General features: G+C 73.7%; 47 protein-coding genes, 2 tRNA genes and 1 other RNA gene (1 of these 50 only partly in view). 29 read left to right on the top strand and 21 right to left on the bottom strand.

Annotation, left to right across the window (positions count from 1 at the left end; translation table 11 throughout):
- Positions 1-707, bottom strand: the 5' portion of a protein-coding gene (locus ACFRQN_RS08200; RefSeq protein ID WP_380739167.1) for a helix-turn-helix transcriptional regulator. 292 nt of this gene lie to the left of the window's left edge; only the first 707 of its 999 coding nucleotides appear in the window; its start codon is at positions 705-707; the stop codon falls past the left edge of the window.
- Positions 708-836: 129 nt separating this feature from the next.
- Here ACFRQN_RS08200 and ACFRQN_RS08195 point away from each other — a divergent pair, with 129 nt between their 5' ends.
- Complete coding sequence (locus ACFRQN_RS08195; RefSeq protein ID WP_375876733.1) at positions 837-2,345, top strand: MFS transporter; 1,509 nt, start codon at positions 837-839, stop codon at positions 2,343-2,345.
- 108 nt (positions 2,346-2,453) lie between these two features.
- Here ACFRQN_RS08195 and ACFRQN_RS08190 read toward each other — a convergent pair whose 3' ends face one another.
- Complete coding sequence (locus ACFRQN_RS08190; RefSeq protein ID WP_074001818.1) at positions 2,454-3,098, bottom strand: HhH-GPD-type base excision DNA repair protein; 645 nt, start codon at positions 3,096-3,098, stop codon at positions 2,454-2,456.
- A 412-nt stretch (positions 3,099-3,510) separates the two neighbouring features.
- Here ACFRQN_RS08190 and ACFRQN_RS08185 point away from each other — a divergent pair, with 412 nt between their 5' ends.
- The 3 genes from ACFRQN_RS08185 to ACFRQN_RS08175 all read left to right on the top strand — a co-directional run bounded on the left by ACFRQN_RS08185 (position 3,511) and on the right by ACFRQN_RS08175 (position 7,481).
- Complete coding sequence (locus ACFRQN_RS08185; RefSeq protein ID WP_380739163.1) at positions 3,511-6,015, top strand: germacradienol/geosmin synthase; 2,505 nt, start codon at positions 3,511-3,513, stop codon at positions 6,013-6,015.
- A 128-nt stretch (positions 6,016-6,143) separates the two neighbouring features.
- A complete protein-coding gene (locus tag ACFRQN_RS08180) occupies positions 6,144-6,941 on the top strand; it encodes a VOC family protein (protein ID WP_380739161.1) in 798 nt (265 codons plus the stop codon).
- A gap of 36 nt (positions 6,942-6,977) precedes the next feature.
- Positions 6,978-7,481 (top strand): DinB family protein, encoded by a 504-nt coding sequence (locus ACFRQN_RS08175; RefSeq protein WP_049660190.1) that lies wholly within the window; start codon positions 6,978-6,980, stop codon positions 7,479-7,481.
- A gap of 43 nt (positions 7,482-7,524) precedes the next feature.
- Here the strand turns inward: ACFRQN_RS08175 and ACFRQN_RS08170 are convergent, their stop codons facing one another.
- Positions 7,525-8,220 carry an ArsR/SmtB family transcription factor gene (locus ACFRQN_RS08170; protein WP_380739159.1) on the bottom strand — a complete coding sequence of 232 codons (696 nt, stop codon included), beginning with the start codon at positions 8,218-8,220 and terminating at the stop codon, positions 7,525-7,527.
- Between the two features lie 163 nt (positions 8,221-8,383).
- Between ACFRQN_RS08170 and ACFRQN_RS08165 the strand changes: the two genes are divergently transcribed.
- Both ACFRQN_RS08165 and ACFRQN_RS08160 read left to right on the top strand, forming a co-directional pair.
- Positions 8,384-9,871, top strand: coding sequence for a hypothetical protein (locus tag ACFRQN_RS08165; protein WP_380739157.1), 1,488 nt, complete (start codon positions 8,384-8,386; stop codon positions 9,869-9,871).
- A complete protein-coding gene (locus tag ACFRQN_RS08160) occupies positions 9,868-10,641 on the top strand; it encodes an isocitrate lyase/phosphoenolpyruvate mutase family protein (protein ID WP_380739155.1) in 774 nt (257 codons plus the stop codon). Before ACFRQN_RS08165 ends, ACFRQN_RS08160 begins: the two co-directional genes overlap by 4 nt.
- Before the next feature lie 78 nt (positions 10,642-10,719).
- On the opposite strand, the gene ACFRQN_RS08155 is transcribed toward ACFRQN_RS08160, so the two are convergent.
- Complete coding sequence (locus ACFRQN_RS08155; RefSeq protein ID WP_380739153.1) at positions 10,720-11,484, bottom strand: TetR/AcrR family transcriptional regulator C-terminal domain-containing protein; 765 nt, start codon at positions 11,482-11,484, stop codon at positions 10,720-10,722.
- A gap of 310 nt (positions 11,485-11,794) precedes the next feature.
- Between ACFRQN_RS08155 and ACFRQN_RS08150 the strand changes: the two genes are divergently transcribed.
- A complete protein-coding gene (locus ACFRQN_RS08150) occupies positions 11,795-13,309 on the top strand; it encodes an MFS transporter (protein ID WP_380739151.1) in 1,515 nt (504 codons plus the stop codon).
- A 143-nt stretch (positions 13,310-13,452) separates the two neighbouring features.
- Positions 13,453-14,169: a helix-turn-helix domain-containing protein gene (locus ACFRQN_RS08145; protein WP_380739149.1), complete on the top strand. Its 717-nt coding sequence runs from the start codon at positions 13,453-13,455 to the stop codon at positions 14,167-14,169.
- Here ACFRQN_RS08145 and ACFRQN_RS08140 read toward each other — a convergent pair.
- The 4 genes from ACFRQN_RS08140 to ACFRQN_RS08125 all read right to left on the bottom strand — a co-directional run bounded on the left by ACFRQN_RS08140 (position 14,166) and on the right by ACFRQN_RS08125 (position 19,179).
- The gene (locus ACFRQN_RS08140) at positions 14,166-14,579 is read right to left on the bottom strand and encodes a VOC family protein (protein ID WP_375876723.1); all 414 of its coding nucleotides are present in this window, start codon (positions 14,577-14,579) and stop codon (positions 14,166-14,168) included. The genes ACFRQN_RS08145 and ACFRQN_RS08140 overlap by 4 nt on opposite strands.
- 70 nt (positions 14,580-14,649) lie before the next feature.
- Entirely contained in the window at positions 14,650-17,106 is a 2,457-nt protein-coding gene (locus ACFRQN_RS08135; RefSeq protein WP_380739146.1) for a helicase C-terminal domain-containing protein, read from the bottom strand.
- A 209-nt stretch (positions 17,107-17,315) separates the two neighbouring features.
- Positions 17,316-18,425 (bottom strand): hypothetical protein, encoded by a 1,110-nt coding sequence (locus ACFRQN_RS08130; RefSeq protein ID WP_063780175.1) that lies wholly within the window; start codon positions 18,423-18,425, stop codon positions 17,316-17,318.
- Positions 18,426-18,552: 127 nt separating this feature from the next.
- Entirely contained in the window at positions 18,553-19,179 is a 627-nt protein-coding gene (locus ACFRQN_RS08125; protein WP_380739144.1) for a TetR/AcrR family transcriptional regulator, read from the bottom strand.
- Between the two features lie 110 nt (positions 19,180-19,289).
- Between ACFRQN_RS08125 and ACFRQN_RS08120 the strand changes: the two genes are divergently transcribed.
- Positions 19,290-19,973, top strand: coding sequence for a hypothetical protein (locus ACFRQN_RS08120; protein WP_380739142.1), 684 nt, complete (start codon positions 19,290-19,292; stop codon positions 19,971-19,973).
- Between the two features lie 25 nt (positions 19,974-19,998).
- On the opposite strand, the gene ACFRQN_RS08115 is transcribed toward ACFRQN_RS08120, so the two are convergent.
- Complete coding sequence (locus ACFRQN_RS08115) at positions 19,999-20,823, bottom strand: alpha/beta fold hydrolase (RefSeq protein WP_380739140.1); 825 nt, start codon at positions 20,821-20,823, stop codon at positions 19,999-20,001.
- A gap of 1,545 nt (positions 20,824-22,368) precedes the next feature.
- Here ACFRQN_RS08115 and ACFRQN_RS08110 point away from each other — a divergent pair.
- Both ACFRQN_RS08110 and ACFRQN_RS08105 read left to right on the top strand, forming a co-directional pair.
- Positions 22,369-24,747 carry an N-6 DNA methylase gene (locus ACFRQN_RS08110; RefSeq protein ID WP_380739138.1) on the top strand — a complete coding sequence of 793 codons (2,379 nt, stop codon included), beginning with the start codon at positions 22,369-22,371 and terminating at the stop codon, positions 24,745-24,747.
- On the top strand, positions 24,740-24,940 hold the full coding sequence (locus ACFRQN_RS08105; RefSeq protein WP_074001804.1) for a hypothetical protein: 201 nt from the start codon (positions 24,740-24,742) through the stop codon (positions 24,938-24,940). Before ACFRQN_RS08110 ends, ACFRQN_RS08105 begins: the two co-directional genes overlap by 8 nt.
- 58 nt (positions 24,941-24,998) lie before the next feature.
- Here the strand turns inward: ACFRQN_RS08105 and ACFRQN_RS08100 are convergent.
- Positions 24,999-25,083 (bottom strand) — tRNA-Ser (locus tag ACFRQN_RS08100).
- Between the two features lie 111 nt (positions 25,084-25,194).
- On the opposite strand from ACFRQN_RS08100, the gene ffs reads away from it, so the two are divergent.
- The 10 genes from ffs (at position 25,195) to ACFRQN_RS08050 (ending at position 35,409) form a co-directional block, all read left to right on the top strand.
- Positions 25,195-25,285: signal recognition particle sRNA small type (gene ffs, locus ACFRQN_RS08095), an RNA gene on the top strand.
- Between the two features lie 81 nt (positions 25,286-25,366).
- On the top strand, positions 25,367-27,553 hold the full coding sequence (locus ACFRQN_RS08090; protein ID WP_380739136.1) for a DNA polymerase III subunit gamma and tau: 2,187 nt from the start codon (positions 25,367-25,369) through the stop codon (positions 27,551-27,553).
- 159 nt (positions 27,554-27,712) lie between these two features.
- Complete coding sequence (locus tag ACFRQN_RS08085) at positions 27,713-28,054, top strand: YbaB/EbfC family nucleoid-associated protein (protein WP_074001802.1); 342 nt, start codon at positions 27,713-27,715, stop codon at positions 28,052-28,054.
- 209 nt (positions 28,055-28,263) lie between these two features.
- On the top strand, positions 28,264-28,863 hold the full coding sequence (gene recR, locus ACFRQN_RS08080; protein ID WP_049658152.1) for a recombination mediator RecR: 600 nt from the start codon (positions 28,264-28,266) through the stop codon (positions 28,861-28,863).
- On the top strand, positions 28,856-29,569 hold the full coding sequence (locus tag ACFRQN_RS08075) for a DUF5063 domain-containing protein (RefSeq protein WP_241852803.1): 714 nt from the start codon (positions 28,856-28,858) through the stop codon (positions 29,567-29,569). Before recR ends, ACFRQN_RS08075 begins: the two co-directional genes overlap by 8 nt.
- A 411-nt stretch (positions 29,570-29,980) precedes the next feature.
- Positions 29,981-31,261 (top strand): aspartate kinase, encoded by a 1,281-nt coding sequence (locus ACFRQN_RS08070; protein ID WP_074001801.1) that lies wholly within the window; start codon positions 29,981-29,983, stop codon positions 31,259-31,261.
- A 60-nt stretch (positions 31,262-31,321) separates the two neighbouring features.
- Positions 31,322-32,389 carry an aspartate-semialdehyde dehydrogenase gene (locus tag ACFRQN_RS08065; protein ID WP_380739133.1) on the top strand — a complete coding sequence of 356 codons (1,068 nt, stop codon included), beginning with the start codon at positions 31,322-31,324 and terminating at the stop codon, positions 32,387-32,389.
- Between the two features lie 292 nt (positions 32,390-32,681).
- Positions 32,682-33,227 (top strand): SigE family RNA polymerase sigma factor, encoded by a 546-nt coding sequence (locus ACFRQN_RS08060; protein ID WP_049658157.1) that lies wholly within the window; start codon positions 32,682-32,684, stop codon positions 33,225-33,227.
- A gap of 58 nt (positions 33,228-33,285) precedes the next feature.
- Positions 33,286-34,503 (top strand): hypothetical protein, encoded by a 1,218-nt coding sequence (locus tag ACFRQN_RS08055; protein ID WP_380739131.1) that lies wholly within the window; start codon positions 33,286-33,288, stop codon positions 34,501-34,503.
- A 126-nt stretch (positions 34,504-34,629) separates the two neighbouring features.
- Positions 34,630-35,409 carry an SURF1 family protein gene (locus tag ACFRQN_RS08050; protein WP_380739129.1) on the top strand — a complete coding sequence of 260 codons (780 nt, stop codon included), beginning with the start codon at positions 34,630-34,632 and terminating at the stop codon, positions 35,407-35,409.
- 70 nt (positions 35,410-35,479) lie between these two features.
- Here the strand turns inward: ACFRQN_RS08050 and ACFRQN_RS08045 are convergent, their stop codons facing one another.
- The 4 genes from ACFRQN_RS08045 to ACFRQN_RS08030 form a co-directional block, all read right to left on the bottom strand.
- Positions 35,480-36,091 (bottom strand): hypothetical protein, encoded by a 612-nt coding sequence (locus ACFRQN_RS08045; RefSeq protein WP_380739127.1) that lies wholly within the window; start codon positions 36,089-36,091, stop codon positions 35,480-35,482.
- The gene (locus tag ACFRQN_RS08040; RefSeq protein ID WP_375877592.1) at positions 36,088-37,944 is read right to left on the bottom strand and encodes a S9 family peptidase; all 1,857 of its coding nucleotides are present in this window, start codon (positions 37,942-37,944) and stop codon (positions 36,088-36,090) included. Before ACFRQN_RS08040 ends, ACFRQN_RS08045 begins: the two co-directional genes overlap by 4 nt.
- A 206-nt stretch (positions 37,945-38,150) precedes the next feature.
- The gene (locus ACFRQN_RS08035; RefSeq protein WP_380739124.1) at positions 38,151-39,650 is read right to left on the bottom strand and encodes an MFS transporter; all 1,500 of its coding nucleotides are present in this window, start codon (positions 39,648-39,650) and stop codon (positions 38,151-38,153) included.
- A gap of 112 nt (positions 39,651-39,762) precedes the next feature.
- A complete protein-coding gene (locus ACFRQN_RS08030; RefSeq protein WP_380739122.1) occupies positions 39,763-40,140 on the bottom strand; it encodes a nuclear transport factor 2 family protein in 378 nt (125 codons plus the stop codon).
- Between the two features lie 179 nt (positions 40,141-40,319).
- Here ACFRQN_RS08030 and ACFRQN_RS08025 point away from each other — a divergent pair, with 179 nt between their 5' ends.
- Positions 40,320-43,088 carry an ATP-binding protein gene (locus ACFRQN_RS08025; protein ID WP_380739120.1) on the top strand — a complete coding sequence of 923 codons (2,769 nt, stop codon included), beginning with the start codon at positions 40,320-40,322 and terminating at the stop codon, positions 43,086-43,088.
- 266 nt (positions 43,089-43,354) lie between these two features.
- Here ACFRQN_RS08025 and ACFRQN_RS08020 read toward each other — a convergent pair.
- The 4 genes from ACFRQN_RS08020 to ACFRQN_RS08005 form a co-directional block, all read right to left on the bottom strand.
- Positions 43,355-43,428: transfer RNA gene (locus ACFRQN_RS08020), tRNA-Pro, on the bottom strand.
- A gap of 100 nt (positions 43,429-43,528) precedes the next feature.
- On the bottom strand, positions 43,529-44,473 hold the full coding sequence (locus ACFRQN_RS08015) for a metallophosphoesterase (RefSeq protein WP_049658238.1): 945 nt from the start codon (positions 44,471-44,473) through the stop codon (positions 43,529-43,531).
- On the bottom strand, positions 44,473-45,183 hold the full coding sequence (locus ACFRQN_RS08010; RefSeq protein ID WP_380739118.1) for a CGNR zinc finger domain-containing protein: 711 nt from the start codon (positions 45,181-45,183) through the stop codon (positions 44,473-44,475). Before ACFRQN_RS08010 ends, ACFRQN_RS08015 begins: the two co-directional genes overlap by 1 nt.
- Before the next feature lie 163 nt (positions 45,184-45,346).
- A complete protein-coding gene (locus tag ACFRQN_RS08005) occupies positions 45,347-46,612 on the bottom strand; it encodes a helix-turn-helix domain-containing protein (protein ID WP_255357465.1) in 1,266 nt (421 codons plus the stop codon).
- 816 nt (positions 46,613-47,428) lie between these two features.
- Between ACFRQN_RS08005 and ACFRQN_RS08000 the strand changes: the two genes are divergently transcribed.
- Positions 47,429-47,881 (top strand): GatB/YqeY domain-containing protein, encoded by a 453-nt coding sequence (locus ACFRQN_RS08000; RefSeq protein WP_049658244.1) that lies wholly within the window; start codon positions 47,429-47,431, stop codon positions 47,879-47,881.
- Between the two features lie 167 nt (positions 47,882-48,048).
- Here the strand turns inward: ACFRQN_RS08000 and ACFRQN_RS07995 are convergent, their stop codons facing one another.
- Positions 48,049-50,340 (bottom strand): transglycosylase domain-containing protein, encoded by a 2,292-nt coding sequence (locus tag ACFRQN_RS07995; RefSeq protein WP_380739116.1) that lies wholly within the window; start codon positions 50,338-50,340, stop codon positions 48,049-48,051.
- A gap of 501 nt (positions 50,341-50,841) precedes the next feature.
- Here ACFRQN_RS07995 and ACFRQN_RS07990 point away from each other — a divergent pair.
- Entirely contained in the window at positions 50,842-51,165 is a 324-nt protein-coding gene (locus tag ACFRQN_RS07990) for a WhiB family transcriptional regulator (protein WP_030240986.1), read from the top strand.
- 127 nt (positions 51,166-51,292) lie between these two features.
- On the opposite strand, the gene ACFRQN_RS07985 is transcribed toward ACFRQN_RS07990, so the two are convergent.
- Complete coding sequence (locus ACFRQN_RS07985; RefSeq protein ID WP_049656832.1) at positions 51,293-52,462, bottom strand: ArsA family ATPase; 1,170 nt, start codon at positions 52,460-52,462, stop codon at positions 51,293-51,295.
- The gene (locus tag ACFRQN_RS07980; RefSeq protein WP_049656834.1) at positions 52,459-53,532 is read right to left on the bottom strand and encodes an ArsA-related P-loop ATPase; all 1,074 of its coding nucleotides are present in this window, start codon (positions 53,530-53,532) and stop codon (positions 52,459-52,461) included. The genes ACFRQN_RS07985 and ACFRQN_RS07980 overlap by 4 nt, the downstream gene beginning before the upstream one ends.
- 212 nt (positions 53,533-53,744) lie before the next feature.
- On the opposite strand from ACFRQN_RS07980, the gene ACFRQN_RS07975 reads away from it, so the two are divergent.
- The 5 genes from ACFRQN_RS07975 to ACFRQN_RS07955 all read left to right on the top strand — a co-directional run bounded on the left by ACFRQN_RS07975 (position 53,745) and on the right by ACFRQN_RS07955 (position 56,470).
- On the top strand, positions 53,745-53,903 hold the full coding sequence (locus ACFRQN_RS07975; RefSeq protein ID WP_094743074.1) for a DUF4177 domain-containing protein: 159 nt from the start codon (positions 53,745-53,747) through the stop codon (positions 53,901-53,903).
- Entirely contained in the window at positions 53,900-54,367 is a 468-nt protein-coding gene (locus tag ACFRQN_RS07970; RefSeq protein WP_049656835.1) for a RidA family protein, read from the top strand. Before ACFRQN_RS07975 ends, ACFRQN_RS07970 begins: the two co-directional genes overlap by 4 nt.
- Positions 54,368-54,482: 115 nt before the next feature.
- On the top strand, positions 54,483-55,349 hold the full coding sequence (locus tag ACFRQN_RS07965) for an NUDIX hydrolase (protein ID WP_380739113.1): 867 nt from the start codon (positions 54,483-54,485) through the stop codon (positions 55,347-55,349).
- A 117-nt stretch (positions 55,350-55,466) separates the two neighbouring features.
- Positions 55,467-55,640, top strand: a complete 174-nt coding sequence (locus ACFRQN_RS07960) for a hypothetical protein (protein ID WP_158077682.1) — start codon at positions 55,467-55,469, stop codon at positions 55,638-55,640.
- Entirely contained in the window at positions 55,637-56,470 is an 834-nt protein-coding gene (locus ACFRQN_RS07955; protein WP_380739111.1) for an MBL fold metallo-hydrolase, read from the top strand. The genes ACFRQN_RS07960 and ACFRQN_RS07955 overlap by 4 nt, the downstream gene beginning before the upstream one ends.
- The last annotated feature ends 83 nt before the right edge of the window (positions 56,471-56,553 follow it).

The following is a 56,553-nucleotide window of genomic DNA, read 5'->3' as shown; positions in this document are numbered from 1 at the left end:
GACGGGCGGCGCAGCTTGCCCGCCACGTACGCGGCGGCGTCCTCGGCGGGGAGCGGGCGCGGGGTGAAGCGGACGCCGGTGGCGGCCGGGCCGCTCAGCCGGTCGACCCGGAACAGCCGCCAGTCCGCGCGGTCCAGGTCGTAGCCGACCAGGTACCAGCGGCGGCCGACCGAGACCAGCCGCTCGGGCTCGACCTGCCGACTGGTCTCGGCGCCGTCGTACGCCCGGTAGCCGAAGCGCAGCCGCTCCCGGGCGGTGACGGCGCGGGCGAGCACGGTGAGGTCCTCCGGGTCGACGGTCGGGCCGTCCCCGGCGAGCAACGGCACGGTCGCGGAGTTGAGCGTCCCGACCTGGTGCCGCAGCCGGCCCGGCAGCACCTGGAGCAGTTTGCCGAGCGCCCGTACCGAGGCCTCCTCGATGCCGACCACGGCGTGCCCGGCCGCCGCGCGGAGCCCGACCGCGATGGCCACCGCCTCCTCGTCGTCCAGCAGCAGCGGGGGCATCGCGGTGCCCGCGACCAGCCGGTATCCGCCCTCCGCGCCCATGCTGGCCCGCACCGGGTAGCCGAGCTCGCGCAGCCGGTCGATGTCGCGCCGGATGGTGCGGGGGCTGACGCCGAGCCGTTCGGCGAGCTCGCTGCCGGGCCACTCGCGCGGGGTCTGGAGCAGCGAGAGGAGGTTCAACAGCCGGGCCGGGGTGTCGCTCATGTGCGCCTCTCGATGCTTCGCTCGCTCGTGCCGTCGCTCGTGCCGTCCAGAATGCCGGACCAACTGGGACAGATTCTGACCTAGATGCCCGCTACTGTCGTGGACGTGGAAAAGGTAGAGGAGTACGGAATGGGCACCGCGGCAGCGGAGCGCCGGAGGTGGATCGCGCTGACGATCGTGATGGTCGCCTCCTTCATGGACCTGGTGGACGTGACCATCGTCAACATCGCCATCCCGAGCATCCAGCAGGACACCGGCGCCTCGTTCAGCGCCGTCCAGTGGGTCACCGGGGGCTACGCGCTGGCCTTCGCGATCGGGCTGATCACCGGCGGCCGGCTGGGTGACATCCACGGCCGCAAGCGGGTGTTCCTGATCGGGATCGGCGGCTTCACGCTGGCCTCGGCGCTGTGCGGGCTGGCCTCCAGCCCGGAGATGCTGATCGCGACCCGGGTGCTCCAGGGCGGCACGGCCGCGCTGATGGTGCCGCAGGTGCTGTCGATCATCCACGCGACCTTCCCGGCGGAGGAGCGCGGCAAGGTGTTCGGCCTGTTCGGCGCGGTGGTCGGGCTGGGCGCGGTCTCCGGTCCGATGATCGGTGCGCTGCTCACCGAGTGGGACCTGTTCGGCCTGGCCTGGCGGCCGATCTTCCTGATCAACCTGCCGGTCGGCATCGCCGGACTGCTGCTGGGCCGCCGCTTCATCGACGAGTCCAAGGCCGACCAGGCGCTGAAGCTGGACCTGGTGGGCGTGGCGCTGGCCAGTCTCGGCCTGCTGATGCTGATCTACCCGCTGACGCACGGCCGGGAGGCCGGCTGGCCGCTGTGGGGCTACCTGTCGATGGCCGGGAGCCTGCCGGTGTTCGCGCTGTTCGTGGCGTACGAGAAGGTCAAGACGCGGCGGGACGGCTCGCCCCTGGTGGAGCTGGCGCTGTTCCGGGTGAAGTCCTTCGCGGCCGGGATCTGCGTGCAGCTGGCCTTCGGCGTGGCACTCGGCATCTACTTCCTGGTCTGGACCCTCTACATGCAGATCGGGCTGGGCTGGAGCCCGCTCAAGGCCGGCGCGACCGGCATCCCGTTCTCGATCGCGGTCTCCACGGCGGCCGGACTGTCGGTGCAGAAGCTGGTGCCGCGGTTCGGGCGGAAGGTGCTGCAGACCGGCGCGCTGGTGATGGCGGCGGGCGTGCTCGTCTACATCTGGGAGGCGGACCGGTACGGGACGACGATCACCGCCTGGCAGATGGCGCTGCCGCTGGTGGTGATGGGCCTCGGGATGGGGCTGATCGTCGCGCCGATCACCGACGCGGTGCTGGCCGAGGTGCCGCGTGAGCACGCCGGTTCGGCGTCCGGGCTGATCAACACCGTGCAGCAGGTGGGCAACGCGCTCGGGCTCGGCCTGGTGTCGGTGGCCTTCTTCGGGGCGATGGACGACGTGGTCGCGCCGGAGGCGGTCGGGACGGCGTTCGGCGGGGCCTTCGTGCACGCGATGTGGTGGGTCGCCGGGGTGCTGCTCGCGGTCTTCCTGCTGATGTTCGCGCTGCCGCGGCGGCGCAAGGCGCTCGGGGCCGTGGCCGGTTCCGGGGGCGCGGGTGGCTCCGCGGACGGTTCCACCGCGGAGCAGCAGGCACCCGTCGTGGCCTGACGGAGCGCTCCCGTTCACGGGCCCCGGTCGCGCGGCGCGGCCGGGGCCCGCGTCGCGCTCTGGGCGGGGCCGGCCCCGGTACGGCCGGCCGGGTGGGTCAGCCGGTGCTCAGCGCACCCCGGTCGGGGTGGGGGCGGCGGACGTGCGGGTGGTGGTGCGCGGTTTGGCGGCGGCCTTGGCCTCCTTCGCGGCGCGCTTCACCTCCTGCTTGAACTCCCGCACCAGGGTGAGCGATTCGGGGCCGGTGATGTCGGCCACCGAGCGGTGCGCGCCCTCCTCGCCGTACACCCCGGCCGCCTCGCGCCAGCCCTCCGGCCGTACCCCGTACTGCTTGCCGAGCAGGGCCAGGAAGATCTGCGACTTCTGCTTGCCGAAGCCGGGCAGGGCGTTGAGCCGGCTGAGCAGCTCCTTGCCGGTGCGGACGTTCTTCCACAGCGCGGCCGCGTCGCCGTCGTACTGCGCGACGAGGAACTGGCAGAGCTGCTGCACCCGTTTGGCCATCGCGGCCGGGTAGCGGTGGACCGCCGGTTTGGCGGAGAGGAGCGCGACGAATTCCTCCGGGTTGTAGGTGGCGATCTCGTGGGCGTCCAGGTCGTCGTGGCCGAGGCGCTGGGCGATGGTCAGCGGGCCGGTGAACGCCCACTCCATCGGGACCTGCTGGTCCAGCAGCATGCCGACGAGTGCGGCGAGCGCGCTGCGTCCGAGCAGTTCGTCGGCCTCGGGCTGCTGTGCGAGCCGGACGGTGACGTTCATGGGCTTGCCCTCCTCGGAGTTGACGTCGGGTCGGCGCCCAGTCTGGTGGAAGCGGCGTTGGCGTACGCGGTCAACACGCCCGTAGCCGGGGAAGTCTTGTCTGTTCAAGGCCTTGCCAGAGCTGCATTGTTCGTTGGCGGAGCGGTTGCCGGGGGTGCCGGCGGGGGCGCGAGGGATATTTTTTGCCCGCGCCTGTCGCATCCGCCGGGGGTCCCGGGGCGGGGGCGGTGCGGCGTCCGTGAGGCGGCGGGCGCGGGGGCGTGGGGGGTTGGGGAGGGCGCTCGGCCGGGTGGGTGGATCTGGACGGGGGGAACGAGTCATTTCATATGACTGTTTCTGTTGTGACGGTGCGGCGAGCTGACGGCGGGTCATTCTTGGTCCAATTCGACACGTCCAGAAAGGCCCGCCCGCCGTGACCCAGCCGTTCGAACTGCCGTCCTTCTACGTGCCGCACCCGGCACGCCTCAACCCGCATCTGGACGAGGCACGGGCCCACTCCACCGGCTGGGCCCGGGAGATGGGGATGCTGGAGGGGTCGGGGATCTGGGATCAGGCCGACCTGGAGGCCCACGACTACGGACTGCTCTGCGCGTACACCCACCCCGACGCCTCCGCCGAGGCGCTGTCCCTGGTCACCGACTGGTACGTGTGGGTCTTCTTCTTCGACGACCACTTCCTCGACATGTACAAGCGCACCAACGACCGCGGGGCGGGCAAGGCCCACCTCGACCGGCTGCCGCTGTTCATGCCGGCCGACCCGGCCGCCGAGCTGCCGGAACCGGAGAACCCGGTCGAGGCGGGCCTGGCCGACCTGTGGCGGCGCACCGTGCCGGTGATGGGTGAGGACTGGCGGATCCGGTTCGCCGCGAGCACCCGGAACCTGCTCAACGAGTCGCTGTGGGAGCTCGCCAACATCAACGAGGGCCGGGTGGCCAACCCGGTCGAGTACATCGAGATGCGCCGCAAGGTCGGCGGCGCGCCCTGGTCCGCGCAGCTGGTCGAGTACGCGGCCGGCGCCGAGGTGCCGAAGGAGGTGTCGGGTTCGCGGGCGCTGCGGGTGCTGATGGACGCCTTCTCCGACGGGGTGCACCTGCGCAACGACATCTTCTCGTACCAGCGGGAGGTGGAGGACGAGGGCGAGCTGAGCAACGGCATCCTGGTGCTGGAGCGGTTCCTGGAGTGCTCCACCCAGGAGGCCGCCGAGGCGGTCAACGACCTGCTCACCTCGCGGCTGCAGCAGTTCGAGAACACCGTGTTCACCGAACTGCCGGTGCTGTTCGCGGAGACCGGGCTGGACCCGGCGGGCCGTGCCCGGGTGATGGCGTACGTCAAGGGCCTCCAGGACTGGCAGTCCGGCGGGCACGAGTGGCACCTGCGCTCCAGCCGGTACATGAACGGCGGTGGGGCGGCGGCGAGTTCGTCCGGTTCGGCGGCCTCGGGCGGCGAGGTGGCGCCCGGCTCGGGCGGTGGGCTGCCGGGGCTGCCGGGTGGGCCCGGGGGCGGCAACTGGTGGGACCAGTACGCGATCGGCGGCATCGGGACCTCGGCGCTGGACATCCTGCGCAGCACGGCCGCTGGGGCTTCGGCGGCAGCGGCGGAGGCGGCCGCGGCGGAGGCGAGCCCGGCGGAGGCGAGCCCGGCGGGGGCGGCCGAGGGTGCGGCGGGCCCGGCCGTGCGGCGGGCGCGGTCGCACGGCCACGTGCCGCACCAGGCCGTCGGGCCGTCCCTGCTGCCCGAGTTCGAGCTGCCGTACGAGCTCCGGCTGAGCCCGCACCTGGACGGCGCCCGGGAGCGCGTGATCGAGTGGGCCGGGCGGATGGGGCTGCTGGCGGCGGAGCCGGGCGTCCCCGCATCCGGTATCTGGGACGCCGAGTCGATGCGCGACTACGACCTCCCGCTCTGCGCGGCCGGCCTCCACCCGGACGCCACCGCCGACCAACTCGACATCGCCTCCGCCTGGTTGGCCTGGGGCACCTGGGCCGACGACTACTACCCCCGGGCCTTCGGACGCACCCGCGACCTGGGCGGCGCCAAGGCCGCCAACGCGCGGCTGTCCCTGTTCATGCCGGTGGACGGCACCCCGGCGCCGGAGCCCGTCAACGCGCTGGAGCGCGGCCTCGCCGACATCTGGGAGCGCACCGCCGGCCCGATGGCCGTCGAGGCCAGGGGCCGGTTCCGGGTGGCCGTCGAGGTGATGCTGGACAGCTGGATCTGGGAGCTGGCCAACCAGATCCAGAACCGGATCCCGGACCCGGTGGACTACCTGGAGATGCGCCGCTCCACCTTCGGCTCCGAGCTCACCACGAGCCTCTCCCGCCTGGGCCACGGGCAGACCGTGCCGCAGGAGGTGTACGACCACGGCTCGATGCGCGCGCTGGAGAACTCCGCGATGGACTACGCGTGCATGATGAACGACCTCTTCTCGTACCAGAAGGAGGTCGAGTACGAGGGCGAGCTGCACAACGCCGTCCTGGTGGTGCAGAACTTCTTCGGCTGCGACTACCCGTCCGGGGTCCGGATCGTCGACGACCTGATGCACTCGCGGCTGGGCCAGTTCCAGCACGTCGCGCAGAAGGAACTCCCGGTCATGTACGAGGACTTCGGGCTGGAGCAGGCGGCCAGGGAACTGCTCGACGGGTACGTGGGGGAGCTGGAGAACTGGCTCGCGGGCATCCTCAACTGGCACGGGGGCTGCCTCCGGTACGGCACGGCCGACCTGGAGCGGCACTTCGGCGCCGAGCGGGACCTGGTGGAGGCCTCGCAGGCCCGTCGGGCGGCCACGGCGGCGGCCGCCGAGGCTCCGGCGGCGGGCACCGCCCCGGTGGTTCCGAGCGTGCCGGTGCCCTCGGCGCCCCCGGTGCCGCTCGGGCCGACCGGCCTGGGCACGGCCTCGCTGCGCCTGTCGGCGGGCGGCTGACCTCGGAGGTCCGCACCCGCGCGGGTTCCCGCCCGCGCGGGTGCGGCGCGTCGTGGCTAGGCTGACGAACCGGGGGCCGGCGTGCGCCCTCCCGGCGCGCGCGCTTCGCCACACACGAGGGCAGAGAGATGGCTGCGCTACCTGAGGGCACACCCTGTTGGGCCGACGCGATGTTCACCGACCTGGAGGGCGCCAAGGCCTTCTACGGCGACGTGCTGGGCTGGACCTTCGGCGAGAGCTCGTCGGAGTTCGGCAACTACACCCAGGCGTACTCGGACGGCAGGGCGGTCGCCGCGGTCGTGCCGCCGATGCCCGGCGCGGAGGCCCAGTCCGCCTGGTGCCTGTACCTGGCCTCGCCGGACGCCGGCGCCACCGCGGCGCGGATCCGCGCCAACGGCGGCGAGGTGGTCATGGGGCCGATGCAGGTCGGCGACTTCGGCACGCTGGTGATCGCCAGGGACCCGGGCGGCGTGGTGTTCGGCGTCTGGCAGGCCGGGCGGCACGAGGGCTTCGAGAAGCAGGGCGAGCCCGGCGCGTACAGCTGGGCCGAGGTGGTGACCCGCGAGCCCGCGAAGGCGGACGCCTTCTTCCCGGCGGTCTTCCCGTACGGCGTGCAGAAGATGGCGGGCGGGGACTTCGACTACCGGATGTTCCAGGTCGGCGGCCGGCCGGTGCTGGGCCGGATGGGAGCGGAGGGCGACTTCCTGCCGCCCGAGGCCCCCTCGTACATCAGCGTCTACTTCGCGGTGGACGACACCGACGCCGCGATCGGGCGGCTGACGGCGCGCGGCGGCACGGTGTACTTCGGGCCGATGGACAGCCCGTTCGGCCGGTTCGCGGCGGTCGGCGACCCGCAGGGCGCGGCCTTCGGGTTGATCGACCTCGACCGGCGGGTAGGGGAGCAGCCGGAGACGGAGGACGTCTGATGCGTCCGACGGGACGACGAGCGACAGGGGTGGCCGATGGGTGAGCGCGAGGAACTCGTCGAGACGCTGGACAAGCACCGCGGACTGCTGCGGCACACCGTACGGGACCTCACCGACGCGCAGGCGGCCGAGCGCACCACCGTCAGCGAGCTGAGCCTCGGCGGCCTGATCAAGCACGTGGCGGGGGTCGAGGCGCGCTGGGCGCGGTTCATCACCGGCGGTGCGGAGGCGATGCGGAGCGGGGACGCGGGCGCCGCCGACCCGGACGCCTGGGCGGCCCAGTTCCGGATGGCGGAGGGCGACACCCTGGCCGGGCTGCTCGCCGAGTACGAGCGGACGGCGCGCGGGACGGACGAGCTGGTCCGGAGCCTGCCCGACCTCGACGCCGCCCACGACCTGCCGCCCGCGCCCTGGTTCCCGCCGGGCACGGCCTGGTCGGCCCGGCGGGTGCTGCTGCACCTGATCGCCGAGACCGCGCAGCACGCCGGGCACGCGGACATCATCCGGGAGGCGCTGGACGGGGCGAAGTCGATGGGCTGAGCCGGAGCGGCGCCGTTGAGCGGGGGCGGCGCCGGGGCGGCCCTCAGGGCAGCTCCACGCCGAGGAGTTCGCGCAGCGCCCGGCCGCCGTCCGGGGTGACCCGGAGGGCCCGGCCGGAGCCGATCCGCTCCACCCAGGCGCGGTCCAGGGCGGCCCGGCAGAGGGCCGCGCCCAGCGCCCCGCCCAGGTGGCCGCGGCGTTCCGTCCAGTCCAGGCAGCTGCGCACCACCGGGCGTCCGCCGCGGCGGCCCGCGCCCGGCGGCAGCTCGATCGCCTGCGCGGCCAGCCAGTCCCGGCCGCGTCCGGTGAGGGCCAGCCCGTCCTCCTCGGTGACCAGGCCGCGTGCGAACAGCGCGTCCGACACGGCCACGCCGAGGCGTCCGGCCAGGTGGTCGTAGCAGGTGCGGGCGCGGGCCTCGGCGCTCAGCCGGGTGGCCTCGGTCAGGTTGCGGGGCGCGGTCGCGGGGCCGGGAGCGGACTCCGCGAAGACGGTGAGGTCCTCGATCAGCGTGGCCACCGCGGGCGTGGCCAGCCGGACGTACCGGTGCCGGCCCTGCCGCTCCTCGGCCAGCAGCCCGCCCGCGATCAGCCGGGACAGGTGCTCGCTGGCCGTGGACGGTGCGACGCGCGCGTGCCGGGCCAGCTCACCGGCCGTCCAGGCGCGGCCGTCGAGCAGGGCGGAGCAGATGGCGGCCCGGGTGGGGTCGGCGAGCAGGGCGGCGAGGGCGGCGAGCGTCATGCCTCCATGGTCGGGGCACGGCGGTGCGTGGATGCCCTGGTGCGGGGGACGGGGCGGTCGCGGCGGCGGGGCCGCGTGGGGGAGCGGAGCCGGGGACATGCCTCCAGGGTCGCCCCGGCACGGTTCGGCCGGGGCCGAAACGACCCGGGGCCACGATGACGGCATGAGCGAAACCACGGTGGTCCCCGGGGCGGCGACCACGACCTTCTCCCGCTACGACGATGTGAGGGCGGCCCTGGCCGATCCCGCGCTGGTGCCGCTGCCCGCGGCGGCCCCCGCGCCTGGTGTGCCGGGCGGCGCCCCCGGCACGGTGGCCTGGCTGCGGTCCGCCGTCGCCCGGTTCAGCTCCGGGGAACCGCACGCCCGGCGCCGGGCGCTGGTGCTGGCCGACCTGGAGCGGCTGGACCCGGACCGGCTGCGGGTGGCCGCGGCCGGCGGCTTCGAGTCCGACATCCGGCTGCGGGTCGTCCGGGTGCTCGCGGCGGAGCTCGGCCTGGCCGACCCGGAGGCCGTGGCGCGGGACGTCGCGACGGTGTCCCGGGCGTACTTCACCGACGCGCCGACCTGTTCGGCGGTGGACGGCCCGGTGGCGGGCACGTCGTTGGACCCGGTGGTGGACGGCGCGTCGGCCGACCCGGCGGCGGATGCGGCGGTGGCCCGGCTGCTGCCCGCGATGGGGGACCGGGACGAGGAGACCGCCGCGAACCGGATCGGCCTGCTCGTCCAGGCCTGCGACGCCACCGCCGCGCTGGTCGAGGGCGCCCGCCGGCACGGGGACGGGTTGGCCGGCGTGCTGCGCACGGACCCGCCGGTCCGGACGATGCGGCGGATCGCCGTCCGGGCGACCGAGGTCGGCGGGGTCGCGGTGCCGGTCGGGACGCGGGTCCTGCTCGACATCGCCGCCGCCCAGGCCGGGGCGCCGGCCGGGGTCGCGCTCACCTTCGGTGCCCCGCCCCGGAGTTGCCCGGGCCGCTCGCAGGCCCTGGTGCTCGCCGAGGGCATCCTGTACGGCGCCTCCGACCCGGCGGACACCGGGACGCCGCCGTCGACCCCGGACCTCGACAAGGCCGAACTCGCCGCCCTGGTCCCGGAGATGGTCACGTACGTGCTCGCCCTGGCGGTCGGCTGGACGGCCTGGGACGGCCGTCCGATCGTCAACACCGACGGCCGAACCTACGCGCCGCACAAGGCCGTTCGCCGCATCACCGACCATCTCGTCGACCACCTCGCCGAGGTGGAGGCCCGGCTGGTCGGCGAACCGACCGAGCCCGACCACTGGCACGCCTCCAACGCCACCACCCCGGCCGACCTGGCCCCGTTCACCACCGCCGACCTGGACGAGGCCCGGAGCCGGCTGACCCGGTTGGCCGGGATCTGGTCCCGGCGGGTCGCCGCGCTGCCGGACGAACGGCTGGACGACTCCCCGGGGACGGGCTGGAGCTTCCGGCAGATCGTCTGCCACGTCTCCGAGGCCGGGTACTACTACGCGGACTCGGTCGGGAGCCTGGCGGGTGCGAGGGGCGGCGCCGCGGATCCGGCGTGGGTGGCCGACGGCCCGGCGTGTGTGACCGACAGCCCGACGTGTGCGACCGACAGTCCGGCGGACCCGACCGGACACCGTGCGAACGAGCCGATGGAGACGACCCGATGACCCCCTTCGCCGCCCTGCACCACCGCCCCGGGCGCCCGCTGCTGCTCCCCAACGCCTGGGACCACGCCTCGGCCGTCGCCCTCGCCGCCCAGGGCCACCCCGCGATCGGCACCACCAGCCTGGGTGTGGCGGCCGTCGCCGGCCTCCCCGACGGTGCCGCCGCCACCCGCGCGGAGACCGTACGGCTGGCGCGCCGGCTCGGGCGCGGCGGCTTCCTGCTCAGCGTCGACGCGGAGTCCGGGTTCAGCGACGACCCGGACGAAGTCGCCGAGCTGGCCGTGGAGTTGGCCGAGGCCGGCGCGGTCGGCATCAACCTGGAGGACGGCCGGGCGGACGGCACGCTGGCCCCGTCCGCCCGCCACGCCGCGAAGATCGCCGCGGTGAAGGCGGCCGCCCCGGAGCTGTTCGTCAACGCCCGTACCGACACCTACTGGTGCGGGCAGGACGCCCCCGAGGCGGAGACGCTCCGCCGCCTGGACGCCTACCAACAGGCGGGCGCGGACGGCGTGTTCGTCCCCGGGCTGACCGGTCCGGCGGCGATCGGCCGGCTGGTCGGCGCGCTCGCCGTCCCGCTCAACATCCTCTGGACGCCGACCGGCCCGGGCCTCGCCGAGCTGGCCGCGCTCGGGGTGGCCCGGGTCAGCCTCGGGTCGCTGCTGTACCGCGCGGCACTGGCGGCGGCGGTGGCCACGGCGGCGGCCGTCGCGGCGGGGGAGCCGGTCGGTCCGGTGCCGGGGTACGCGGAGGTGCAGGCGCTCAGCGGGAGCTGAGCCGCGCGGTCGGGGCGGCGCTGGGCCGTGCGGCCGGGCGGGAGGCGGCACGTCGGGCGGGGGCGGCTCCCCGGGGGCTCAGTGCTGTCTGCGGGCCGTCCTGGCCGCTTCGATCCCGTCCAGGATGACGTTGACGCCCCGGGCGAAGGTGCTGTCCCGGCCTCCGGCGACCTCGTCCGGAACCGAGGTGGTGTACAGCCGGTGCAGCCGCGGGAAGTCCTTGGTGGCCTCCGTGACGACGGGCAGCAGCCGGTTCATCCACTCCTGCTCGTCCTGGCCGCTGCGGGCCAGCGCGGCCAGCCAGGCGGCCTCCACGCAGGCGGTCCCGATGGTGTAGCCCATGACCGCGTTCATCGCGTCGTTCGCCTCGACGATCTCGAAGCCGGCCGCCTCCAGGACGTCCAGCAGGGCTTCGGAGAGCCGCATCCAGTTGGGGCCGAGGTAGATCATCCCGACGTCTCCGATCACCCCGACCATCCACGGGTGGCGGATGATGGCCGTGCGCATGCTCTCGGCGCACTCCGCGATCTTCGCGCGCCAGACCTTCGGCTCCTCGGACCCCTCGGCCGAGGGGTGCGGGAGGGTGCCGAAGACCTGGTCGACGACCAGGGCGAGCAGCTCGTCCTTGTTGGCGACGTGGGTATAGAGCGAGGTGGCGCCGGCGTTCAGCCGGGCGGCGAGCTTGCGCATGCTCAGCGCCTCGATGCCGCCGGAGTCCAGCAGCGCGAAGGCCTCGGCGACGATCTGTTCGCGGCTGAGGGCGGGCTGTTCCCGCCGTCGCTCGGGGCGGTTCCACGGCATGGGGATGCCCGGGGTCGCGCCGTCCTCTGTCCTGGCCGCCATCGGGCCCTCCTCACCAATCGTCCGGATCCGGTCCGGTTCGGCGCCGCTCGCCACGGGTTGATGCGAACAGTGTACGGGGAGACGAACAGCGTGCGGAGATCGAACGGTGTGCGGCGTTGCGAACAGTGTGCGGTATCCGTACAGTGTTCGGAGCGGCGCACACCGTTCCCCTGGGGACGGAGGACGGTGTGCCCGCGACGACTTCCGCGCGGCTCCGGCGTCACAGCCCGGCCCGCGCGCCCGTTCCGACGCTCGACGCCCGAGCTCGGAACCCGACGCTCGAAGCCCGAAGTTCGAAGGGGGAAACGCCGTGGAACGTCATCCGCAGCGCTGGCTCATCCTGGTCGTGCTCTGTCTCAGCAGCCTGGTGCTGGTGATCGACAACATGGTGCTCACGGTGTCCATCCCGCCGATCGCGGAGGACCTCAAGGCCGGGGCGCAGGACATCCAGTGGATCATCGACTCGTACATCCTGGTCTTCGCCGGCCTGCTGCTCACCTCCGGCAGCCTCTCCGACCGCTTCGGACGGCGGAAGGTGATGATCGTCGGGCTGGCGCTGTTCGGCGCCGCCTCACTGGTCGCGGCGTACGCCGGCAGCCCCGGTGAGCTGATAGCCGGGCGCGTCCTGATGGGCGTCGGCGGCGCGCTGGTCATGCCGAGCACGCTCTCCATCCTGATCACCGTCTTCGACGACGAGGAGCGCCCGAAGGCGATCGCCGCGTGGACCGCGGTGGCCATGGTCGGCCTGGTCGGCGGTCCGGTGCTGGGCGGCGCGCTGATCGCGCACTTCTGGTGGGGCGCGGTCTTCCTGCTCAACGTGCCGATCGCGGCCGTCGCCATCGTCGCCGCGATGCTGCTGATGCCGGAGTCCAAGGGACCGTGGCGCCGCCCCGACCTGCTCGGCATGGTGCTGTCGATGGTCGGCATGACGGCGCTGGTGTGGTCGATCATCGTGCTGCCCCAGGACGGCTTCACCAGCGTGAGCACCCTCGGCGCACTCGCCCTCGCGGTGGCCTCGCTGGTCGGCTTCGCCGTCCGGCAGGTCCGCACCGACTCGCCGATGGTCCCGATCAAGCTGTTCCGCAACCGGGTCTTCACCGGCGCCAGCTTCTCGCTCATCCTGCTGACCTTCGCGACCGGCGGGCTGATGCTGGTCCTCACCCAGTACCTCCAGTTCGTGCTGGAGTTCTCGCCCACCGACACCGGCCTCGCCTTCATCCCGCTGGCCATCGCCTCGCTGGTGTTCAACGCGCTGGGTGCGGTGCTCGGCAAGAAGGTCCCGGCGCGGGTGTTCACCTCGATCGGCATGCTGATCATCGCGGGCGGCTTCGGACTGCTCGCCACCCTCTCGGTCGGCGACGGCTTCACCAAGGTCTCCCTGGCCATGCTGGTGCTCGGCATCGGCTCCGGCCTCGCCATGCCGGCCGCCTCCAACGCGCTGATGAGCGCCATCCCCAGTGAGCACGCCGGCGTCGGCTCCGCGCTCAACGACACCATCCAGCAGTCCGGTGCGGCGCTCGGCGTGGCCATCCTCGGCACCGTGCTCTCCAGCACCTACACCGGCGCGATGCCCGTGGCCGCCCCCGCCGCCGCCCGCCACGACATCACCGGCGCGCTCGCGGTGGCCGGCTCCACCGGGGACGGCGGCCTGGTCGCGGCCGCCCGGGAGGCGTTCAACACCGCCACCTCCACCACCTTCACGGCGGGCGGCATCGCGGTCGTCGCGGCGGCGGCGCTCACCCTGGTGCTGATGCGCGACGGCCGGAAGACCGCCGGTGCGGGGGCCGAGCCCTCGGCGGTGCCGGAGGCCGAGCCGGTCGCCTGACCGGCCCTTCTCCCCGGGCAGATCGCCCCGGCCGCCTCGTGCGGCCGGGGCCGTCGGCGTCCGCCCGCCGTCCTGCCGCCCTCCTGTCGCTGTCCTGCTGCCGTCCGCCCGCCGGGTCCCTGCGGGGCGCGTAGCCTCGGATCATGGAACCGTCCGCCTCGTACCAGGAACGCGCGTGCCGGCTGCCCGGCGCGGTCCTGTGGACGAAGCCGGCCCTCGGGCGTACGGGCGGGCATGCGAGTGCCGGGCTCGTCCTGCCCGACGGCTGCATGGACCTGCTGTGGACGGAGGGCCGGCTGCTGGTCGCCGGACCGGACACCCGTGCCTTCCACCCCGGCCCCGGACTGCGCGGCCCCTGGGCGGGCGTACGCTTCCGGCCCGGCGCCGCTCCCGCCCTGCTCGGCGTCCCCGCACACGAACTACGGGACCGCCGCGTCGAGTTGGCCGACCTGCGGCCCGCCGCCGAGGTCCGGCGGCTGACCGAAGGCATCGACGCGGCCCCCGACCCGGCCGCCGCCCTGGAGGCCCTGGCCCTGCGGCTGGCCGCCGACGCCCAGCCCGAGGACCGCCTGATCCGCGCCGTGGCCGCCTCGCTCGCCGCCGGCCGCTCCGTCGCCGCGACGGCCGAAACGGTCGGCCTCGGCGCCCGCCAACTGCACCGCCGCTCCCTGGCCGCCTTCGGCTACGGGCCCAAGACCCTCGCCCGGATCCTGCGCCTCCAGCGCGCCCTGGCCCTCGCCCGCTCCGGCGTCCCGCAGGCCGAGACGGCGGCCCGGACCGGCTACGCGGACCAGGCCCACCTGGCCCGCGACGTACGGGAGTTGGCGGGCCTGCCGCTGACCGCGCTGCTCTCCTCCTAGGGCCTGTCCTCGAGCGGCGCGAGCAGGTCCACCCCGTTGCCGTCCGGATCGTGCACCACGGCGTACCGCTGCCCCCAGAAGGCGTCCCACGGCTCCAACTCCCCGTGGTACCCGGCGCCGGTCAACTCCCCGTACACCGCGTCCACCTGCGCGGGACTCGCGCAGCGGAACGCCAGCGCGGACCGGCCACCGCCGCTCGGCGGCCGCCAGGCGGGATGGAACGACCGGATGGTGGCCTCGGAATCGAGCACCAGAAGCGGCCCGCCCGGCACCTCGCCCTCGACGTGCGGCTCCCCCTCCGCCCCCTCGGGAAACCCCACCCCCAGCCGCCGGTAGAAGCCGACCGAGGCGGCCACATCCGCAACGGCCAGCCCGACGAACGCGAACTGCGGTACACCTGTGCTGTTCATGCCCCCACGCTAGGCACCCCCGCCCCACCCGGTCTTGAACGAATCGGACACCGGCCGGCCGGGGGCCCGGCTACGAGGGCATCACCCCGTGGATGCGGGAGAGGGTGAAGACCCGTTCGGCGTCGCGCAGGTGGCACCAGGCGTGGAGGTAGGGCGCGTCGAGTTCGAGGCGGCTCAGGGTGCGGACGGTCGTGTTGCCCGAGGTGGCGGTGTACTCGACGGTGATCGGCTGCTTCTCGTTGACGGCGTGGGCCAGTTGGCGGACGTCGGTGAAGGACAGGTTGCGCGCGTGCCCGGCGATGATCTCCTCGGTGTCGCTGGCGTAGGGGCGGCCGTCGTCGGGGTCGGGCTCCGGAGCCTCCTCCGGGGCCGCCAGTAGCCGGGCGGCGACGGCTGCCAGGTCGGTGGCGGTCCGGGCGCCCGCGACGCGGACGGCCTTCCGCCGTGGGCCGGCGGGTCGGCGCGGGGTCGGGAGCGGGTTCGTTGCCCGGTGTCGCCGGGTCCGCTCGATGCGGACGGATCCGTCCTGCTCCTCGGCGACGGGGGCGTAGCCCGCCGACCGAAGGGCCGCGAGCGTCTCGTCCGGCGGGGTCCGGCTGATCAGCACCGTCGGTGCCAACTGCCGCAGGCCGAGCGGGGCGAGCCTGCGGTGGGCGGCCAGTTCGGCGAGGAGGGCGGGTTCCGCGCCGTGGATCACGCAGGCCGCGGAGACGACGCGCACCCGGCCGTGGCCGCGCGCGGTGTCGCGGATCAGGTACGCCAGCGGTTGTGGCAGCGGTTCCGTGGTGGTGGTGGTGGCGGCGGCGGTGGCGACGGCGACGGCGGCGAGGTCGGCCGTCAGCGTGTCGGCGGTGTGGCCGGCGTCGAGGGCGCGGCGGACGCTGTCCGGGCTGAACCGCCACACCGACGCCGTACCGGTGGCCTCCCGGTCGGCGACGGAGTCCAGCAGCGTGACGAGGGGCGTCGAGGGAGTGCCGGCGACCACGGCCGTGAGATCGCTGCCGAAGCGGGCGGACCCGGTGGAGGCGGGCAGCAGCCGTCGACAGGCGGCGGCCACCGCGTCCGGGCCGTCGGCGTCCAGGGCCGCCCCGAGCGGGGACAGGGCGCCGAGGGCGAGGACACCGAGCAGCTCCGATTCGCCGACCAGGGTGGCGAACGGGCTTGCGTCCTGGGCGAGTTGGTCGACGAGCGGACGCTGCCACGCGATCAGCGCCCCCAGGTCCGCCGGGTCGGTCGCCCCCTCACCCGCCGGGAGCCGCGCCGCGGAGGCGAGCAGTCCGTGCCGGGCCTGGACGCAGCCCCCGCGGGGCGGGGCTCCGGCGAGGGCGGGCAGCGCCTTCCCCTCCTCGTCGCGGCTCCCGCCGGGGGTCAGCGGCAGTGTCCACCAGGCGCGGAGGAGCACGGCGAGTCGGTCGGCGGGTTCCCCCTCCGCCCAGCCGTCGTAGGCCTCGGTCGCCGCGACCCGGTCGCCGTCCCGGGCCAGCAGCCCGGCCGCGGCGGCCGACTCCAGCGCGATGCGCACCACGGTGTCGTCGCACTTCGCGGCCTTGCCGAGCCGGGACAGCTCGCGGGCTCCGATCCCGCCGGACTTCAGCCGGGCCGGGGGAGCGGCGGCGCACGCCGCGAGGACGGAGGAGGCGTGGGCGGCGAACGCCATCGCCGCGGCGGCGGCCTCCCGGTCGACCGCCGATCCGGTGACGGGCCGCGTCCGGACCGCGGGCGGGACGGGCGTGAACGGGGCGTGCCAGCCGGTGCCGCGCAGCGCGAGGGCCACCTCCGAGGGCATCCGGGCGGGCCCGTACCAGCGCCCGTCCCGGATCAGCAACCCCCGTTCCAGCGCCCATCGTTCGCCCGGCCCGGGATCCGGCCGCGGGAGGCCGTACAGGATGCGGGCCGACCGCTCCGGCGCCTGCCGCGCACGTTGCTCCAGGAGTTTCCGGGCGGCCGCGGGGGCCTTGGCGACCAGCGCGGTGACCCGGTCCGGATCGCCGTGGTGGTCGGTCAGCGCGGCCAGCCGCTTCTGCTTGGTGCCCGTCGACGTGATGCCGACGGCGGCGAGCATGCGGCCCAGATCGGTGGAGGCCGTGTCAGCGAGCAGCCGTGCCAGTGGCGCGTCCAACCCGAGGGGTGCGGCCCACACCTGCCGCAGCGGCGCCGCCACGTGCAGCCGCCCGTCGCCGCCCGGCCACACCAGCGCGCGATCGGCCAACTCCCGCAGTACCGCTTCCAGTTGGTGAGCGCGCTCCCCGTCCGTCGCGTCGAGGAGGTTCGCCAGTACGTCCCGGGTGGCAGGCGCCAGTGCGGCGGCGCCCTCCGCCACCTGGAGCTCGGGCAGCGTGAGTCGGGGGATCGCCAGCGCGACCGAGGCCGGGCGCTGGAGCCGGTCCGCCAGTTCGCCGACCGATCGCGGCTCCGGCTCCACCGCGGCGTCCGGGCGCGAGGCCAGGACCCGTACGACCTGTTCCGCGTCGGCGCCGCGCAGCCACGCGACCAGGGTCGATCCACTTGTCTTGCCGATGGGGAACACCTCACCACAGAGGACGGACGCCGTCCCAGGTCGGAACCGGCCGGGGCTCAAGCATGGCAAACACGGTGTGCCGGCGGGCGGTTCGGGCCGCACGGCGAAGCGACCGGCGGGCGGTTCGGGAGACAGCGAGGGCCCGGGCCGCGGTCGGTGGTCGCGGTCCGGGCCCTCGGGGGCGAGAGCGTACGGGAGCAGCACTCGCGGCAGGGCGGTCAGTGCAGGACGTTCAAGGAGTTGGTGGCGTCGTCGACGAAGTACACGGCGTCGCGGTCGAGGTCGACCGCGAGCCCGAACAGGGCGCCGGCGCCGGGCGGGGTGCCGCTGTCGTCGAGCGTGCGGACGGCGACCTGGTCGCCGGCGGGGGTGGTCTCGACCAGGTTGCCGTCGCCGGAGTTCACCGTGAGGACGTCGCCGCCGGGGGCGACGGCCAGGCCGAGCGGCCCGTTGAGGTTGCCGCCGGTGCTGACGGTGGTACCGGTGCCGGCGTCGGAGACGCGGTGGACGGCGTCGGGGATCGCGGCGATCCGGTTGGCGAGGGTGTCCGCCACGTAGAGCGTGTCGTCGTGGCCCAGGCCGACGCCGGTCGGGCCGATCACCAGGGCGGCCGGGTCGGTGCGCTGGCCGAAGCCCGAACCGATCCGGGTGGTCGCGATCCGCTGCGGCGGCGCGCCGCCCGGCCGGCACAGGGTGATCCGCAGGACGGTGCCCTGGTCGACCTCGGCCCCGCCGCCCGCGACCGTGCCGTTCAGCAGGTTGGTCACGAACAGCTCGTCGCGGTCGCCGGAGCTGACGGCCGTCATGTCCCACGGGCCGTTGATGCCGTCGCCCGCGATGGTCTCGCGGACCGTTCCGTTGCTGTCCAGCACCAGCAGGCAGCCGGCCTGGACGGTGGCGGAGGTGCCGTCCGTGGTGGGCGTGCTGCCGACCACGACCCAGCCGCCCGGCAGGACGGTCAGCGCCGTCGAGAGCCCGACCCCGCCGGGGCACGGCCCGGGCAGGTGCGCCGGGTCGATCTGGGCGAACGTGCTGACGGCGCCGTCCGGACTCACCTGGACCAGGGTGGTCCCGGTGCCCTGCTGGTTCTGCGCGTTGTTGAAGTTGCTGATCAGGACGTTGCCGCGGTGCAGCCTGCCCGTGCTGTGCCGGATCACGAACGTCCCGTACGGGTTCACGTCCCCGTTCGCGGGCACGGTCGAGGCGACCGGGGACACGGTGTTCAGCGGCCCGAGGAACGGTGCTCGGCCGACGGCGCCCCCCGCCGCCGTGGCGCCGAGCACCACCACGGCGGCGGCGACCACGCCGGCCTGCCCCCAGAACCTCATGCGCGAAGAGTGAAGTCTCATAACGCGAAGTTATGTCGTGGTCGAATCGCCTGGCGCGCGGAGTTCACCCAGCGGGGTCCCGCGGGGACGCCAGGGGTCCGGGCCTGCCTCGCCCGGGAGGGCGCCGCTAGGAGAGCGCCGCGAAGCCGGTGCAGAGCAGGCGGACGCTCCGGGTGAACTTCTCGTCCTGGCCCACGCGCGGGATCAACGGGCCCATGAGCAGGGGGAACCGCTCGCACAGCTCGGCGTACTGCTCCGCGGTGACGGGCGGTGGCGCCGCCGGCTGGTTCTGCTCCTGGAGCACGAAGCCGGTGACGTGGCTGAGCAGGGTGTCGGCGGCGATGCCGCAGTGGTCGGCGGGGAGGTCGGCGTCGAGGAGGGTGCGCAGCAGGCGTTCCATCAGGGAGAGGGCGCCGGGGCTGAGCACGCCGGGGCTCTCGGCGAGGAGCTGGGCGCCGCCGGGGTGCTGTTTGAGGCTCAGGCGCAGGGCGGCGGCCTGGACCTCGACGCGGTCCTGCCAGGTGGCGGTGGGCGGGAGGGCGGTGAGGGCCTCGGTGCCGGCGTCGTACGCGCTGCGGCAGACCCGGTCGGCCATCAGGGCGAGCAACTCGTCCTTGCCGCGCACGTGGTAGTAGAGGCTGCCCGCGTGGGCGTCCAGGCGGTCGGCGACCTGGCGCATGGACAGGTTCTGGTAGCCGACCTCCGCGAAGACGGCCATGCCCGCATCGACGATGCGCTCCTTGGTGAGCTTCATGCGGTCCACCGTACAACGTTTTCCAACACTGTTCGAAAACTGTGCTAGCTTGACGTCATCAGGTTTTCGAACGGCGTTGGAAAACGTCGGAGCCGGGGGGAGGGCCAGACATGGGAGCGATCGTCTTCAACGTGACCACGGCCGCGCTGATGGTCATGATGGTCAACTGCGGGCTCGGCGTCGTCGGCCGCGACACCCTGCGCGGACGGCCGCTCCCCTGGGCGGCGGTCGCCCTGACCGCGCTCGCCGTCGGCGGCGTCCTGCTCCAGCTGCTCTGGTCCGGCGCCATGGACGCGCTCGACGCGGACCCCGCCAAGTCCGGCTGGTGGCGCGAGCTCACCTCGGTGTTCATGCAGAACGGCGGCCTCTTCGGCGGCCTGTGGAACCTCGTCACCCTCGCCGCCGTCGCCGCCCTCGCCCAGTGGTACTGGGGCGGCCCGCTCACCCTCGGCTTCTTCCTCGCCGGCATCCTGCTGCCCGGCCGCGTCGACAGCCTGCTCGGCCTCGGCGGCGGCCCCAGCACCGACCCCCGCAACTTCGCCGGCAGCTCCGGTGCCACCTACTTCCTCGGCGCCACCCTCGCCCTGGCCTTCCTCACCCGCACCCGCCTCCCCAAGGAGCTCGCCCTGGCGGCCGGCGTCCCCGCCCTCGGCCTCGCCATGTGGATCGCCCAGGAGAACGGCCACGGACTCGTCTCCGTCTACGGCTTCGCCCTCGCGGCAGCCGCCTGGGCCGTCCGCCGCCGGCTCCGCCCGGCCGGCGCGTCCCACCCGGCCCCCGGCCGGGCGGCCTGACCCGCGGCTCTGCCCTGGAGGCGGGCTAGGGGGTCCGGCCGGCTCCTTCGATGAAGCCGGTCAGGCGCTGCGCGTAGGCGTCCGGATGGCTGAGGTGGGGGACGTGCCCGGCTCCCTCGAAGGTGTGGGTCTCGGCCTGGGGCAGGGCCGCGGAGAGCCGGGCGACGATCGCGGCGAACCAGGGCGGGCTCTGCGTCCCCTTCGTCAGCAGGGCGGGCCCGGTGTAGTGGGAGAGGCGGCCGAGGTCGAGGTTGGCCCACTGCGGGTCCGCCTGCTCGTCCGCGAAGGTGGGGGCGTTGGCGACGAAGGTCTCGCGGAGCTGTTCCGGCAGCCGGTCCCAGGCGCCGGGCCCCAGGGCGACCTCCTCCATGAACCGGCGGGCCCCCGCGAGGGTCCGGCCGGCCGTCAGGAGGGCGAGGACGGATTCGATCCTCTCCCCGGTGGCCGCCGTCAGCGGCAGCAGCCGGGGGTCGTCGGCGACGGTGTCCAGGAGTGGGGGCTCGTGGGCGACGAGGCCCCGGAAGAGCTCGGGCCGCCGGGCCGCCAGGCCGAGCGCGGTCGAGGCGCCGAAGGAGTTGCCCGCGACGTACGCCGGCGCGAACCCGAGGGTCTCGATCAGCGCGGCCAGGTCCTCCTCGTCCTCGAACCGGGACCCCCGCCCCGGCGGGCGCTCGCTCCGGCTGTGCCCCCGCCGGTCGTAGGCGAGGACCCGGAACTTCTGCGCGAGGGCGGGCAGGACCGGCCCCCAGCTGCCGTGGTCACCCCACGAGCCGTGCACCAGGACCAGCGGCTCGCCGTCCCCGTCCACCTCGTAGAAGAGTTCGACGCCGTTCACCGCGACCCGTGGCATGCCGCCCTCCTCGCCCGCAGACGGCGGTCGCCGCCGGGGCCATTGAGGCACCCCGGGCCCGGCCCCGCAACCGCGACGGGCCCGACACCACACGCACGGCCGCCCCGCGCGATTGGGGCGGATCAAAGCCCTGACGGGACGGAAGCCCATGGACGCGGAAACGACGAAGGCCCGGGCCGCTGAGCGGTCCGGGCCTTCTGCCGGCGGAGGATACGAGATTCGAACTCGTGAGGGGTTGCCCCCAACACGCTTTCCAATTCTTTCGATCCCCGTCCGCCGTGGTTCACACCCGTCCTGACCTGCGGCGTCGTCAACCACTGAGGGGCAACTGAATCTGGCTGGACGGGGGTGAACGAGACCAGAACTGAGACCAGGTGGTGCTCACCTACCGAGAACGCGCGTCGCCAGGCGGCCGCGGAGTCGGTGCTCTCGATCGGGTCACTCGTGGACAGGGGGTGGTGCGGAGGGCTTCGAAGCAGCGTCGGGTGTTGCCCGGCGCCTCCATGCAGAGGTGGCCCCACCCCTTGGCGGTTTCGTTGGTGGCGAACCGCAGCCGCCACTCGTCACCGACCGGTGGTGGCGGGACGTCGTCTCCACGCCTGGGGCTCACAGGGCGAGTACCTCGCCGTGGTCATCACCAGGAAGTGGCTCGGTGGGCTGGGCGCTCAGTGTGGGGTCCGCCAGGATCCTGGCAGTGGCCCGTCACTCGACGATCACGCGGTGCAGGTTGGTGTGGACGTCCAGTTCCACTCACGTCGCGGGTGGCGTCCACGAGGTCGACGACGAACTCGCGCACCTCCTCGGCCGACAGATGTCGAGCCCACGGGAAGACCTCGGGGAGGGCGAGGAGGACCGCGCGCACCCTCGTCACTGGTGATCAAGGCCGCGAACAGGCGCGCGGTGGCATCCGCGGCCTCCTCGCGCTGACGGTCGTGACGCTCGGTGGTCAGGTACGGGTCCTCGCCGTCACGACGGGTGACGTGGACGCGCTGTGCCCGCTCGACGGTGTCCGCGACACGCTTCGAGTTCTTCGAGAGGTCGGAGAACGACACAGTGAGAGGGGGACTCGACGCTACTTCGGAATGTGTTCCGAAGTCGATCGGAAGGGCTGCGCCCCCGGGCCCGGAGCCCGGAGTGGCCGATCGGGCTGGACGTCCTGCGTGGGGCCGCGTTGAACGGGAGCGGACGCGGCCGGGTCGATGCCTCCGCTCTGCAGGGGTAATTACGGAGAGTGTCGACACTCCTCGCGACCTTCGGGGATGCTGACTTCCAGAGGGCACTCGAAGGCTTCTCATGGTGCGCCCTCCCTGAAAGTGTGAAGTTCACGGTTTGCTCCTTGCATCGGTCGACTGTGGAGGTGCATTCACGGCTTGTCAGTAAAGCTGCAGCTCATGACCACTATCTTGAGTGGCGGTCTGCGCTTTCTCTGAAGGTTGCGGTAGTAGAGATCTGTGCGCACTTCAGTGCGCAGTTGGTGCTCTGATGGTCAGCCATCTAGCTTTGCTTCAACAGGGCAGCCGACCGATGACGGGGAGAATGACTGCGTTGAGTGACAAGAGTAGTGACAGGAGACTCGTCTCCCGGGCCAAGATTGCAGAGCTGGCCGGCGTCGGGGCCCCTGCGGTCACGAACTGGCAGAACCGCCATCCGGACTTTCCGCAGGAGCAGCGGGTCGGCCACAAGCGGTTGTTTCGGCTCGCTGACATCGTGCGATGGCTCGACGCCCGGTCTGTGCCCAAGTCGGCACGGAGGGAGGGGGAGCACGTAGGGATCACCTATGGCGACAGGGTCCGAGCCTTGTCCGGGCAGTACGAGGGAGTGCCCGCGGCCGACCGGGCCGCTGGGTTCGCCGTCTCTTCACCGAGTGCCGAACAGTCGCGGTCGCGGTCCCGGCAAGTCCTGGCAGAGTTGCTGAAACCCCAGATGGTGGAAACGTGGGGCGCGCCGTCGCTGACGGCCTATCTTCCCTTGCCGATGTGCCTGATCTTTCTGAGGTGGGGAGCACACAAGGACTGGGTGGCCCTGGAGGATCGGGTCGGCGCACACCCGGCGGTGACACCCAAAGGCTTCCTCAGCGAGGTGGGGGAGCGAACCGATCGGTTGCTGAAGACCTGTGGGGCGGCGCCAGCCATGCGGTTTGCGCTGCAGGGTCTTGAGCCCCTACTCGCTGCTGACGTACCGCAGTTGATGACCTCGGTGGCTGGACTCGACCGGGATGCCTTCCGAGATCTGCTCGACGCGTACGCCGAGGTCGTGCGCATGGACAGTCGTAGCGCCTTCACACCCAGAACGGTGGTGGCCCTGCTGAGGGAGCTGGTTGCCCCGGCGGGTGTGTCGGGCCGGCTCCACGATCCCTATCCGCGTGGCGGTGAACTGCTGTCGGCCATGGTGGCGGCCAGTGGTGACGGTTCGGTGTTGAGGGTAACGGCCGGAAAGCCGGACGAGGCGACGCTGCGCCTGACCGCGATGAACTTGATGCTCCACGGTGTGACGCCACGGGTGGGCACCCATGACATCGCACCATGGCCCGAGCCGGCGGAGCGACGGCAGGAACGGGTGGACCTGGTTCTGGCGAATCCGCCGTTCAACGCCGAATCGGGCCGGGTCGTGGCCGGAGGTTGGCGATATGGGTCCCCGCCTCCGTCCAACGCCAACTTCGCCTGGATCCAGCACATCCTCTCCACTCTCGGACCCGGTGGACGAGCTGCGGTGATCATGGCGGACAACGCTGCCGTATCCGACCAGCCGAGGGAGCGCGCGATCCGGCAAGCCCTGGTCGAGGACGGGGTCGTCGACGGCATCCTCGCCCTTCCCCCACACCTCTTCACCGGTACCGCGGTGTCGGCCTGCATCTGGTTCCTGTCGGCGCCGTCGCAACGTACCGAGGTGCACTTCATCAATGCCCGCGAGTTGGGTGAGCTGGTCACGCGGACCCGCCGAGAGCTGAGCCCCGACGACGTACGGCTCCTGGGACAGATCCACCGATCGCTGCGTGACGGGAACCCCGTGCCCGACGAAGCGTGCGCGCTCGGTCGATCCGTCGCCGTGGAGGAGATCGAGCAGCGTGGCTACTCGCTCAGCCCCGTCGACTACGTCAGCCTCGGCGCGTACGAGGCGGCGACACCCGAGCAGGTGAAATCGGCTCGTCGGAAGCTCGACGATTCCCTGGACCTGGCGGGATCCCTGGACGCGGAGGCGTGGCGGCTCTGGGAGCGGGCAGCGCCCGGCCGCAGCCCGGAACCCGATGCGGGCGGCCGACGGAACGTGCTCCTGCAGGATCTGTGCAAGGTGCAGCCAGGCCCGTCGCCCTCCTTGCTGAACCCCGGGATGTACTCCGAGGACGGCACTGTCCGAGTGGTGCTGCCCAAGCACCTGCGAAACCGGCGGATCCATGGCAGCGAGGACACCAGAATCTCGGCACGCGACGCGCAGCAGCTCCAACGGTTCCTGTTGCGCGAGGGCGACATCCTCTGCACGCGTACCGGGACGGTCGGACCCGTGGCACTGGTGGGAGAGGAGGGGGCCGGCAGCCTCTACAGCGGGAACCTCCTCCGGCTGTACGACTTCGAACCCGATGTGGACCCGCGTTTCGTCCTGGCATACCTCTCGCTTCCGGGAGCCCAGGCATGGATCAAGGACCGGGCGGCGATGTCGACCGTCCACTCGATCAAGACCAGCGCGATGAGGCAGCTCCCGGTATCGCTGCCGCCGTACGAGGAGCAGCAGCGCGTTGGAGAGCTTCTGCGTGCGCTCGACGATCAGATCGCAGCCCACCAGCAGGCAGCTGCCGCAGCCGATGCCGCCAGGGGCGAGCTTTCAACGCTCTTGGTGGACACCGCGGCACTGCCGACCACTCACCAGTCCGATGCGGGCCTCATCCCTCCTATCGACCACACCACAGCAGAGGAAGCCGAAAATGAGTAGCCTGCCTGTCGTCACGCGAGTCCCGTGGCTGCTTGTCTCCGCGCTCACTTCCGTGGTCATCGCTTTGCTGGCCTTCATGCTGAAGCGGGGCGCCGGCACGGACCGGCACAGCGCCGTCATCACGGCCGGCGCGGCCTTCGCCAGCTGCATGCTGCTCTGCCTCGCGGTCCTCTCGGCCGCCGTGAGCGGCTGAACCGGACACCGGAAACGACGAAGGCCCGGGCCGCTGAGCGGTCCGGGCCTTCTGCCGGCGGAGGATACGAGATTCGAACTCGTGAGGGGTTGCCCCCAACACGCTTTCCAAGCGTGCGCCCTAGGCCTCTAGGCGAATCCTCCGTGGGAGAGCTTAGTACATGTTTCGGGGTGCTCGCGACCACCTGTCCCGCAGGCGGGAGGGTGGGGGTGGCCTGTGGATCGTTGGGGCGGGGATCCGGTACTGTGGGGGTCAGCCCCTCGTGTGGCGTCATCTCTCTGAACCCCCCCAGGGCCGGAAGGCAGCAAGGGTAAGAGGGCTCTGGCGGGTGCGCGAGGGGTCTTTGCGTTCCCGGGGCCCGGTCGGGGACGGTCGGCGGGGTGAGGGGCGACGCGTTTGTCGGTCCGTCCCGATATCGTCGGGGGTGTGTCCCTAGCCCTGTACCGCCGCTACCGCCCCGAGACCTTCGCGGAGGTCATCGGGCAGGAGCACGTGACCGCTCCGCTCCAGCAGGCCCTGCGCAACAACAGGGTCAACCACGCGTACCTGTTCAGCGGGCCGCGCGGCTGTGGCAAGACGACGAGCGCGCGCATCCTGGCCCGTTGCCTCAACTGCGAACAGGGGCCGACGCCGACGCCCTGCGGGGAGTGCCAGTCCTGTCGGGACCTCGCGACCGGCGGGCCCGGGTCGATCGACGTGATCGAGATCGACGCCGCCTCGCACGGTGGTGTGGACGACGCGCGCGAGCTGCGCGAGCGGGCGTTCTTCGCGCCGGTGCACAGCCGGTACAAGATCTTCATCCTGGACGAGGCCCACATGGTGACCTCGGCCGGCTTCAACGCGCTGCTGAAGGTGGTCGAGGAGCCGCCGGAGCACCTCAAGTTCATCTTCGCGACCACCGAGCCGGAGAAGGTGATCGGGACGATCCGGTCCCGGACGCACCACTACCCGTTCCGGCTGGTCCCGCCCGGCACGCTGCGCGACTACCTGGCGGAGGTGTGCGGCCGGGAGGGGATCCAGGTCGAGGACACCGTGTTCCCGCTGGTGGTGCGGGCGGGGGCCGGGTCGGTGCGTGACTCGATGTCGGTCATGGACCAGCTGCTGGCCGGGGCCGGCGAGGGCGGCGTGACGTACCAGATGGCCACGGCGCTGCTCGGGTACACCGACTCCGCGCTGCTGGACGAGGTGGTGGACGCCTTCGCCGCGCACGACGGGGCGACGGTGTTCCAGGTGATCGACCGGGTGGTCGAGGGCGGGCACGACCCGCGCCGCTTCGTCACCGACCTGCTGGAGCGGCTGCGCGACCTGGTGATCCTGGCCACCGTGCCGGACGCGGGGGAGAAGGGGCTGATCGACGCCCCGGCGGACCGGGTCGCGGTGATGCAGGCGCAGGCGGACGCGTTCGGTGCGGCCGAGCTGAGCCGGGCCGCAGACCTCGTCAACACCGGGCTGACCGAGATGCGCGGCAACGCGGCGCCCCGGCTGCAGCTGGAGCTGATCTGCGCCCGGGTGATGCTGCCGGGCGCGTACAGCGACGAGCTGTCGTTGCAGGCGCGGATGGACAAGCTGGAGCGACGGGCGTCCGCGGGCGGGTTCGCCGCGCCGATGGCGGTGCCCGGGGGCATGCCGATGGCGGCTCCGACGGCGACGCCTCCGATGGCGGTGGCGCCGGTGGCCGAGGTGCCGGTGGCGCCCGCGCCGGTCCAGCCCGCCGCCGTACCGGCCGGGCAGGCCCCCCAGCCCGTACAGGCCGCGCCGCCCGCCGCCGCGCCCGCCGGGCCGGCGCCGGGTGCCTGGCCGATCCCGCGCAGTTTCCCGCCCGCCGGCGGGGCCCCCGCCGCGGCTCCCGCGGCGCCCCCCGTGGCGCCGCCGCAGGCCGCCCCGGCTCCGGCCCCGGCGCCGGCCGCCGCTCCCGTGCCCGCCCCGGCCCCCGCCCCGGTGGCGGCTCCCGGTGGGCAGCCGTCGGCGTCCGCGCAGCAGGGTGCCGCGCAGGTGCGGCAGCTGTGGCCGCAGATCCTGGAGGCGGTGAAGAACCGCCGCCGCTTCACCTGGATCCTGCTCAGCCAGAACGGCCAGGTGGCCGGGTTCGACGGCAGTGTGCTCCAGGTGTCCTTCATCAACGCCGGCGCCCGGGACAGCTTCGTCGGCAGCAACAGCGACGACGTGCTGCGCTCCGCGCTGGCCGACGCGCTGGGCGTGGACTGGCGGATCGAGTGCATCATCGACCCGTCCGGCGGCGGCCTGTCCGGCGGTGGCCAGGGCGGCGGCGCACCGGGTGGCGGTGCCCAGGCCGGTGGCGGCTGGGGAGCCCCGGCGGCGCGTCCGGCGGCCGCCGCGCCGTCGATGCCCGCGCCCGCCCCGGCGCCCGTGCAGGCTCCGCCGGTCCAGGCCGCGCCGGCGCCCGTCCAGGCCCCGCCCGTGCAGCCCGCGCCGGTGCAGGCCCCGCCGCCGGTGGCGGCGCAGGCCCGTCCGGTGCGCTCGGTGGCTCCGGAGGACGACGTCCCGGAGGCGGACGACCCGGACCTCAAGGAGGACGTGTTCTCCGGCCAGGAGCTGATCATCCGCGAGTTGGGGGCGACGGTGCTGGAGGAGATCCACCACCAGGGCTCCTGAACCGGCCCCCGGGTCCTCCGGCCCAGGTCTCCAGGCCTACGGGCCCCTGAGCGGACCCTGATCCGGGCCCGATCCGGGGCCCGGACCGGCGGGCAGCACGTAGGCTCGGCGGTGACGGACGAAGCGCCGTACGACAGCCGTGACAGCAAGGAGACAGCCGTGTTCCCCGGTGGTGGCCAGCCCAACATGCAGCAGCTGCTGAAGCAGGCGCAGAAGATGCAGCAGGATCTCGCGAACGCCCAGCAGGAGCTGGCCGAGGCGAAGGTGAGCGGTTCGGCGGGCGGCGGCCTGGTCGAGGCGACGGTGACCGGTGCCGGTGAGCTGGTGGCGCTGAGCATCTCCCCGGCCGCCGTGGACCCGGACGACACCGAGACCCTGGCCGACCTGGTCCTGGCGGCCGTCCGGGACGCCAACCAGACCGCGCAGAAGCTGCAGGCCGAGCGCATGGGCCCGCTGACCCAGGGCCTGGGCGGCGGCGGCATCCCCGGCCTGCCGTTCTGACGTCGTCCAACGGCGGCTTCCAAGGCCAGAAGGTCTGAAGTTCAGACGACAGACCCATGTGATTTATGTGGGAGTCGGGCGTCGGGCGCTGTGTCCGACGCCCGATTCGTTGGATGATGGCACCGGAGCACCACCGGCCGTCCGGCACCACCGGCCACCCGGCTCCACCGGCCGTCCGGCACACCGACCATCCGAGGGAAGGCGCGACGTTGTACGAGGGCGTGGTTCAGGACCTGATCGACGAACTGGGCAGGCTGCCCGGCGTCGGGCCCAAGAGCGCGCAGCGGATCGCCTTCCACGTGCTGCAGTCCGACCCGACGGACGTGCGCCGGCTGGCGCACGCGCTGCTGGAGGTCAAGGACAAGGTCCGCTTCTGCGCGGTCTGCGGCAACGTCGCGGAGGCCGAGCGGTGCCGGGTCTGCCTGGACCCGCGCCGCGACCTCGCCGTCATCTGCGTGGTCGAGGAGCCGAAGGACGTCGTCGCCATCGAGCGCACCCGTGAGTTCCGCGGCCGCTACCACGTGCTGGGCGGCGCGATCAGCCCCATCGAGGGCGTCGGCCCGGACGACCTGCGGATCCGCGAGCTGCTGTCGCGCCTCGCGGACGGCACGGTCACCGAGCTGATCCTGGCCACCGACCCCAACCTGGAGGGGGAGGCGACCGCCACCTACCTGGCCCGGCTCTGCAAGCCGATGGGCCTGAAGGTGACCCGTCTGGCGAGCGGCCTGCCCGTCGGCGGGGATCTGGAGTACGCGGACGAGGTCACCCTCGGCCGCGCCTTCGAAGGGAGACGACTGCTCGATGTCTGACCGGACGATCAACCAGCAGCCCCACACCCCCCACCAGCAGTCCCACGGGGAACCGGGGGCGCACGCCCCGCACGTCCACGGCCACGGCTCGGAGCCGGACGACTTCGCCGTGCAGATCGCCGACTCGGTGGAGAGCTTCGTGCTCGCCGTCACCGAGGTCGCCAAGGGCGACGAGCCCGGCAGCGCGGTCTCGCTGCTGCTCCTGGAGGTCTCGCAGCTGCTGCTGGCCGGCGGCCGGCTGGGCGCGATCGAGGACGTCGTCCCGGAGGACCGGTTCGAGCCGGACACCGGCCCCGAGCCGGACGGCGAGCAGCTGCGCGAGCGCCTCGCCGAGCTGCTCGCGCCGATCGACGTCTACCACGAGGTCTTCGACCCGTACGGTCCGCCGGAGAAGCCCAACGCCTTCCGGATCTCGGACGACCTGGCCGGCGTGGTCAGCGAGCTCCAGCACGGCCTGACCCACTACCGCGAGGGCCGGGTCAGCGAGGCGCTGTGGTGGTGGCAGTTCTCGTACCTCTCCAACTGGGGCACGACCTGCACGGCGGTGCTGCGGGCCCTGCAGTCGCTGATCGCCCACGTCCGGCTGGACAGCCCGATCGGCGCGGCGCCGGACGGCGCGGACACCGACGACGACGGGCTCACCGACGAGCAGCTGGAGCAGCAGGCGGGCGACCTGATGGCGGCCGAGCTCGGCCTCGGGCGGTAGTTTCCCGGACGGAAATCCGGTGGGAATCCGGCGGATCGCGGGCACAACGCGGCACGGATACCGGCACGGATCGCGGGCACAACGTGGCACGGATCCCGGCACGGATCGCGGGCTGATCGAATGCGCCCTCGGATTGTGACGAATGCCTCAGCGCCCCGGCCGGAAAAGAAATCCGGCCGGATCGCCGTCCCCCGGTCGGGCGATTCTTCGGAGCGGTACCGAATCGCCCGCAGACCTGACGGCGGAGCCGCCCGTACGGCCGCTCACGTGCTGAAACTACCGTCTCACGATATGGAAAGCGCCGGTCGGAGCACCCCTGCTCGGTAGACTGACGACGACCGCACCCCCCTCTCCCCCGGGGGGTACGGGGGCCCGTAGCCCCCGGAAAAGACTTCGAGTCGAGGAGCGCACGTGGGCCTTGTCGTGCAGAAGTACGGCGGCTCATCCGTTGCGGATGCCGAAGGCATCAAGCGCGTGGCCCGCCGAATCGTTGACGCCAAGAAGGCCGGCCATGAGGTCGTCGTCGTGGTGTCCGCGATGGGCGACACGACGGACGAGCTCATCGAACTCGCGGAGCAGGTGTCACCGCTGCCTGCCGGCCGTGAGTTCGACATGCTGCTGACCGCTGGAGAGCGCATCTCCATGGCGCTGCTCGCCATGGCGATCAAATCCCTGGGGCACGAGGCGCAGTCCTTCACGGGCAGCCAGGCCGGTGTCATCACCGACTCCGTGCACAACAAGGCGCGCATCATCGACGTGACGCCCGGTCGCATCCGCACCGCCCTGGACCAGGGCAACATCGCGATCGTGGCCGGCTTCCAGGGCGTCTCCCAGACCAGCAAGGACATCACCACGCTGGGCCGGGGCGGCTCGGACACCACCGCCGTGGCGCTCGCCGCCGCGCTGAAGGCCGAGGTCTGCGAGATCTACACCGACGTGGACGGCGTGTTCACCGCCGACCCGCGCGTGGTGAAGAAGGCCCGCAAGATCGACTGGATCGCCTACGAGGACATGCTGGAGCTGGCCTCGTCGGGTTCCAAGGTGCTGCTCGATCGGTGTGTCGAGTACGCCCGTCGCTACAACATCCCGATTCACGTACGCTCGTCCTTCTCGGGTCTTCCCGGGACGATCGTCAGCAACGACAACCCGAACAAGCCCGAAGGGGGCGAGATGGAGCAGGCCATCATCTCCGGAGTCGCCCACGACACCTCCGAGGCCAAGGTCACCGTCGTCGGCGTGCCCGACAAGCCGGGCGAGGCGGCGCGCATCTTCCGCGCCATCGCCGACGCCGAGGTCAACATCGACATGGTGGTGCAGAACGTCTCCGCCGCGTCGACCGGCCTGACCGACATCTCCTTCACCCTGCCCAAGACCGAGGGCCAGAAGGCCATCGACGCGCTGGGCCGGGTCAAGCAGGGCATCGGCTACGAGTCGCTCCGCTACGACGACGCGATCGGCAAGATCTCGCTGGTCGGCGCCGGCATGCGCTCCAACCCGGGCGTCACGGCGACCTTCTTCGAGGCGCTGTCCGCCGCGGGCGTCAACATCGAGCTGATCTCCACCTCGGAGATCCGCATCTCGGTGGTCACCCGCGCCGACGACGTGCCGGAGGCCGTCCGTGCCGTGCACAGCGCCTTCGGCCTGGACAGCGAGAGCGACGAGGCCGTCGTCTACGGCGGCACCGGGCGATGACCCGGGAACGGAGCGGGAGCACCGGGCGATGACCCGGGCACCGGGCCGGGACGCCGGGCGATGACCCGGCGTCCCAACCTCGCCGTCGTCGGCGCCACCGGCGCGGTCGGCGAGGTGCTGCTCGGGCTGCTCTCCCTCCGCCAGGACGTCTGGGGCGAGGTCCGACTCGTCGCCTCCCCGCGCTCGGCCGGCCGTACGGCGCTGGTGCGCGGGGAGACCGTCGGGGTCGTCCCGCTGACCGAGGAGGCCTTCGCGGGGATCGACGTCGCGGTCTTCGCCGTCCCCGACCAGGTCTCCGCCCAGTGGGCGCCGATCGCGGCGGCCAAGGGCGTCGTGGTGGTCGACGACTCGGCCGCCTTCCGCACCGCCGAGGACGTGCCGCTGGTCGTCCCGGAGGTCAACGCGGCCGCGCTGCGGATCCGCCCGCGCGGCATCGTCGCCAGTCCGGCCGGCACCACGCTCGCGATGATCGCCGCGGTCGGCGCGCTGCACGCCGAGTACGGGCTGGCGCAGCTCGTGGTCGCCTCCTACCAGGCCGCCGGCGGCGAGGGCCGCGACGGCGAGGCGGCGCTGCGCGCGCAGACCGGGCTGGTGGCGGGCACCGCGGTCGGCCGGCAGACCGGCGACCTGCGCGCGCTGATCGCCGATCAGGGGCCGTTCGCCGCCCCGCTCGCGCTCAACGCCGTGCCCTGGACCGGCGGGCTGCGCGAGGGCGGCTGGTCCGCCGAGGAGATGGGCATCCGCGACGAGTCCCGCAAGGTCCTCGGCCTGCCCGCCCTGAAGGTCTCGGCGACCTGCGTCCACATCCCCGTCGTCCGCACCCACGCGCTGGCCGTGCACGCGCGGTTCGAACGCGAGGTCACCCAGGAGCACGCGCAGGAGATCCTGCGGGACGCGCCCGGCGTGGTCCTCTACGACGACCCGGCGGCGGGCGAGTTCCCGACGCCGAACGACGTGGTCGGGACGGACCCGGTCTGGGTCGGGCGGGTCCGGCGGGCGCTGGACGAGCCGGAGGCGCTGGACCTCTTCCTCTGCGGGGACAACCTGCGCAAGGGCGCGGCGCTCAACCTGGTGCAGCTGGCCGAGCTGGTGGCGGCGGAGCTGACGGCGGGAACGCCGACGGATTAGAGAGTGACGGGCCCTCACGGGTTCCGATGTGCCCGCTTGTGTCCACACCTGTGTCCATACCTGTGTTCGCTCCTCGACACAATCTGTCCGGAATCCCGTGGGAATCCCCTGGAGGCCTCTTCAGCCGATGCGGAAGAATGGGCCCCGGGCTGGGCAACCATGACAGGGGATCGAGTGTCCAACGTGCGTGGCGAACGTGATGGTGGGGGCAAGGGCGGGCATCCCGGCAAGAGCCGCGGTGTCCTTCCCCTCGCGCGCCCCGAGGCCTGCGAGTAGGCCGGAAGAAGACCAGATGACGGCGGCCGCACCCGGTGCGGCGGACTCCGGTGCCGGTACCGACGCGGGTACCAGCGAGGACCTGCTCACCGCGACCTACCAGGCGCACTACCGCTCGCTGCTGCGGCTCGCCGCGCTGCTCCTCGACGACCTCTCGACCTGCGAGGACGTCGTCCAGGAGGCGTTCATCCGGGTGCACGCCGCCCGGCGCCGGGTGCGCGAGCCCGAGAAGACCCTGGCGTACCTGCGGCAGACGGTCGTCAACCTGTCCCGCTCCACGCTGCGCCGCCGCATCCTCGGGCTGCGACTGCTGCCGAAGCCCATGCCTGACATGGCCAGTGCAGAAGAAGGTGCTTACGATGCCCTGGAGCGCGACCAGTTGAAGGCCGCGCTGCGTGGTCTGCAACGCCGTCAGCGGGAGGTTCTGGTGCTGCGTTACTTCGTGGACATGACGGAGGCGCAGGTCGCCGAGACCCTGGGCATCTCGCTCGGCTCGGTGAAGGCCTACGGCTCGCGCGGGCTCGCCGCCCTGCGCGTCCAGATGGCGGCCGGACATGGCTGAGGCGGACGGCGACCGACGGCGGCCGGCGGACGGCACTCCGGAGGCGGGCGGGCCTGAGGTGAACGGACCCGGGGCGACCGGGGCGAACGAGCCCGGGGCGATCGGGCTCGGCGCTTCCAGAGCGAGCAGGCCCGGGGCCGAGGCCCCGGAGGAGCTGCTGTCCCTGTCCACCGAGGAACGGGCGGTGCGCGAGCTGCTGCACGGCGCCGTCTCCGGCATCCAGCCCGCGGCCGGCGGGCTGCCGCGGATCCGGCGGGCGGTGCCCCGCCGCCGGGCCGCCCGGCGCGGTGCCTGGACCGGGGCGGCCGCGCTCGCCTTCGTCGTCGCGATCGGCCTGCCCGTCCTGCACGAGGGGGAGCACCTCGGGCTCTCCGGCGGCCCCGGCTCGGCCGACGCCAAGAGCCCGGCCGCCACCTCGCCCAGCGGCACCGCCGGGACGACCGGCGGCACCGGGGCGGCCTCGCACGCGAACCCGAGCGGCCCCGGCGACACCACCCCGCCGCCCGGTACGGCCTCGGCCCCGCACAGCCCCGGCGGCGGGCAGGCGAGCACCGACGGCGGCGTCGCGCCCAGCGGGACCTCCGGCGCCGGTGACGGCGGCATCGTCCCGCTCTGCACCCGGACGGACCTCGGTGAGGGCCTCGCCCAGGTCGGCACGGCCGACGGCGACGGGCGGATCTACGGCTCGTTCACCGTCTACAACGTGTCCGGGCGCAGCTGTCGGCTCGGCGGGCCGGGCTCGGTGGCGGTCACCGCCGTCAGCGGCGGCGACCGCGGCCGCATCCGCACCGCCGACCACGCCCCGGGCGACCCGGCCGCCGGCCTGCCCGCGATGGACGGGGAGCCGCCGGTGCTCGCGCCGCGGGCCGGGTACCGGGTGCCGTTCGCCTGGGTCCCCGACCAGACCTGTACCGGCTCGGGCACCCTGAGCACCCCGTCGAACAGCGTCAACCAGGTGGCCCTGCGCTCGGACGTCCCCGCCGCCGAGTCCGGCGCCCCGGCCTCCGTCCCCACCAGTGAGGTCAGCGCCAACCCGCCGGCCTCCTCGTCCCCGTCGGCGGGCCCCACCACGGCCCCCAGCCCGACCGCGACGCCGACCGGCAACCCGACCACCGCGCCGCCCGCCGTGACCATCGCCCACACCCCCGCCCCCGGCAGCCCGGCGGCCGCCACGGCGACCCTGCCGGTGGCGTGCAGCGGCACCGTCTACCGCGGCGGCGTCCAGGGGCTGGGCGGCCCGGCACCGCAGCCGTCGGGCTCGCCGACGGCTCGGTGACGGCTCGGTGACGACGGCCTGAGCGTGGCCGCCGATGTAGAGGAGGGGCCGGGGCGACCGCCCGGAGGCGGCCGTGTTCGGGGCCCGGGGGACGGGGCGGGTGTGAGGAGTGGATACCGTGGGGGTGTGTACCGGTTCCTCCTGACTCCGCGCTGGCTCGGCGGCACCGTCGTGGCCGTGGCGGCCGTGGCGGTCTGCCTGTGGCTGGGTTCCTGGCAGCTCGGCCGCTTCGAGGACCGGGTGTCCACGCACCAGGAGGCCAAGCAGGCGGTCACCGCTTCGGGTGACGCCCGGCCGATCGACGCGCTGCTCAACCAGGCGACCCCGCAGGTGAGCACGGAAACCGTCGGCAGGACCGTCACGGTGACCGGCAGCTACGACGGCGAGCACCAACTGCTCGTCCCCAACCGCGTGGTGGACGGCAAGCAGGGCTACTACGTGCTCACCCCGCTGCGCACCGCCGACGGACACGCCGTCGCCGTGGTGCGCGGCTGGTCGGCCGGGGACCCGGCCGTCGCCGGGCCGCCGCCGGGCGGAGAGGTGACGGTGACCGGGCGCCTCCAGGCCAACGAGTCGGTGGGCAGCAACGGCGCGGTGGCGGGCGGTCTGCCCGCCGGGCAGCTCGGCATGATCAACCGGGCCTCGCTGCTGAACGTGCTGGAGTACGACGGCTGGTACGACGGCTGGGTGGCCGCCGACGACGCGCCCGCCGGGCTGGTCTCCGTACCGACCGTGCAGCCGCAGGGCGGCGACGGGCTCACCCTGCGCGCGTTCCAGAACCTGGGCTACACCCTGGAGTGGTTCGTCTTCGGCGGGTTCGTGGTCTTCATGTGGTACCGCCTGGTGCGCCGGGAGGCGGAGGCGGAGCAGGACCGGGCCCTCGGGCTGGACCCGGTCCTGGACTGACCGGCGGCGCCTTGACGCCGACGCCGGTTCGGCGCTCGGCCGCCCCGGCTCGGCGCTCGGCCGCCCCGGCTCAGCGCTTGGTCGGCAGGGCCGGTGCCGGTGTCGGCTTGACCGCCGGCGGGGGCGTCGTCGGCGTCGGCGTCTGCGGGGGGAGCAGCGGCTGGGTCGGGGTCGACGAGCCGGTGGGCAGCGGCGTCGGGTCGCTGTGGCAGTGGCCGTTGCCGTTGCCGCCGCTGCCGTTGTGGTCGTCGGAGTCGTAGTGGTCGATGTGGTGGTGCACGCTGCGACCGGTCTTGGAGCCCTTGGACCCCGACCCCTTCGAACCGGACGAGCCGCTCTTGCCGCCCCCCTTGGCGAGCTGGACCGGGTCGCCCCCGTCCGCGGGCGGCGTGTACACCGCCCGCGCGACGGCCGCCCCCGGACCCGCCGCGCCCGCCTTGGTCGCGGTGCCGGTGTGCGGCACGGCGGGCGGTGCGGCAGGCGGTGTGGCGCCGGCGGGCGGCGTCGCGCCGGCGGTCGGTGACGCGGGCACGGCCGGCGCGGGCGCGCCGGCCGAGGAGCTCGGTACCGGCGGGCCGGTCGGGGGCGGGCAGGACGCGGTGTTCCGCTGTGAGCCCGAGCAGCCGGTGAGCACCAGGGCCCCGGCGACCGCTACCCCCGCGAGCATCAGCAGGCGTCTCACGCAGCCCCTCCGTCTCCGTCACGCCCGGCCGTGCCCAGGTGCCGCCGCACGAAGTCGATCTCCAGTCGCAGCTGCTTGATCCGCTCCTCCACCACCAGCGAGCCGTGCCCGGCGTCGAAGCGGTACACCTCGTGCGGCTTGCCGAGCCGCTCCAGCCGCTCGACGTAGTTGTCGATCTGCCGGATCGGGCAGCGCGGGTCGTTGACCCCGGCGCTGATGTAGACCGGCACCCGCACCCGCTCGACGTAGGTCAGCGGCGAGGAGGCGGTGAAGCGCTCCGGGACCTCCTCCGGGGTGCCGCCGAAGAGCGTGCGGTCCAGCGACTTGAGCGCCTCCATCTCGTCGGCGTACGCGGTGTGGTAGTCCGCGACCGGGACGGCGGCGAGGCCGAGGGCCCAGTCGTCGGGCTGGACGCCGAGGCCGAGCAGGGTCAGGTAGCCGCCCCAGCTGCCGCCGGTGAGGACCAGCCGGGCCGGGTCGGCGAGGCCGCTGTCGACGGCCCAGGCGCGGACCGCCGCGATGTCCTCCAGCTCGATCAGGCCGACCCGCTCGTGCAGCGCGTCCGTCCAGGCCTGGCCGTAGCCGGTCGAGCCGCGGTAGTTGACCCGGACCACCGCGAAGCCGTGGTCCAGCCAGGCGGCCGGACCGGCGGCGAAGGAGTCGCTGTCGTGGTGCGTCGGGCCGCCGTGGATCTCGAACACGGTCGGGTACGGGCCCTGCGCGGGCGTCGCCGGCCGCTGCACCAGGGCGTGCACCCGCCCGCCGGGCCCGTCCACCCAGACGTCCTCGACCGGCACCGAACCGGGCGGCACCGCGCCGGGCGCCCGCAGCACGACCGTCCCGGCGGTGGAGCGGACGGCGGAGGGCTCGGCGGCGGAGGACCACAGGTACTCGACGGTGCCGTCCGGACGGGCGGTGGCGCCGCTGACGGTGCCGCGCGGGGTCTCCAGGCGGGTCAGCCGGCCGTCGGCGAGCGCGTACGAGAACAGCTCGCTGCGCGCCTCGTACTCGTGCTCCACCAGCAGCGCCTCGGCGCCGGGGCGCCACTGCGCGGAGACGTCGCCGGGCAGCTCGCGGCCCTGCTCGTCGCGCAGCGGGAGGGCGGTCTCGGCGCCGGTGGCGACGTCCCAGATCATCGGCTCCCAGCGGCCGGTGCGCTGGTGGGCGACCAGCAGGCGGGTGTCGCCCTCGACCGGGGCGAAGCCCAGGCAGGCGACGCCGCGCGGCTCGTCCCGGCCGGTGACCTCGTCCAGCTCGGCGACGGTCTCGACGCCGCCGTCGGCGGTGATGCGCACGACCCGGATCGCGGAGTGCATCGCGTCGCCGTGCTCGGTGTGGTCGATGGCGAGCAGGGTGCTGTCGTGGCTGAGGTCGCCGATGCCGCCGTACTCCTCGTGCCGGTAGACCTCGACCGGCACGGCGGCGCCGGGGCGGCGCAGGTGCAGGGTGGTGCCGTCCTCGTCGGTCGAGCGGCCGACCACCACGGTGCCGTCGCGGCCCAGGGCCAGGCCGGCCGAGTAGGAGGCGGCGAGGCCGGGCACGGCCTCCTCGTCGGGGCCGCCCGCGAACGGCTGGCGGCGCCAGACGCCGAACTCGTCGCCGTCGTGGTCGTCGAACCACCAGACCCAGTCGCCGTCGGGGGACAGCTCGGCGTCGGTGGTGCCGTTCGGACGGTCGGTGACCCGACGGTGGGCGCCGGTGGTGCGGTCCCAGGCGTAGACCTCGTAGGTGCCGGTCGCGTTGGACACGTACAGCGACCGGTCGGGGGCGTCCTCGGCCCAGTCGGGCAGCGACACCCGGGCCGCCCTGAACCGCTGCTCCCACGCCGGTACGGCGCTCTTCTCCTCGCTCATCCGACCATCCAACCCGATCGGGGGGAGGGAAGGGAACGGGCGGGTGGGCTTCGGCCCACCCGCCCCGTGCCGCCGGGGTGGCGGCGGGGTGCCGGCAGGATGCCGGTGCAGGTGTTGCCGTGCGCGGCGGCCGGGGCGTCCACGAACGCCCGGCCCGGGGCCCGGGTTCCGTGGGGCCGGGGCGGGTGTCCGGGGCCATGCCGGGGTCAGCCCTCGCGCGGCGCTTCGTGCGCTCGGTGTGCTTCGGCCGCTCCGGGGGCCCCGTGTGCTCCGCGCGGCAGGAACCGGACCAGGCCCACGAGCACCAGCTCCAGCACCCCCAGGGCCAGGACGCTGCGGCCGAAGGCGGCGGCCGGGTCGCCGGCGCCGTAGTAGACCAGGCCGATCAGCGCGATCCCGAGCGCCCCGCCGACCTGCTGCACGGTGGACACCACCCCGGCCGCGGAGCCGGCCAGCCGCGGCTCGACGCCGGCCAGGACCACCGAGGTCACCGGGGCGATCACCAGGCCCATGCCGAGGCCGTCCACGAACAGCCCGGGCGCCAGCCACCGGACGCCCGGGCTGTTCGCGGTGAGGGCCAGCAGGCCCAGCCCGAGGGCCATCAGCAGCCCGCCGAGGGCGATGGTGCGGCGCTCGCCGAGGCGGGCGGTGACGCGGTGGGTGGTGTTGGAGGTGATCAGGTAGCCCAGGCCGATCGCGGTGAAGACCAGTCCGGCGCCCAGCGCGTCCAGGCCGCGGCCGAACTGGAGGTGCAGGGCGAGCACCAGGAAGAAGGAGCCCTGGCCCAGCCAGAAGGCGAGTTGGGCGAGCAGGCCGGCGCTGAAGGCGCGGTCGCGGAAGAGCCGGGTGTCGACCAGCGGGGTGGTTGCGGTGGTGGCCGTGGCGGCGGCGGTGGTGGCGGTGGTGGCGCGGTGCTGGTGCACGGCGAAGACGGCCAGCAGGGCGAGCGAGCCGCCCAGGCAGAGCCCGGCCCACAGCGGCCAGTGCAGCTGCGGGCCCTGGATCAGCGGCAGCACCAGGCCGGTCAGCGCGGTGGTGACCAGCAGCACGCCCACCGGGTCCAGGCCGGGCCGCTGCGGGGCGCGGGACTCCGGCAGGCTGCGGCGGACCAGCGGGAGGGCGGCCAGTCCGATCGGCAGGTTGATCAGGAAGCAGCTGCGCCAGCCGAGGCCGAAGAGGTCCGCGCGGATCAGCAGCCCCCCGATCAGCTGGCCGAACACCGCGCCGACGCCCATGGTCAGCCCGTACCGGGCGAAGGCCCGAGCCTGGGCGGCGCCGCTGAACGCGGTCCGCAGGATCGCCAGCACCTGCGGACCCATCAGCGCCGCCGACAGGCCCTGCGCCACCCGGGCGCCGACCAGCGCGGCCGCCGTCGGGGCGAGGCCGCAGGCGGCGGAGGCGAGGGTGAAGAGGGCCAGGCCGAGCCCGAACACCCGGCGGCGGCCGTACCGGTCGCCGAGGCGGCCGGCGGTGACCAGGCCGGCCGCGAGGGCCAGGCTGAAGCCGGCCATCACCCACTGGACGGCGGCCGGGCCGGCGCCGAGGTCGCCCTGGAGGGAGGGGAGGGCGACGTTGACGACGAAGATGTCGAGGGCGGTCATGAAGGTGGCGGTCAGGACGACCGGCAGCAGCCCCTTGGGGGCCGTCGGCGCCGTTGCCCCTGTCTCGGCCTCGGTGGGCCGCCGGGTGTTCAGTGAGGTGCTCATCTCGGGCTCTTCTCAAGGGGGTTGGCGACTCAAGCGGGTCGGCGGCCGGTGCCGAGGGGCGGGCGCGGTGGGGAGCGTCCCGCCCCTCGGCCGGAGTGGCGGTCTGAGGGGGTCAGGCGCCCGGCACGCGGTCGAGGAAGCCGTACACTGCGCCGATCCGGCCGTCCGGGGTGGCCGCCAGCACGTCGAAGCCGATCACCACCGGCTCCGCGCCGGTCGGGCCCAGGTTCCAGGTGAAGCGGGCGACGTCGTGGTGCGCGTCGACCGGGCCGAGGGTGAACTCCAGCCCCGGGAACTGGGCCTGGGCGGCGCCGATCAGCGCGTCGATCGCGTCCCGGCCGGTGACGGCGGCCAGCGGGTCGGTGTAGCGGCCGTCCTCGGCCCACACCTCGTCGACCAGCTTGCGGCGGGCCGCCGGGTCGGTCTCGTTCCACACCGCGAGGTAGCGCTCGGCGAGCTGCTGGAGGGCGGCGGTGGTGATCTCGGTCATCGTCATCTCCCGTGTTCCGGTGGGTGGTTGGCCGGGTCGTTCCCGGTGCTCACCACGGTAGGGACGGGCGGCCGACGGCGAATCCGTCACGTATGGGTATGGGGGTACGTAGCCTCTGCGGAGGTGTACCGGTGCCGTGGTCGGCAGTGGTGCGCGGCCCTGCTGGGTAGGGTCGGGGCATGCTGTACGGGAGGGAAGGCGAACAGGCCGCCGTGGACGGGCTGTTGGACGGGGCGCGGGCCGGACGCAGCGGAGTGCTGCTGCTCCGGGGCGAGGCCGGCATCGGCAAGACCGCGCTGCTGGACGACGCCGTCGCGCGGGCGGGGGAGGCGTTCCGGGTCGTCCGGGCGGCCGGCGTCGAGTACGAGGCCGAGCTGCCGTACGCCGGGCTGAGCCTGTTGCTCGCGCCCGGCCTGGACCGGCTGGACGTCCTGCCGGGCCCGCAACGGCGGGCGCTGGAGGCGGCGTTCGGGCTCTCCGACGACGAGCGGACGGGCGACGGCGGTGGGGCGGGCGGCGGTGGGGCGGGCGCCGACCGGCTGCTGGTCGGGCTCGCCACGCTCGGCCTGCTCGCCGAACTCGCCGCCGACCGGCCGCTGTTGTGCGTCATCGACGACGTGCAGTGGCTGGACCGGGCCTCCCTGGATGCCCTGCTGCTGGCCGCCCGGAGGCTCCAGGCCGAGGGGGTCGCCCTGCTGCTCGCCGCCCGCACCGGCGGCCCGTCCGGGGCCGACGGCAGCCCGGCGGAACGCCCGCTGGGCCTGCCCGAACGGCAGGTGACCGGCCTGCCCGAGGCCGACGCCACCCGGCTGCTGGCCCGGCGGGTCGGCCCCGACCTGCCGTCCACCGTCCGCGACCGGCTGCTCGCCGAGGCGGCCGGCAACCCGCTCGCGCTCACCGAACTCCCGGTCGCCGCCGGGCCGCAGCCGCCGGCACCGGGCGGCCTGCCGCTCACCAGCCGGCTGCTGATCGCCTTCCACGGCCAGGTCACCGGCCTGCCCGCGGCCACCCAGACACTGCTGCTGGTCGCCGCCACCGAGGAGGGCGGGGCACTGGACGTCGTCCTGCCCGCCGCGGCCGCCCTCGGCGTCACCGCCGAACACCTCGCGCCCGCCGAGGCGTCCGGCCTGGTGACGGTCACGGCCGACCGCCGGATCGCCTTCCGGCACCCGCTGCTGCGCTCCGCGATCCTCCAACGGGCGCCGCACCACCAGAAGACGGCGGTCCACCGGGCCGTCGCCGGCGCGCTGCCGGACGGCGACCGCCGCACCTGGCACCTCGCCCTCGCCGCCACCGCCCCCGACGCCGGCCTCGCCGACGCGCTGGAGCGCACCGCCGTCCGCGCCGGCCGCCGCGGCGGCCACGGCGGCGCCGCCGCGTACGAGCGCGCCGCCCGCCTCACCCCGGACCGCGACGGCGCCACCCGCCGGCTCGTCCTGGCCGCCGAAGCCGCCACCGAGGAAGGCGAGTTGGTACGGGCCGAGGCGCTCGCCGACGAAGCCTCCGGCCGTACCGACAACGTCCTGGCGCACGCCCTGCTCGACCAGGTCCGGGCCACCGCCCACTTCTGGCGCGGCTCCTACCCGACCGCCCACCGGCTGCTGCTCGACGCCGCCGGCACCGACATCGACCCGCCGTACGCCGCCCGGATGCTGCTCCAGGCCTTCCATGCCGCCTGGTACGCGGGGGAGGAGCCGGTGGCCGCCGTCCTGGACCGCCTGGCGGTCCTGCCGCTCGCCGCCGACGACCCCCTCGCCCCGCTCGCCCGCCACCTGCCCGCGGCGGTCCTGCCCGCGCTCGGCCGGCCCGCCGGCCCGCTGCCGCCCGTCCGGGAGGCCGCCGAGGCCGCCCGCCGGGCCGGGGCCGAGAGCCCGGTCGACCTCGTCCAGTTGTGCGGCGCCACCCTGGTCCTCGGACGCGACGAGGAGACCGCCGAACTCGCCGCCGAACTGGTCGCCGAGGCCCGCGCCAAGGGCACCGTCGGCGTGATGCCCACCCTGCAGTTCTTCCTCGCCGAGGCCGAACTCTTCCACGGCCGCCACCGCGACGCCGAACTCACCGCCACCGAAGGCCTCGGCCTCGCCCGGGACACCGGCCAGCACCAGTGGGTCAGCCAACTCACCGCGCTGCTCGCCCACCTGGCCGCGCTCGACGGCCGCACCGACCACTGCGCCGAACTCGCCGCCACCGCCCTCTCCACCACCGGCCCGCAGACCGCCGCCCCCGCCGCCGGCCAGGCCTGGGCCCAGTGGGCACTCGCCCTGCGCGACCTCGGCCAGGGCCGCGCCGGCGAAGCCGCCGACCGGCTGCACACCCTCACCACCGGCCCGCACCGCCACCACGTCAGCGCCACCCGGGCCGTCCCCGACCTCGTCGAGGCCGCCGTCCGCCTCGGCACCCCCGAACGCGCCGCCGAAGCCTACGAACGCTTCGCCCGCTGGACGGCCGCCGCCGACCGCCCCTGGGCCGACGCCCTCCGGCTGCGCTGCCAGGCCCTGCTCGGCCCCGACGAACTCGCCGAGACCACCTACCGCGCCGCCCTCTCCCGGCACGAAACGGCCCACCGCCCCTTCGAACAGGCCCGCACCGCCCTCCTCTACGGCGAATGGCTCCGCCGCACCCGCCGCCGCACCGACGCCCGCCCCCACCTGCGCGCCGCCCTGGAGACCTTCGACCGCCTCGCCGCCCACCCCTGGGCCGCCCGCGCCCGCACCGAACTCTCCGCCACCGGCACCCCGGCCCCCACCCCGGCCACCCCCACCGGCACCCCCCAGTCCCCCCTCACCCCCCAGGAACTCCAGATCGCCCGCCTCGCCGCCCAGGGCCTCACCAACCGCGACATCGCCGCCCAGCTCTTCCTCAGCCCCCGCACCGTCGCCCACCACCTCTACAAGGCCTACCCCAAGCTCAACATCACCTCCCGCACCGAACTCCCCACCGCCCTCTGACGGCCCGGGCCCGGCGACGGCGGCGCGGCCGCGGAGCCCCGGACGCACCGGCACTGTCCGTACGGGGAGTTGGCCTTGCCCGCAGCGCGGCTCGCCCGGCGGCCGGGGCGGGGCGCCGGGCGCGCGGTGGGGCCTGCCTGCGGTCGGCCGGTGGAGGCCGCGGACGGCACCCGGGCGTCGGACCCGGCTGAGGAGTGGTCACCCGGCCGGTCGCATACAACGACAGAGGGCCTGCCGGATTTCTCCGGCAGGCCCTCTGTACTGGGTCGGGGTGGCGGGATTTGAACCCACGGCCTCTTCGTCCCGAACGAAGCGCGCTACCAAGCTGCGCCACACCCCGGTCTTGCGGTTTGTCGCTCCGTCTCCTTCGCGACGAGTAGAACTCTACCGGACGCTCGCCGAGACACGAAATCCGGTTTCGAGCGGGCGTCCGGTGGGGGTCAGCGGGCTGCCGGGACGAGGGTGAGGAGGGTGGCCTCGGGGGGGCAGGCGAAGCGGACGGGGGTGTAGCGGTTGGTGCCGCAGCCGGCCGAGACGTGGAGGTGGGAGCGGTGGCCGCCGGCGGTGTGGGTGGAGAGGCCCTTGACCCGGCGGGTGTCGATGTCGCAGTTGGTGACCAGGGCGCCGTAGAAGGGGATGCAGAGCTGGCCGCCGTGGGTGTGGCCGGCCAGGATCAGCGGGTAGCGGTCGGCGGTGAAGGCGTCGAGGACGCGCAGGTAGGGCGCGTGGACGACGGCGAGGGAGAGGTCGGCGTCGGGGGACGGGCCGCCGGCGACCTCGCTGTAGCGGTCGCGCCGGATGTGCGGGTCGTCGAGGCCGGTGAACTCCAGGTCGAGCCCGTTCACGGTGAGCCGGCCGCGGGTGTTGGTGAGGTCGAGCCAGCCGGCCGCGTCGAAGCCGTCGCGGAGCTTCTCCCAGGGGTTGTGGACGGCGCCGGTGATGCCGCGGCGGGCGGTGCCGTCGGGGTTGTTCATGCCGTGGGCGCCGCTGCGCATGGCCTGGAGGTAGCGGGCCGGGTTCTTGCGGGCCGGGCCGTAGTAGTCGTTGGAGCCGAAGACGTAGACGCCGGGGAACTCCATGAGCGGTCCGAGCGCGTCGAGGGTGGCCGGGACGCCGAGCGGGTCGGAGAGGTTGTCGCCGGTGTTGACCACCAGGTCGGGGCGCAGGCCGGCCAGGCTCTTCAGCCAGCGCTGCTTCTTGCCCTGCCCGCTCACCATGTGGATGTCGGACACCTGGAGGACCCGGATCGGGCGGGCGCCGCGCGGGAGGACGGGGACCTCGATCCGGCGGAGGCGGAAGGCCCGGACCTCGTACCCGACGGAGTAGGCGAGACAGGCGGCGCCGGTGGCGGCGATGCCGAGGGGAACGGAGTACAGCGGTCGCATCAGCCCATGCTCTCAGACGGTCGATCAGCCTGTGTACGCCCGGAGTCGGGGGTGGGGGCGGTGGTCGGCGGGGCCTCCTCGGAGTCCCGGCGGGCGCGTAGCGCGCGGACCTTGTGGCGGTTGCCGCAGCGCTCCATGGAGCACCAGCGGCGCCGGCCCGGCCGCGAGGTGTCGACGAAGATCAGTTGGCAGTTGTCGGCGCCGCATTCCCGGACCCGGTCCGCGTACGGGCCGGTGAGCAGGGCGATGGCGTCCCGGGCGAGGGTGGAGACCAGCTGGGCCCCGTCGGCGGGCAGCGGGGCGGCCGCGGTGCCGTCGGGGGCGATCCGGGGGACCAGCGGCGGGTGCTCGGCGGCCCGGTTGAGGACGGCGTGGTCCGCGGGCGTGCCCCGGCCGCCGTGGGCGCGGGCGGCGGCCAGGCGCCAGAGGGCGTCGCGCAGGGTGCGGGCGGCGGCGAGCTGGGCGGGGGAGATCCGTACGGCGTCGGCGGGCAGTCGCAGCCGGGACGGCGGGAGCCAGGCGGCGAGGTCGGCGGGCCGGTGCAGCACCTCGTACCGGGCGTACGGGCCGGGGCCGCCGGTGGTGAGCAGTTCCAGGCAGAGGGCGCCGGGGTCGAAGTGGAAGCGGCCGCCCCCGGGGGTGGTGAGGAGCAGCCCGGGCGGGGTGGCGGGCGGCCCGTCGGCGGCGCTGCGGCTGGCTGCGTCGGTCATGCGGCCCAGGATAGGTGTAACCGGGATGAAGGGTTACGGGCCGGGAGGGCGGACTACCAGGCGGGGGCGGCGGTCGACCGCGGCGAGCTGACCCGCGCTCAGAAAGCCCGCGCCGCCCGTGCCAGGAGCACTGCTCCAGGCACGGGCGGCACGGGGCCGGCCCTCAGGCCGGGATGGCGTTGACGTACTCGCGCATCATCCGGGGCACCCGGTACGCGTACTGGTGGCCGCGCTTCACCTGGACGACGGAGAAGTCGACCAGCTCGGCCAGCACGTCGAGGTTGCGGGAGGGCTCCCGGCCGCCGTCGACCGGCTGCTGCCGGACGTCGTCGATGGAGAACTCCTCGGGGAACCGGGAGAACCGTCTGAGCGCCCGGCGCTGCCGTTCGTCGAGGAGTCCGTACGCCCAGGCGAGGCTGCGGTGCAGCGAGCGGTGGTGGGAGAGCCCGCCGACCTCCTCCTGGCCGAGGATCGGGAGCACCCGGCACTCGTCCACCAGGACGTGCAGGGGCACCGAGCGCATCCGGACGGCGGCGTTCTCGATCGCGAGCGCCAGGCCGCCGAGGCGTCGGCAGAGCTCGACCACCTGCGGCATCTGGTCGCCGAGGTCGAGCGTCGGGACGACCGAGTGCACCCGGCGGCAGAACAGTTCGGCGGCGGGCGGGCAGCCGTAGGGGCCGTCCGGGTGGTCGACCGACAGCGGCGCCACCTCCCACAGGTCGGCCGGGACCCCGGCGGGCGCCCGCAGCGAGGTGATCATGATGTGGAGCGCCGGGTGCCGCGCCAGCAGCGCCCTGACCTGCCGGGCCACCGTGTCGATGACGTGCTCGGCGTTGTCGACGACGAGCAGCAGCTGCGGCTCGGGGTCGGTCCGCGGGTCGCGGCCGACGCCCCGCAGGAGGGTGTCGAGCGCGCGCTGGGCCTGGGCCGAGGCGGCGGCGGGGTCGACGGCCTCGGGGGTGACCGAGCCGAGCTCCAGGACCGCGACGCCGTCCCGGAAGCGGTCCAGCAGGTGGGCGGCGGAGTCCAGCGCCAGCCGGGTCTTGCCGACCCCGGCCGGTCCGGTGAGCACCAGCGGGCGGCCCGGCCGCAGGGCGGTCACGACGTGCAGCAGGTCGGCCTGGCGGCCGACGGTGACGTCCGTCTTGGGCCGCAGCCCCTGCCACCGCGCGTTGTCCGGGAGTTCGGCGACGCGGACCGGCGGTCCGGGCTCCGGCCGGGCGGGCAGCAGCCCGGCCGGGGCGCCCGCCTGGACGGCGTGGGAGAGCAGGGGGTCGTCCCGGTTGGTCGCCGCGGAGAACAGCGCGCCCACCAGGAGTTCCACGGAACTGCGCCGCGGATTCCTGATGGCGCCGGTTTCCAGATTACGAATGGTGCGGACGCTGACGGTGGAGTGTTCGGCTAATTGCTCCTGGCTCCATCCGACCATCTTCCGTTGGGTTACCAACATCGAGCGAAGCTGATTGTTGTCCATTCCCCCGCGCTTCCTGCTGTCGTGAGCAGAATAAAAGTCAGAAATCAGTGCGCCGTGCTGCGGCGCCAATCACTCCGAAAAACGATCGCCGTCGGCCGTCCGGCGGAGCGCAGGCGTGAGCGCCCGCGCCGACCGGGACCGCAGGGCGCCCGGGCCGCAAGGTGTCAGGGTTGCAGGGCGCCTGGCCGGCAGTGTGTCAGTGCCGTGGAATAATGAATCGGGGACGTGGTGACGGTTTGTCGCGGCTGATCGTGGCGGCCTTCGGCGATGATTCGGGGATGATTCGACGGTGAGGTGACCGCCGCCTTCGGGCTGCTCGGGCGACGCGCGAACGAGTGTACTACGCGGACTATTTTCGGCGAAGCGGTCGCAGTGTTCGATGTACCCCTGCGGAACCGGCAACTTCGCTCCGGAACAGGCAGTTCTCGGCATTTCGGCCGAGAATGTGCGGGCATTATCGGCCACCTTGGCCGAATCCCGTCGTCCGTTCCCGGCCGGGGGCATCGATTGTTCACGGACTCGACCGCCGCCCGTTCCCGGGCCGGACCGTTTCCCTGACCGTTTCCCGGGCTGCTTCCCCGGCTGCTTCCCGGGTCGGACGGCTACCGCCCGCCCCGCCGCGCCCACAGCCGTCAGCGGGGCGGCAGCGGCGCGCCGACGGGCGACGGGCGGCTGTACTTGTCGGGGATACTCGTTCAACTGCGGAAACCCCGGTGGATGCCCACGGGAAACCGGTTGAGCCCACCCACAGCCGAAGGATAAGAAGAGGAAATGACAACGCTCAAGGAGCAGCTGCACGAGGACCTCACGGCTGCCATCAGGGAACGGGACGAACTGCGCTCGTCCACCATCCGGCTCACGCTGTCCGCCGTCACCAGCGAGGAGGTGGCGGGCAAGCAGAAGCGCGAGCTGTCCGACGCCGACGTGCTGAAGGTGATCGGCCGCGAGGCGAAGAAGCGCCGGGAGGCGGCCGAGGCCTTCGGGAACGCCGGCCGGACGGAGCAGGCGGCCCGGGAGCTGGCCGAGGGCGAGGTGCTGGCGGGCTACCTGCCCAAGCAGCTCTCCGACGAGGAGCTGGCCGCGATCGTGGCGGCCGCCGTGGCCGAGAGCGGCGCGACCGGCCCCCAGGCGATGGGCGCCGTCATGAAGCTGGTGAAGCCCAAGGTCGACGGTCTGGCCGAGGGCAGCCGGGTCGCCGCCGCCGTGAAGGCCGCCCTGGTCTGAGCCGCGGCTCAGACCAGGGCCCGCCCCGGGCCGTCCAGGGTCGAACCCCGGGCGGCCCCGGCCCCGCCCCCTGGTGCCCCGGCAGCACGCCGAAGGGGCGCCCTCCGCACTGGAGGGCGCCCCTTCGGCATGTTCCGCGGCGCGGGTCACCCCGCCGGGAGGGCGGGTCAGCCGTTCCCGTTGCCGCCGCCGTGGCGGCCGCCGTTCCCGTTCCCGGGGCCGGGCGGGAAGGTGAACCCGCCGGGGAAGCCGCCGGGCAGCCCGCCGGGCAGACCGCCGGCCTGGTTGCCGGGCAGCCCGCCGGGCTGGCCCGGGTTGCCGCCCTGCTGCGGCGGCGGGGGGTTGCCGGCCGGCGGCTGCTGGGCGTTCGGGTCGGTGGCCGGCGGGGTGGTGCCCGGCGGGGGAGTGGCCGGCTGCGGGTCCGGGATGTTGGCGGTCTGGATCGGCTCCACGGGCGTGCCCTTGAGCGCCTGGTTCATCGCCAGCTGCCAGATCGGGCCGGGGCCGTCGGCGCCGAAGACCTCGGGGAAGTACTTGCCGCCGATGGTGATGTTCTTCATCTTGACGCCGCCGGCCGGGCCGCCGAGCCAGACCGAGGTGGCCAGCGACGGGGTGTAGCCGCTGAACCAGGCGGCCTTCTTCTCGTCGGTGGTACCGGTCTTGCCCGCGATCTTGCGGCCGTCGTCGAGGCCGAGGGAGGCCGCGGTGCCCTTCTCGGTGACGTTGAGCAGGACGGCGTTGAGCGAGTCGGCGGTCTGCTCGGAGAAGGCCTGGCTGCACTGGGACTGCGGGACGGGGACGTCCTTGCCGTCGACCGTGGTGATCTTGTTGATCGCGATCGGGGTGCAGTACTTGCCGCGGGCGGCGAAGGTCGCGTAGACGTTCGCCATGGTCAGCGGGGAGAGCTCCAGGGTGCCGAGGACCATCGAGGGCACCTCCTGGAAGGCGTCGCCCTTGGCGGACTGGGTGATGCCCAGCTTGTTCGCCATCTGCTTCATCGCGCAGAGGCCGACCTGCTGCTCCATCTGCACGAAGTAGGTGTTGACCGAGCGGGCCATCGCCTCCTTCAGCTGGTACGGCCCGACCTCGCTGTCCTGCTCGTTCTTCACCGTCTCCTTGGGCTTGACGGTGTTCTTCCAGGTGCCCGAGCAGGTGGACATCTGGGGGTACTCGATCTTGTTCTCGGACGGGAACGCCTGGGTGTTCGACATGCCCGACTCCAGCGCCGCCGCGGCCAGGATCGGCTTGAAGGTGGAGCCGGTCTGGAAGCCGTTGCCGCCGCCCATGGCCGCGTCCACGTTGAGGTTGACGACGGTCTGGTTCTTGTTCGGGTCCAGGCCGTACGGGCGGGTCTGGGCCATCGCCAGGATCTTGCCGCTGCCCGGCTCCATCATGGTCGCAGCGGCCGACACCGGGTCGGTCACGTTGACCTTCTTGGTGACGGCGTTCTGGGCGGCGGCCTGCTTGTCCGGGTCCAGCGTGGTGTAGATGTTCAGGCCGCCGGTGTTCCACAGCTTCTTGCGCTCGTCGGCGCTCTTGCCGAAGGCCGGGTCCTGCTTGACCACGTGGCGCACGTAGTCGCAGAAGAAGCCCATGCCGGCCTGGGCGGTGATGCAGCCGTTCTGCGGGTCCTTGTACTTCAGACCCAGCGGGGCGGCCTTCGCCTCCTTCGCCTGGTCGGCGGTGATGTGCTTGTTCTCCAGCATCTTGTCGATCACGACGTTGCGGCGCTTGAGCGTGTTCTCGGGGTAGCGCACCGGGTCGTACTGCGACGGGTTCTGGACCACGCCGGCCAGGGTGGCGGCCTCGGCGACGGTGAGGTCCTTGTTGTTCTTGCTGAAGTAGCGCTGGGAGGCGGCCTCGACCCCGTAGGCCTGGTGGCCGTAGAAGGTGATGTTGAGGTAGTTGGTGAGGATCTGATCCTTGCTCAGGTCCTCCTCCAGCTTGATGGCGACCTTGAGCTCCTGGATCTTGCGGCCCAGGGTCTTGCGCTGGGCCTCCAGGACGGCCGCCTGGTCGTCGCCGGCCTTCTCCACGTTGACGTTCTTCACGTACTGCTGGGTCAGCGTGGAGGCGCCCTGGGAGGCGGTGCCGCTCTCCGCGTTCTTGCTGATCGCCCGGAGGACGCCCTTGAGGTCGACGGCGCCGTGCTCGTAGAAGCGGGCGTCCTCGATGTCGACCTGGGCGTGCCGCATGAACGGCGACATCTGGTCCGCGGTGATGACGGTGCGGTCGCGCTCGTAGACCTTGGCGATCAGGCCGCCCTTGGCGTCGAAGATCTGCGTCGCCTGGGTGAGCGGCGGGGTCTTGAAGTCGTCGGGGATGTTGGCGAAGCTCTCCGCCGTGTCCTTGGCGGTCAGCCCGATGGCGCCGACGGCGGGCAGGGCGAGGCCTGCCAGCAGGACTCCGGAGAGCACGCTGACGCCCAGGAACTTCACGCCGTTGCCGGCGTGCTCCATCGGGGATCCGCCGGTCCGGCCGCGCGGAGCTCCGGTGTTGCCTGGGGGCTGGGTTGCCTGGGGGCGCTTCGGTGCCATGGGGAGAACCCTACGTCGCGGATTCCCGCACACCGGGGCAGGTGTTCGCCTAGGCTTGTCACAAGCTTGCGACAGCTTCGGTGCGTCAACATCGTTCACTCTTGTGGGCGAGAAGACTTGCCCGAATTACCCGCTGATGTCCGGGTTTTGAGGCAGCTGTGGCCTGCTGTGCCGGTGTGGTCGGTCGCACTCAGTGACGACTCCTGTGGCGAGAGTGGGGGTTTCGCTCTTGGCAAGGTGTGCGACCTGCGATCACTCCAACGAGTGAGCTGATCGCCACCCATAGTCCAATTGGGTCATTCGAGATTGAGCCCGAAGGGGCTGTTGCAAGCTGTCGTTCTTCCGTAACGTCCTCAACTGGCAACGGTGAATATGCCGTTGCCGCCGTGGGGGAGCCTCGATACGGGAGAGGACGGCGCCGGCATGGGCTGGGTTGACGACTGGAGTGCGCAGGCCGCCTGCCGCACGAGTGATCCGGACGAACTGTTCGTCCAGGGGGCGGCACAGAACCGCGCGAAGGCGGTGTGCAGCGGCTGCCCCGTCCGGACCGAGTGCCTCGCGGACGCCCTGGACAACCGGGTGGAGTTCGGGGTGTGGGGCGGGATGACGGAGCGCGAGCGCCGGGCGCTGCTGCGCCGCCGCCCGACCGTCATCTCGTGGCGGAGGCTGCTGGAGACGGCGCGCACCGAGTACGAGGAGTCCCTCGCGACCGGGGTGATACTGACGGACTACGCCCAGGCGGGCTGAGCCCGGCCGCACCACGCGGCCCGGGCCGGTCGGCCCCGCGGACGGGGGGCCGTGCCGCGCAGGGCCGGTGACCGCGCCGGGTTGTACCGCGCGGGGTCGGTGACCGCACCGGGTGGTACCGCGCGGGCTAGACCGCGCCGTTGAGCCGGTCCCCGATGGCCCGCAGCCCGTCCAGGTCGTGCACGTCGCCCGGCAGCGCCGGCACCTCCACGATCGGCACGTCCGGGTACACCGAGACGAAGCGGTCGCGGGTACGGCGTTCGCGCCCCATGATCTGCATCCGCTCGGCGTGCAGCCGCAGCAGCCCGGCCGCGAGCAGCTCGGCCTCGGGCGAGGCGTGCTCCGAGCCGTTCTCCTCCAGGGCCTCGGCGGCCGCCAGCGCCCGTTCCGCGGTGAGCTGCGGTGCGCCCGTGCCGTGCACCCGGTTGAGCACCAGCCCGGCCAGCGGCATCCGGTCCGCGGCCAGCCGGTCCACGAAGTACGCCGCCTCGCGCAGCGCGTCCCGCTCCGGCGCCGCCACCACCAGGAACGCCGTACCCGGCGCCTTGAGCAGCTGGTACGTGCGGTCCGCGCGCTCCCGGAAGCCGCCGAACATCGAGTCCATCGCGCTGACGAAGGTCTGCACGTCGGTGAGCAGCTGGGCGCCGAAGATCTTGCCCAGGGTGCCGGTGAGCAGGCCCATCCCGGCGTTCAGGAAGCGCATCGCGCTGCGGCCGCCGACCTTGGCCGGGGCGGTGAGGATCCGGATCACCCGGCCGTCCAGGAAGGACCCGAGCCGGTTGGGCGCGTCCAGGAAGTCCAGCGCCGAGCGGGACGGCGGGGTGTCCACGACGATCAGGTCCCACTCCTCGGCGGCGCGCAGCTGCCCGAGCTTCTCCATCGCCATGTACTCCTGGGTGCCGGCGAAGCCGGCCGACAGGGACTGGTAGAAGGGGTTCTCCATGATCGCCCGGGCCCGTTCGGGCTCGGCGTGGGCCAGCACGACCTCGTCGAAGGTCCGCTTCATGTCCAGCATCATGGCCTGGAGCTCGCCGGTGCCGTTCACCCCCTTGACCACCCGGGGGGTGTTGTCGAGCTCGGTCAGGCCCATCGACTGGGCGAGCCGGCGGGCCGGGTCGATGGTCAGCACCACGACCTTGCGGCCGCGCTCGGCCGCCCGCAGGCCGAGGGCCGCGGCGGTGGTGGTCTTGCCGACGCCGCCGGAGCCGCAGCAGACGATGATCCTGGTCTTCGGGTCGTCGATCAGCTCGTCCACCGCGAGCCGCCGTCCGGTGCTCCGCACCCCGTTCGAGGTCATGCCGCCCCCTGCCGCTTCAGTTCGCCCGCCAGCCGGTACAGCCCGCCGAGGTCCACGCCCTCGCCCAGCAGCGGCAGTTCGTACGTCGGGAGCCGCAGCTGCTGGATGTCGGCGCGCTGCGCGCGCTCCAGCTCGACCCGCTCGGCGTGCTCCCTGGCCTGCTCCAGCAGCGGGTCGAGCAGCGGCTCCACCGCCGCCCGGACCTTCTCCCCGGTGCGGGTGCGGCCGCCGAGTCCGGCCTCGCCGAGCGCCAGGGCGACCTCCTCGCGGTGGTCCCCGTCCACCGCGGCCACCGCCGCCGCGTCCAGCACCGGCGGCCGGACCATGTTGACCATCACCCCGCCCACCGGGAGCCTCGCCTCGCGCAGCTCCGCGATGCCGTCGACCGTCTCCTGCACCGGCATCTCCTCCAGCAGGGTGACCAGGTGCACCGCGGTCTCCGGTGACTTCAGCACCCGCATCACGGCCTGCGCCTGGGTGTGTATCGGGCCGATCCGGGCCAGCCCGGCGACCTCGGCGTTGACGTTCAGGAACCGGGTCAGCCGCCCGGTCGGCGGGGCGTCCATCACCACCGCGTCGTAGCGCCGCCGGCCGTCCGGGTCCTTGCGCCTGGTCGCCTCGCAGGCCTTGCCGGTGAGCAGGACGTCCCGTACGCCGGGCGCGATGGTGGTGGCGAAGTCGACGAAGCCGACCTTCTGGAGGGCCTTCCCGGCCCGGCCGAGCTTGTAGAACATCTCCAGGTACTCCAGCAGCGCCAGCTCGGTGTCGATCGCCAGCGCGAAGACCTCGCCGGGCCCGCCCTCCGCGGCCGGCAGCCCGAGCTGGGCGCGGGAGACCGAGGCGATCCGGCGCTCCTCGTACGGGAGCGCGGCGATCCCGAAGAGCTCGGCGACGCCCTGCCGGCCCTCGACCTCGATCAGCAGCACCCGTCCGCCGTCGGCGGCGAGGGCCAGGGCCAGTGCCGCGGCCAGCGTGGTCTTCCCGGTGCCGCCCTTGCCGCTGACCACGTGCAGCCGGACGCCCTCCCAGTCGGGGTCGCGCCGGGCCGCCTGGCCGGGGGTGCGTGCCACGCTCCGTCTCCGTCCGTCTCCGTCCTACGGGCGTCCCCTCCTGACGAGGGTGCCCCTCGCCAGGGTGCCCTCCCGCGAGGGTAACCAGGGAGCGCACCGGATGCCCGGAGCACCTGGGCCGTCAGGCCGGATCATGCCCTGTTTGTGCCCCACCTCACACGCCTCGCGGCGGGCGGCGCGGATCGCCGCGACGGCTCGTCTAGAGTCTGGCCATGACCAAGTGGGAATACATGACGGCGCCCCTGCTGGTGCACGCGACCAAGCAGATCCTGGACAACTTCGGCGAGGACGGCTGGGAGCTCGTCCAGGTCGTGCCCGGCCCGAACCCGGAGCAGCTGGTGGCCTACTTCAAGCGGGAGAAGAACGCATGAGCAAGGTCGAGTCGAAGCTCGCCGAGCTGGGCCTGACCCTGCCGGAGGTGGCCGCCCCGGTCGCCGCCTACGTCCCGGCCCTGCGGACCGGCGACCTCGTGTTCACCTCCGGCCAGCTCCCGGTCGTCGGCGGCAAGCTGCCGAGCACCGGCAAGGTCGGTGCCGAGGTGTCCCCGGAGGAGGCCAAGGACCTCGCGCGGATCTGCGCGCTGAACGCCCTGGCCGCCGTGAAGTCGGTGATCGGCGACCTCGACCAGGTCGAGCAGGTCGTCAAGGTCGTCGGCTTCGTCGCCGCCGCCCCCGACTTCATCGGCGTCCCGGCCGTTGTCAACGGCGCCAGCGAGCTGCTCGGCGCGGTGCTCGGCGAGGCGGGCGTGCACGCCCGCAGCGCCGTCGGCGTCGCGGTGCTGCCGCTGGACTCCCCGGTCGAGGTCGAGATCCTGGTGCGGGTCAAGAGCGCCTGAGCGTGATCACGGAGGCGGGGCCGGGCTCGTCCGGCCCCGCCTCTGCGGTGTCCGGGTGGGCCCGATCCACTCGTGAGCCTGGCGGGAATCGTCGGGCACGCCCTAGCATCCGGGCATGGACCATCGAGCGACGACGCTGCCGATGCCGCCCGGCTGGCCCGCCCGGATCCGGGCGGTCGAATCCGGCGCGGTGACCCCGCCGGTGCCCAGGGCCGCCGCGACCGTCGTGCTGCTGCGCGACGCCGCCGAGGGGCCGGAGGCCTACCTGCTGCGCAGGCGCACCTCGATGGCTTTCGCGGCCGGGATGTACGCCTACCCGGGCGGCGGGGTGGACCCGCGGGACGCCGAGGTCGAGCCGGGCTGGGCCGGTCCGTCGCCCGAGGAGTGGGCCCGGCGGCTCGGGGTGGACGCCCGGACGGCGCGGGCGGTGGTCTGCGCGGCCGTCCGCGAGACCTTCGAGGAGGCCGGCGTGCTGCTGGCCGGCCCGGACGCCGACAGCGTCGCCGCGCCGCGCGACTGGTCCGCCGAGCGGGCCGCGCTGGAGGCCCACGAGCTGTCCTTCGCCGAGTTCCTCCGCGACCACGGGCTGGTGCTGCGCAGCGACCTGCTGGGCGGCTGGGCCCGCTGGATCACCCCGGAGTTCGAGGAACGGCGCTACGACACCTGGTTCTTCGTCGCCGCGCTGCCGGCCGGCCAGCGCGCGGCCCTGGAGGTTGGCGAGGCCGACCGGGTCGCCTGGCTGACCCCGGCCGAGGCGGTGCGGGGCCACCGGGAGGGCCGCTACGGCATGCTGCCGCCGACCGTGACGGTGCTGCGCGAGCTGTCGTCGGTACGGACCGCCGCCGAGGCCTTGGCCGCGGCCGCCGACCGCCCGCTGGCGCCGGTCCTGGGCCGGGCCGAGGTCCGCGGCGCCCGTCTGACGGTCCGCTGGCCCGGCTACGAGGAACTGACCATCGACGGGGAGTTCCCCGAGGGGTCCTGAGCGTTCCACCGACGGGGACCGGTCGTACGAGCCGTACGGTCGGCGCGCTCCGCACGACCCGCACGACCTGCACGACCCGACCTTGCCGTACCGACGCAGAGAAAGGACCGACGCCCGATGACCCACGACGACGTGGCTCGCCGGACGGCACCCGAGCTGCCCGCCCGCCGCCTGAACCCCCGTGACCTCGCCTGCGACAGCCAGGTCCCGTTCGTCGAGGTGGCGCAGCGCGCCCTCGTCCGGGCGCTGCCGTTGCGGGCCCTGCACCGGCACGTCGGAGGCGGTCGGTGAGCGGACTCCTGCCGGGCGGCCCCGCCGCCGCCGTCGGCGGCGAGGCCACCCCTCGGGCGCTGTGCGTGCTGGCACCGAACCCGTCGCCGATGACGCTGGACGGCACCAACACCTGGCTGCTCTCCGAGCCGGGCTCGGACCTCGCGGTGGTGATCGACCCGGGCCCGCTGCACGAGGGGCACCTGCGCCGGGTGGTCGACCTCGCGGAGGAACGGGGCAAGCGGATCGCGCTGACCCTGCTCACCCACGGCCACGCCGACCACTCCGAGGGCGCGGCCCGCTTCGCCGAGCTGACCGGGAGCGAGGTACGGGCCCTGGACCCGGCGCACCGGCTGGGCTCGGAGGGCCTGGTCGGCGGCCAGCGCCTGGACGTCGGCGGCCTGGACCTGCGGGTGGTGGCCACCCCGGGGCACACCTCGGACTCGCTGACCTTCCACCTGCCGGACGACGGCGCGGTGCTCACCGGCGACACCGTGCTCGGCCGCGGCACCACGATGGTCGCGCACCCCGACGGCCGGCTCGGCGACTACCTGGACTCGCTGCGCCACCTGCACACCATGGCCTCCCAGCACGGCGTGCGGACCGTGCTGCCGGGCCACGGCCCGGTGCTCGCGGACGCGCTCGGCGCCGTCGACTACTACCTGGCCCACCGGGCGTCGCGGCTCGCCCAGGTGGAGACCGCGGTCGAGGCGGGCTGCCGGAGCGCCTCCGAGGTGGTGGCCCGGGTCTACGCCGACGTGGACCGGGCGCTCTGGCCGGCCGCCGAGCTGTCGGTGCGGGCCCAGCTGGACTACCTGGAGGAGCACGGGCTGATCCAGAGCGCCGACTGACGCGGCGGACGCGTAGGGCCCGGTGAACGCGTAGGGCCCGGTGGAGGCGGGAGGGGGCCGCCCGGGAGGGCGGGGCCCGGGCC

This window comes from Kitasatospora sp. NPDC056800 (assembly GCF_042789775.1).
In the GTDB taxonomy this organism is placed as follows: domain Bacteria; phylum Actinomycetota; class Actinomycetes; order Streptomycetales; family Streptomycetaceae; genus Kitasatospora.
Note: the sequence above shows the minus strand (reverse complement) of the source record. Positions and strands in the feature narration are given on the sequence as shown.

Coding starts and splice junctions, on each gene's coding strand:
- ACFRQN_RS08130 (WP_063780175.1), bottom strand. CDS start 18,425: ATGAGGTTCTGGGGGCAGGCCGGCGTGGTCGCCGCCGCCGTGGTGGTG.
- ACFRQN_RS08035 (WP_380739124.1), bottom strand. CDS start 39,650: ATGAGCACCTCACTGAACACCCGGCGGCCCACCGAGGCCGAGACAGGG.
- ACFRQN_RS07985 (WP_049656832.1), bottom strand. CDS start 52,462: ATGACCTCGAACGGGGTGCGGAGCACCGGACGGCGGCTCGCGGTGGAC.
- ACFRQN_RS08195 (WP_375876733.1), top strand. CDS start 837: ATGGGCACCGCGGCAGCGGAGCGCCGGAGGTGGATCGCGCTGACGATC.
- ACFRQN_RS08180 (WP_380739161.1), top strand. CDS start 6,144: ATGGCTGCGCTACCTGAGGGCACACCCTGTTGGGCCGACGCGATGTTC.
- ACFRQN_RS08120 (WP_380739142.1), top strand. CDS start 19,290: ATGGGAGCGATCGTCTTCAACGTGACCACGGCCGCGCTGATGGTCATG.
- ACFRQN_RS08040 (WP_375877592.1), bottom strand. CDS start 37,944: ATGAGCGAGGAGAAGAGCGCCGTACCGGCGTGGGAGCAGCGGTTCAGG.
- ACFRQN_RS08140 (WP_375876723.1), bottom strand. CDS start 14,579: ATGAACAGCACAGGTGTACCGCAGTTCGCGTTCGTCGGGCTGGCCGTT.
- ACFRQN_RS07960 (WP_158077682.1), top strand. CDS start 55,467: ATGACCCACGACGACGTGGCTCGCCGGACGGCACCCGAGCTGCCCGCC.
- ACFRQN_RS08115 (WP_380739140.1), bottom strand. CDS start 20,823: ATGCCACGGGTCGCGGTGAACGGCGTCGAACTCTTCTACGAGGTGGAC.
- ACFRQN_RS08155 (WP_380739153.1), bottom strand. CDS start 11,484: ATGGCGGCCAGGACAGAGGACGGCGCGACCCCGGGCATCCCCATGCCG.
- ACFRQN_RS08105 (WP_074001804.1), top strand. CDS start 24,740: ATGAGTAGCCTGCCTGTCGTCACGCGAGTCCCGTGGCTGCTTGTCTCC.
- ACFRQN_RS08160 (WP_380739155.1), top strand. CDS start 9,868: ATGACCCCCTTCGCCGCCCTGCACCACCGCCCCGGGCGCCCGCTGCTG.
- ACFRQN_RS08170 (WP_380739159.1), bottom strand. CDS start 8,220: ATGACGCTCGCCGCCCTCGCCGCCCTGCTCGCCGACCCCACCCGGGCC.
- ACFRQN_RS08000 (WP_049658244.1), top strand. CDS start 47,429: ATGACAACGCTCAAGGAGCAGCTGCACGAGGACCTCACGGCTGCCATC.
- ACFRQN_RS08125 (WP_380739144.1), bottom strand. CDS start 19,179: ATGAAGCTCACCAAGGAGCGCATCGTCGATGCGGGCATGGCCGTCTTC.
- ACFRQN_RS08065 (WP_380739133.1), top strand. CDS start 31,322: ATGACCCGGCGTCCCAACCTCGCCGTCGTCGGCGCCACCGGCGCGGTC.
- ACFRQN_RS08190 (WP_074001818.1), bottom strand. CDS start 3,098: ATGAACGTCACCGTCCGGCTCGCACAGCAGCCCGAGGCCGACGAACTG.
- ACFRQN_RS07975 (WP_094743074.1), top strand. CDS start 53,745: ATGACCAAGTGGGAATACATGACGGCGCCCCTGCTGGTGCACGCGACC.
- ACFRQN_RS08145 (WP_380739149.1), top strand. CDS start 13,453: ATGGAACCGTCCGCCTCGTACCAGGAACGCGCGTGCCGGCTGCCCGGC.
- ACFRQN_RS08015 (WP_049658238.1), bottom strand. CDS start 44,473: ATGCGACCGCTGTACTCCGTTCCCCTCGGCATCGCCGCCACCGGCGCC.
- ACFRQN_RS07965 (WP_380739113.1), top strand. CDS start 54,483: ATGGACCATCGAGCGACGACGCTGCCGATGCCGCCCGGCTGGCCCGCC.
- ACFRQN_RS07990 (WP_030240986.1), top strand. CDS start 50,842: ATGGGCTGGGTTGACGACTGGAGTGCGCAGGCCGCCTGCCGCACGAGT.
- ACFRQN_RS08030 (WP_380739122.1), bottom strand. CDS start 40,140: ATGACCGAGATCACCACCGCCGCCCTCCAGCAGCTCGCCGAGCGCTAC.
- ACFRQN_RS07995 (WP_380739116.1), bottom strand. CDS start 50,340: ATGGAGCACGCCGGCAACGGCGTGAAGTTCCTGGGCGTCAGCGTGCTC.
- ACFRQN_RS08060 (WP_049658157.1), top strand. CDS start 32,682: ATGACGGCGGCCGCACCCGGTGCGGCGGACTCCGGTGCCGGTACCGAC.
- ACFRQN_RS08005 (WP_255357465.1), bottom strand. CDS start 46,612: ATGGTCGGATGGAGCCAGGAGCAATTAGCCGAACACTCCACCGTCAGC.
- ACFRQN_RS07970 (WP_049656835.1), top strand. CDS start 53,900: ATGAGCAAGGTCGAGTCGAAGCTCGCCGAGCTGGGCCTGACCCTGCCG.
- ACFRQN_RS08025 (WP_380739120.1), top strand. CDS start 40,320: ATGCTGTACGGGAGGGAAGGCGAACAGGCCGCCGTGGACGGGCTGTTG.
- ACFRQN_RS08165 (WP_380739157.1), top strand. CDS start 8,384: ATGAGCGAAACCACGGTGGTCCCCGGGGCGGCGACCACGACCTTCTCC.
- ACFRQN_RS08010 (WP_380739118.1), bottom strand. CDS start 45,183: ATGACCGACGCAGCCAGCCGCAGCGCCGCCGACGGGCCGCCCGCCACC.
- ACFRQN_RS08075 (WP_241852803.1), top strand. CDS start 28,856: ATGTCTGACCGGACGATCAACCAGCAGCCCCACACCCCCCACCAGCAG.
- ACFRQN_RS08175 (WP_049660190.1), top strand. CDS start 6,978: ATGGGTGAGCGCGAGGAACTCGTCGAGACGCTGGACAAGCACCGCGGA.